Below are 57,671 nucleotides of genomic sequence, written 5' to 3'. Positions count from 1 at the left end.
ATTTCAATCAGCTTGTACGCCGCGCGTGAGCGGTAGCCTTCTTTTTTCGCCTGCTTGACAAAAAAATCATTGACATGCTCTTTCATCCAGGCTTTGCTGGTTTTAGCGCGCTTCATCGCGTAAAATAGTGGAGTTTAGGAAAAAAGATCGTGTTAGCAGCCTATCTTTGACTTGAAGAATCGGAGCGAAAAAAGTGGCTGAGCGAGGACAGGGTTTGAAGGCCCAAAGCTGTTCTACTGACCGAAAAAGCGGCGAGGTACGAATTGGGCAGACGCTTTTGCAGCCGATTTCCGTTAAATCCGACAGCCTGCCGCCTCTTACACTCGTTCGCCGGCGCGTCCTCAGAACACTTGCTCACGCTCTCACCCCGATTGTCAGAGTAGGTGAAGGAGGCTTGTCGGAAAATGTTATGCATGAAGTGGATCAAGGGCTCAGAAGCCACGAGCTGATCAAGATCAGAGTACTCAGCGATGAGCGGGAAATAAGAGGTGGACTGCTTGAGGAAATCTGCCGTCGCCTTGACGCTTATCCAGTACAGCATATCGGCAAGATCTTGATAGTCTATCGTCCCAAATCAGACCAAGTTGGGGCCCCATCTATCAGCAAATTCCGCAGAAAAAAGGAATCACGCCGAACCAAACGCAGTTTTCAAACCTGACATGCTACCTTATAAGAGAGGCGACAGGCTTTACCCTTAACCCTAATCCGGCGGTTGCCCGCTAATAGGTTAAACATATTTCACATCAAGAATCTCGTACTCTCGCACTCCGCCCGGCGCCAGGACTTCGGCTATATCCCCAGGATGCTTGCCTATCAGGGCGCGGGCGAGGGGGGAGCTGATAGAAATTTTTCCCTCTTTGATATCGGCTTCATCGTCGCCCACGATCTGATAAGTCACGGTCGTGGCATTCACCATGTCTTCCAATTCTATGGTGGCTCCAAAGACGCAGGCGCCATTTGCGTCAACCAATGCCGGGTCGATAATTTGCGCATTGGAAAGCTTGCTCTCTAATTCGGCGATACGTCCTTCTATAAAACCCTGCCGTTCCTTGGCAGCTTCGTATTCGGCATTCTCGGAAAGATCGCCGTGCGCACGGGCTTCTGCAATCGCAACGATTACAGAAGGGCGCTGCACGGTTTTCATTTCATGCAATTCGGCACGAAGTTTTCCCGCGCCAATTACCGTCAATGGAATTGTGCTCATGGTCTTCTACCGCCCTTTCTTTTCAATGTAATTTCGTCGCATGGTTGGATGCGTGACTGGATGAATTGGGAAACCGCCATCGTTATCAAACCGCACCGAGCAGCGCTACATCCCGCTGCGCATGCAACTGCTGTAAGCTGTACGCTTGTAATTCCCGCATGCTTGCCATGCCGATACAGGCTGCGCGCGCCCCCGCCAGGGTAGTGTAATACGTTACCCTTGCCTGTAATACGGCGTGCCGGATCGAATAAGAATCCTGGATCGCGCTGCGTTTATCTTCCACTGTATTGATAATTAAATTCATTTCCCCGTTTTTTATCATGTCTACAATATGTGGACGCCCTTCGGCCACTTTATTTATCGGAGTCACCGCCAAGCCTGCCCCGATCAGCACCGTGGCGGTACCACGAGTAGCATAAAGGGTGAATCCCAGTTTCGCAAGGTTGCGGGCAATCTCAACCACGCGGGGCTTGTCCGACTGGCGCACGCTAATGAAAACCTTGCCGCCCTGGGGCAGCTTTACGCCCGCCGCCAACTGCGACTTAACAAACGCTTCCGCAAAAGTATGCCCCATTCCCATTACTTCTCCGGTGGATTTCATTTCGGGACCGAGTATGGTATCCACGCCTGGGAATCTGATAAAGGGGAACACCGCTTCTTTAACTGAATAAAAGGAAGGCATGGCCTCTCTGACTATGCCCTGCCGGGCGAGCGTCATCCCGCTCATACAACGCACGCCAATTTTCGCCAATTGCAATCCGGTAGCTTTGGATACGAAAGGTACCGTACGCGACGCCCTGGGATTCACTTCCAATACGTATACGGTATCACCTTGAATGGCAAATTGCACATTCATCAAACCCACAACTTTGAGTGCACGCGCCATTGCGGACGTCTGCCGCCGCAATTCATCCTGTAAGACGGGTGACAGGCTGAAAGGCGGCAGTGAACAGGCGGAATCGCCCGAGTGCACGCCAGCCTGTTCAATATGTTCCATGATACCGCCGATCAGCACAACCTGCCCATCGCAAATCGCATCCACGTCCACTTCAATGGCATCATTTAGAAAATGATCCAACAGCACCGGTGCATCGTGCGAAACCTTCACCGCCTCGCGCATGTACCGTTCCAGATATACCTGCTCATGGATGATTTCCATGGCCCGCCCCCCCAGCACGTAACTCGGACGGACCACCAGCGGATATCCGATTTCATTAGCAGCAGCGAACGCCTCTTCCGGGCTGCGCGCAGTACGATTGAGTGGCTGCTTCAACCCAAGCTGCTGTAACATCTTCTGAAAACGCTCGCGATCTTCAGCACAGTCGATCATGTCGGGGCTGGTGCCAATAATGGGCACACCGTTCGCCTCGAGATCGCGCGCGAGTTTCAGCGGCGTCTGTCCGCCATACTGCACAATCACACCCGTCGGCCGCTCCACGGCAACGATTTCGAGCACATCCTCCAGGGTCAGCGGCTCAAAATACAGCCTGTCAGAGATATCGTAATCGGTCGACACCGTTTCGGGATTGCAATTAACCATGATGGTCTCAAAGCCATCCTCGCGTAAGGCCAGCGCCGCATGGACACAGCAGTAATCGAATTCGATGCCCTGGCCGATGCGATTCGGCCCGCCACCCAGCACGATAATTTTCTTTCTGCCGCTCGGCAGCGCTTCACATTCCTCCTCATAAGTTGAATACATGTAAGCGGTTCGAGTAGCGAATTCAGCGGCGCAGGTGTCCACCCGCTTGTATACCGGGCGTAAGCCAAGCTGATGACGTCTGGCGCGCACTGTCCCCTGGGTTGTATTCATCAGCTTTGCCAGACGCCGGTCGGAAAAACCGCTACGTTTTAATTTGCGCAGTGCTTGCGGATCAACCAGGTCCAGCGCCTTGCCTGCAAGGGACTGTTCCTGTTTCACTAAATCCTCAATCTGCGCCAGGAACCAGGAATCGATGTGCGTGAGTTTGCAAACTTCAGCAAGACTGATGCCACAACGAAATGCGTCAGCAACGTACCAGATTCGCTCCGGGCCGGGATCACTTAATTCGGTTTCGATAATTTCAACATCGGCTGTTTTCTCGTCCAGGCCGTCAACGCCGATTTCAAGTCCACGCAGAGCCTTTTGCAAAGATTCCTGAAAGGTGCGGCCAATTGCCATGACTTCGCCTACCGACTTCATCTGGGTGGTTAGGCGGTCGTTAGCCTGAGGAAACTTTTCAAAAGCAAAACGCGGTATTTTGGTGACGACATAATCGATGGTTGGCTCAAATGAAGCTGGCATCGCTCCACCGGTAATATCGTTCCTGAGCTCATCCAGCGTATACCCCACCGCAAGCTTGGCCGCGATCTTGGCAATGGGAAAACCGGTGGCCTTTGAAGCCAGGGCGGAAGACCGCGATACCCGGGGGTTCATTTCGATAACCAACATTCGGCCGTCCTGGGGGTTTATCGCAAACTGGACGTTTGAACCGCCCGTTTCCACGCCGACTTCGCGCAGCACCGCTATCGAGGCATTGCGCATGATCTGATATTCTTTATCTGTTAGCGTTTGCGCCGGGGCGACAGTGATAGAGTCACCGGTATGGACGCCCATGGGGTCGAGATTTTCGATGGCGCACACGATAATGCAATTGTCCTGCTTGTCGCGTATTACCTCCATCTCAAATTCTTTCCAGCCAATCACCGACTCTTCAATCAGCAATTCCTTGGTGGGCGAGGCTTCCAGGCCGCGCTCGCAGATACCGAGAAATTCCTCACGATTGTACGCAATGCCACCACCGCTGCCACCCATGGTAAACGACGGGCGGATGATGGCGGGGTAACCCACCATCGCCTGGACTTGCAGCGCTTCCTCCAGGCTGTGCGCGATGGCGGAGCGCGCCGAACCCAGGCCGATTTTGCTCATAGCCTGCTTGAATTTCTCGCGATCCTCAGCCTTGTCAATAGCCTCCCGCGAAGCTCCAATCAATTCGACACTGTATTTTTTCAGCACACCATTCCTTGCCAGATCGAGAGCGCAATTCAATGCTGTTTGTCCACCCATCGTCGGCAGCAATGCGTCAGGGCGCTCTATGGCAATGATTTTTTCCAGTACGGACCAGATAATTGGCTCGACATATGTGGCGTCAGCCATTTCGGGATCGGTCATGATGGTCGCGGGATTTGAATTGACCAGGATGACGCGGTAACCCTCTTCGCGTAACGCCTTGCATGCCTGGGCGCCGGAATAATCGAATTCGCAAGCCTGCCCGATAACAATGGGCCCCGCGCCAACGATGAGGATGGATTTCAGGTCGGTACGTTTAGGCATAGCCGCAGTGAAATATAAAGCTGAAAAGCGGTATACCACCTTTACGCTTCACCTTTTTCCTCCATCAAACCGATAAATTTGTCGAATAGATAATCCAGATCGTGAGGCCCCGGACTTCCTTCGGGATGTCCCTGAAAGCAGAACGCCCGCTGGCCGATCAACTCGAATCCTTGCAGGCTGCCATCGAACAGCGACAAATGCGTGACGCGTGCATTTTTTGGCAGTGTATCGATATCCACCGCAAAACCATGGTTCTGGCTGGAAATTACCACTCTTCCAGTGCCCACATCCTGAACTGGGTGGTTGGCTCCGTGATGACCGAACTTCATCTTGATGGTTTTTGCGCCGCTGGCCAGCCCCAGCAATTGATGTCCCATGCATACGCCAAAAATTGGTGTTTTGTTTTCAAGCAATTTTCTGGTGGCGGTGATGGCATACTCGCAAGGTTCGGGGTCGCCTGGCCCATTGGAGAGAAACACTCCATCGGGTTGCAGTGCCAGAACGTCGTCCGCGGATGCTTGCGCAGGGAATACCGTAATCTTGCAGCCGCGTTGCGCCAGCTTCCGAAGTATGTTGCGTTTGACTCCAAAATCAAATGCGACAACATGAAAACGAGGCTTCTCCTGAATCTGATAATCGTGCCCCAGTCTCCACTCACCTTCGTTCCATTCGTAAGGCTGATCGCAGCTCACCACCTTGGCGAGGTCCGATCCGACTAGTCCCGGGAATTCTCTGGCATGTTTCAGTGCTTCAGCTTCATCGGAAAGGCCCGCCATCAGGCAGCCGGCTTGCGCACCCTTTTCCCGAAGGATGCGTGTCAGCTTTCGGGTGTCGATATCCGCAATCCCCACGATGCCGTGTTGTTTGAGATACTCTGGCAAGGTCTGGGTCTGTCGCCAGCTGCTGGAGGCTAAAGGCAAATCGCGAATTACCAGGCCTGCGGCATATATCCGGTCAATCTTGCCCGATTCGACATCCTCCGGATTGGTGCCCGTATTGCCGATATGGGGATAAGTAAACGTGACAATCTGGCGGCAATAGGACGGATCAGTGAGGATTTCCTGATAACCCGTCATAGAAGTGTTGAAAACCACTTCCCCCGTACTGATGCCTTGCGCGCCGATAGATATGCCGCGAAAAATGGTGCCGTCAGCGAGCGCGAGAACGGCGTGCGGGCATTGTGACACGGAAAGACTCCTAGAATACTGGCAAGGTAAAAAAGCAAGACAAGCTACTGCCGCGCAGTCCCCTTGAATTGCTGAATTATACGCTCAAAAGGCGCATGCTTCAATGAAACCAGCAGGATGGTCAGCCGAGGATGCGGTGTGAATTACTGGTTAATCCGGAGCGCTGACACTAGCGCAACCCGAGTACGTCCTGCATATCAAACAAACCGCTTTGTTTGTCACTGAGAAAACGCGCGGCCCGCAGCGCACCTTCAGCAAACGTCGCGCGGCTACTGGCCTTATGTGAAATTTCGATACGCTCGCCGGTGCCAGCAAACATTACGGTATGGTCGCCAACAATATCCCCCCCGCGAACGGTGGCAAAACCAATGGCGGTGGATGTCCGCTCGCCGGTATTACCCTGGCGTCCGTAAACAGCGACTTCCGACAGGTTTCTGCCGAGGGCTTTCGCCACCACTTCTCCCATATGCAGCGCGGTCCCGGAAGGCGCGTCAACCTTATGGCGATGGTGCGCTTCAATAATTTCGATGTCGTAACCCTCGTTCAGCACTCCGGCTGCAATTTCAAGCAGCTTGAGCGTGACGTTCACACCCACGCTCATGTTGGGCGCAAATACAATGGCGATGTCTTTTGCTGCCGCCTTGAGCTCTTCCTTTTGTTTTGCCGAAAAGCCGGTAGTGCCGATTACCATTTTCACGTTTTTCGCACGGCACAGCGCGAGATGCATGAATGTGCCTTCAGGACGAGTGAAATCGACCAGCACATCGCTTCCCGGGAGCGCGGCGGCGGCATCAACAGTAATATCAACACCGCAAGGCGCACCGATCAATTCCCCCGCGTCCTTCTTGAGGTAAAGGCTCCCGGGTCGCTCCAGAGCGGCCACCAGCCGCATGTCCGGCGCATGCGCGACGGCTTCGAGCAAGGCCCGTCCCATACGGCCGGCACTTCCGGCAATGGCAATATTTAATGTCGTCACTATTTTTCCACGTATTCGGTCAGGATAGTTCCTATTCCTTGGGTTGATCCGCGCCTTTCCCGCCTGCATCGGCGGCTTGTGATGGTACCCGCCGGGGGCTGACCGTGCCTGCGTCCTGTGAAACAGGAGTCTGGCTCGCCACGGGGGCGCCGCTCGAAGTCGGAGCACCGCCAGCCGAAACGCTGCTTGGAGCAGCCACATCACTTGGCGGCGCAATGCCGCCAGAAGCGGGAATGCCGCCTTCTTCTTTAATTACAGGCTTGATGGACTCCGCCGGCTGAGGGAGAACAGTCGCCTGAGATGGCGTCTGTCTCAAGCTGGGCATGTCCGGTTCGGGTAACAGGGTCCCGCTCGAAGGAGTCCCGCTTTCTTCCTTGACAACGGGACCGGATGACTCCCCGATCGGGCTGCCCGGCTCAGCTTCCTGGGGCCGAGAAAAAGCGATCGAGGGCGAAAAACTCCCATCGATGCGTGCTAATTTGTCCTCTTCGAAAAACACTGTCAAATGCCGTTGCTCGACCAAATTGCCCTTTTGCTCAAGACGATATACGTAATCCCAGCGGTTTTCGTGAAAGGCATCGCTAATCATTGGCGAACCCAGTACGAAGCGGACCTGTGCCCGGGTCATGCCTGGCTTTAGCTTATCCACCAACTCCTGGGTAATAAGATTACCTTGCTGGATCTCGATTTTGTAGAGCAGAGATGGAACAGACGAACATCCGGCGAGCAGTAGCAAAACCAACAACGTGAGTATTTTCGCGCGCATCGCGGCAGCGTATGTTTCCAAAGCAAACTTAACGTTATATGATACAGCAATTCACTTACCGGATGACATCGCTATGAGCAAGCCAAACGATCTTAAAACCATGGGCTTGAAAGCCACGCTGCCGCGGCTAAGGATATTAAGCTTGTTCGAGAGCAGTCCGGTACGGCATTTGTCGGCGGAAGATGTTTACAGGACACTGATCGGCGAAGGCGAGGATATTGGTCTTGCCACTGTCTACCGCGTGCTGACACAGTTCGAACAGGCGGGATTGCTCGAGCGCCACCACTTTGAAGGAGGCAAGGCGGTGTTCGAGCTTACCAGCAGCACCCACCATGATCACTTGGTCTGCCTGCAATGCGGGCGGGTGGAAGAATTTTACGACGCCGAAATCGAGAAGCGTCAAATTAAAATTGCCAAGGATCGGGGCTTCGCCATACACGAGCACTCGCTATCGCTTTACGCGGATTGTACCAAGCCGGCCTGTCCGCATCGAAAAACATGAGAAAATAGAATAGTAAAGAAGCTAAGCTCCCTGCAACGGAGTCAGTAACAGCGTAGGCAACCTTGCGGATACCTACTTTACTGATAGAAAGTTCCCTTAGAAGAGCTTTGCCCGCATCTGCTAAACTAGCGGGCTTTCACCTTCCTCACTCGTTACGAAAATCTGTCGATTTACCTGCTCGACTTGCTTCGTTGACGTCGGGTGCGGACGTCCTGTTGCTTGACTTTCCCGAACGGTTGTCAAGGGGTTGACCAAAGGTCGGCTAACCGTTACTGTTCAGTGTTTTATTCATCATTTTTGCTGGTACTCGACTTTGGGATTCAATAAGCATGAGCACGGAATTAAGCGGCGCTGAGATCACAGTGCGGTGTTTGCAGAAAGAAGGGGTGGATTATCTTTTTGGCTATCCTGGCGGCGCCGTGCTGTACATTTACGACGAGTTGTTCAAGCAAGACAAGGTCAAGCACGTCCTGGTGCGGCATGAGCAAGCGGCGGTGCATGCGGCAGACGGCTACGCCCGTTCCAGCAACAAAGTGGGGGTGGCATTGGTAACGTCGGGGCCTGGCGTGACAAATGCCGTTACCGGTATCGCCACTGCCTATATGGATTCAATCCCGCTTGTCATTATCAGCGGACAAGTACCCACTCACGCTATCGGACTGGATGCATTTCAGGAAGTAGATACTGTGGGGATCACGCGTCCCTGCGTAAAGCATAACTTCCTGGTGAAAGATATTGCGGAACTCGCCACAACCATCAAGAAGGCGTTTTACATCGCCTCAACCGGCCGCCCTGGCCCGGTGCTGGTGGACATTCCGAAGGATGTGAGTCAGCAGAAAACGGCATTTGTTTACCCGGAAAGTGTCAGCATGCGCTCCTACAACCCAGTCACCAAGGGTCATTCCGGTCAGATCAAAAAAGCGGTACAGCTGATTCTGGGGGCCAAGCGTCCCATGATCTACACAGGAGGCGGCATCATTCTGAGCGATGCCGCCTCCCGGCTGACCGATCTGGTACGAATGCTAGGTTTTCCCTGCACCAATACGTTAATGGGATTAGGCGGCTATCCCGCCACCGACAAACAGTTTGTCGGGATGTTGGGGATGCATGGTACGTATGAAGCCAACATGGCGATGCAGCATTGCGACGTACTGGTGGCTATTGGCGCCCGCTTCGATGATCGCGTAATCGGCAACCCCAAGCATTTCTTCAACCAGGATCGCAAGATCGTACACATTGATATTGATCCCTCATCCATTTCTAAGCGGGTCAAGGTGGATGTTCCGATTGTTGGCAGCGTTCCGGACGTATTGGACGAACTCATAAAACTGCTTAAGGTCAGCAGGGAAAAACCTGATCAAACGGCCATTGATGCATGGTGGACACAAATCGATTTGTGGCGCGCGCGCGACTGTCTCAAGTACGATCGGGCAAGTCCGATCATCAAGCCGCAAATGGTGATTGAAAGCCTCTATGAGGCCACTAGAGGAAATGCTTTCATTACCTCGGATGTAGGTCAACACCAGATGTGGGCAGCACAGTTTTATAAATTCGACATGCCACGCCGCTGGATCAATTCCGGCGGCCTGGGAACCATGGGCTTCGGTCTTCCCGCAGCAATGGGTGTGCAGTTCGCCAATCCCAAGGGAGCGGTGGCCTGCGTTACTGGCGAGGCCAGCATCCAGATGTGTATACAGGAACTGTCCACCTGCAAGCAGTATAATCTGCCGCTCAAGATTGTTAATTTAAACAATCGCTACATGGGAATGGTGCGGCAGTGGCAGGAATACTTCCATGGTAACCGTTATGCTGAATCGTATATGGATGCGCTGCCGGATTTCGTCAAACTGGCCGAGAGCTATGGTCATGTCGGTATGAAAATCGAACAGCCCGGCGATGTCGAAGGCGCTTTGAAGGAAGCGTTTAAACTCAAGGACCGGCTGGTATTCATGGACTTCATTACCGATCAGACCGAGAACGTTTTCCCGATGGTGCCGGGCGGAAAAGGCCTCTCTGAAATGATTCTGGTATAAACCCGACTCAGGCAGTTTGACGCTCCTTTTTCAATTTAACAAAGTGATCCGCAACAACTCTTTGCATCACTTTACCGCCACTTCTTTGGTGAGTTCGCTACAGGGCCTAAGTTAAAAATGCGGCATATCATTTCTTTATTGATGGAAAACGAGGCAGGCGCCTTATCCCGCGTTGCCGGCCTGTTCTCATCACGCGGTTATAATATCGAGTCGCTTACCGTAGCCGCCACCGAAGATGCAACCTTATCCCGCATGACGCTGGTCACCGCAGGGTCGGACGATGTGGTTGAGCAAATCACCAAGCAATTGAACAAACTTATCGAAGTTGTCAAGGTGGTGGATTTGAGCGACGGTGATCACATTGAGCGCGAACTGATGCTGATAAAAGTGCGCGCTGTCAGCAAGGATCGGGAGGAGATAAAGCGCATGGCCGATATTTTTCGTGGCCGCATTATCGATGTCACCGATAAGTCCTACACCATCGAACTGACCGGTACCGGTTCTAAACTCGACGCGTTTCTTGGGGCCATCGAACGTAGCGCGATTCTGGAGACGGTGCGTACCGGCGCGTCAGGCATCGGCCGCGGTGAGCGCATATTAAAAGTATAGCGGCCTTCCGCATATAACAAAGGGTACGTGCCCAGTTGCCGGTGTTTTTCTAATTTGAGCATAAAGGAAACTATGAACGTTTATTACGATAAAGATGCCGATTTGTCTCTCATCAAGAACAAGACGGTTACCATTGTAGGTTACGGTTCGCAGGGCCATGCCCATGCCAATAACTTGCACGACTCCGGCGTAAAGGTCACTGTTGGCTTGCGCAGGGAGGGAGCTTCCTGGAGCAAGGCGGAGAAGGCCGGTCTTACCGTCAAGGAAATCGCCGAGGCCGTCAAGGAAGCCGACGTCGTGATGCTGCTGTTGCCCGATGAGCAGATCGCCGCCGTTTATACATCCGAGATCGAGCCCAACCTCAAGAAGGGCGCAACACTTGCATTCGCTCATGGCTTCAATATCCATTACGGCCAGGTGGCGCCACGCGAGGACCTCGACGTTATCATGATAGCGCCCAAGGGACCGGGCCATTTAGTGCGCTCAACTTACACGCAGGGCGGCGGAGTGCCGTCGCTGATTGCCGTGCATCAGAATCCCTCCGGCAGGGCGCGCGACTTGGCACTTTCCTATGCCGCGGCCAACGGAGGAACGCGCGGCGGCGTCATTGAAACCAACTTCCGCGAGGAAACCGAAACCGATCTGTTCGGCGAGCAGGTTGTGTTGTGCGGCGGCCTTACCGCTTTGATTCAGGCGGGGTTTGAAACCCTGGTTGAAGCTGGATATGCTCCCGAAATGGCCTATTTTGAGTGCCTTCACGAAGTGAAGCTGATTGTGGACTTAATCTACGAAGGCGGCATCGCCAACATGCGCTACTCCATTTCCAATAATGCCGAGTATGGCGATATTTCACGCGGCCCGCGCATTGTTACCGATGCCACCCGTGCGGAGATGCGCAAAATCCTGCAAGAAATTCAGAGAGGTGAATACGCTCGCGAATTTATTCTGGAAAATCGCGCCGGTGCGCCCATGCTCAAGGCCAGTCGGCGTCTCGCATCTGCGCATCAGATCGAAACCGTAGGTGCGAAACTGCGGGATATGATGCCTTGGATCAAAAAGAATCAGTTGGTTGATCAGGCGAAAAACTAGCGCTTAACGGCTGCCCCCCTTGTGGCATGAACTTCATCCAGGGCTCGACCTCGCTTGACCCGGAATCCAGCCTGGACCAACAGTAAATCAATGGATCAGCATCGGTTGGGTGGGTGCAGCCATCAGATCTTCCATTCTCATTTACCTGCTTCTTGCGCGGTGTAGCCGTAACGAAAGACTAAAAACCGCGTTTTCCTTCCTCAACACTTACCCTTGTTTACGATCGGCTCATAACCGTTTAACATGCAGCAGTCTTCTCCTTTATCACACAGTTAATGCATGATCCTCATCTGCCCCGCCTCATGCTCAAATCCAAGCTGCGCCGGCGGGGCATTTATTTGCTTCCCAACCTGTTTACCACCGCAGCCTTGTTCGCCGGATTTTACGCCATCGTACAGGCGATGAATGGACGTTTTGAGCATTCCGCGGTATCGATTTTCATCGCCATGGTGCTGGATGGGCTGGACGGGCGGGTCGCCAGGCTGACCCACACGCAGAGCGAATTCGGGGCGGAGTATGACAGCCTGTCCGACATGGTCTCGTTCGGCGCCGCCCCGGCGCTGGTGATATACGAGTGGGCCTTGAAGGGCATGGGTAAGTTGGGCTGGATTGCGGCTTTTATTTATTGCGTCTGTGCCGCGCTCCGCCTGGCGCGCTTCAATACCAATATAGAAACGGCGGACAAGCGTTTTTTTCAAGGGCTGCCCAGTCCCGCCGCTGCCGCGTTGATTGCAGGGCTGATCTGGGTGATGCTGGACTTCGAGATAGCGGGACCGGATATCAAATGGCTTGCCTGGTGCATTACACTTTTCGCTGGTCTGACAATGGTCAGCAATATCCCTTATTACAGCGGCAAGGAGATCAATCTGCGCAAGAGCGTGCCATTCATCACGGTTCTATTGCTGGCGCTGTTCTTTTTTGTGGTGATTCCAAGCCACCCCCCCGTCGTGCTGTTCTGCCTTTTCTTTCTTTATGCCGTTTCTGGTTATGTAATGTGGCTATGGCGGCGGGTCAAGAGAAAAAAAATGGGCGACGCCTGATAAAGCTGTTCTTCACGGTTGTTCCGTGTTTCTTGCGAATTCCTCACATACACTTAACGTTTTCTTGACGCTTGCCATGCCAACATGGTCAATTGGAGGAAATATTGCTACCTAAGCTACTTATAAAAGGCTGGATTATTGCCCCGCGTGATGCGTCGCCTCCTCAAATCGTGCCTGACGCTTATCTCATGGAGCCCCGGGCGCAGACCGGCCAAGCATGAACAGTGAGCCGGCTGGCGTTGCGCCGTTAAAAACGCAATCCCTGACAGAACTCCCCGCGTGGAAGGCGCTCGAAGAACATTACCAGATAATCCGGAATTTGCATCTACGGCAGCTTTTTGCTGACGATCCCCAGCGAGGTGAGCGCCTCACGGCTGAAGCCGCCGGGATTTATCTTGACTACTCGAAAAATCGAATTACCGGCGAAACGCTCCGGCTGCTTGTGCAGCTTGCGGGGGAATGCGACTTGCGCAAGCGCATTGATGCGATGTTCGGGGGTGAAAAGATCAATTCGACGGAACAGCGCGCCGTGCTTCATACCGCCCTGCGCGCGCCGGAAAGTGAGCGCATCGTTGTCGATGGCATCGACGTTGTACCTGAGGTACATGAGGTACTTGACCGAATGGCAGCGTTTGGCGACCAGGTGTGCAGTGGCCGGTGGCAAGGGTACACCGGCAAGCGCATCCGCAATGTCATCAATGTTGGCATTGGCGGCTCCGATCTTGGCCCGGTAATGGCCTATGAAGCGCTGCGCCATTACAGCTTGCGCGATATGCGCTTTCGCTTCATATCCAATGTCGACGGTACGGATTTTAACGAAGCGACAGTTGCCATCGACCCCGAAGAAACGCTGTTCATCATCTGTTCGAAGACTTTTACCACCACCGAAACGCTAGCCAACGCCCATGCAGCGCGTAAATGGGCCCTGGATAAACTTGGCGACGTTCGAGCCGTGCGCAAGCACTTCGTTGCCGTCTCAACCAATGCGGAGGAAGTGTCAAAATTCGGCATCGACCCGGCCAATATGTTCGGATTCTGGGATTGGGTAGGCGGACGTTATTCGATGGACTCGGCAGTTGGCCTTTCGATCATGATTGCGATCGGACCGGAGAACTTCCGCGCCATGCTGGCCGGCTTTCATGCAATGGACCAGCATTTCCGCACCGCTCCCTTCGACAAGAATTTGCCCGTACTCATGGGGCTGCTTGCGATCTGGTACAACAACTTCTTCGATGCCCAGACAACTGCTGTGCTGCCTTATGATCAGTACCTCAAGCGCTTTCCAGCTTATCTTCAGCAATTGATGATGGAGAGCAATGGCAAACACGTCATGCTCAATGGCGCACGCGTTAACTATCAAACATCACCCATTGTTTGGGGCGAACCCGGCACCAACGGTCAACACTCTTTCTATCAGCTTATCCATCAAGGCACGCGACTGGTCCCATGTGACTTCATCGGCTTCTGCAACGCGCTGAAGCCGCTGGATAATCATCATGAACTATTAATGGCGAATCTGTTCGCCCAGACCGAGGCATTGGCATTTGGCAAAACCGAGAGTGAAGTAGAGGCTGAGGGAACACCAGACTGGCTTTGCCCGCATCGAACTTTCGACGGAAATCGTCCCACCAACACGATTCTCGCCGATCGACTGACCCCCTACACACTGGGAACGCTGGTCGCTCTTTATGAGCACAGCGTCTTCACGCAAGGGGTCATTTGGAATATCGATTCATTCGATCAGTGGGGCGTCGAACTTGGCAAGGCGCTGGCGCAGCGTATTATTCCGGAGCTGGAAAGCGCAAGCGAAATCCCATTGACCCATGACAGTTCGACGAATGCGCTGATAAGGCGCTACAATCAGCGCAGAAAAGCACAATCATGAGCATCGGTGACGCGGCGACATGGAAGCCGCGTTATTTTTGCATTTCAGCCGCCGATTCTCGCCTAGCAGCTCATCCGGATCTCAAGCCGTTACCGCCTCAAGAAGAATGCAATAAGCTGGCAACGAAAGCAGCCTGTTTATAATGGATCTATGCTCTTGTCTAGCCGCCTGTCGTGCTTGGAGAATCGAAGCTTTTGCAGCGGATTTGCTTTAAGTCCGGCAGGCTGCTAAAAATAAAATAATTGCGAACCGGCTGCAACAATCTAGCTGTGCCTGGTTTGAGGACTCCGCTACGCGCAACATTTCTCCGAAAAATGTTGCACCTGGTTTTTTGGACGTCCCCAGGATTATTTTTATGCAAGCATAAGTGCTTGCGCTATCGGAAACGAGACGGTGGACCGCATGCCTAGTCAAAAAACAACCAAGAAAATCAGTTCCCTTGCAGGACAACCTGCCCAGCTATCAATGCTGCTGAATGTGCCCAAACTTATTACCGCCTACTACACGCAGATTCCAGATTGGGCTGTGCCGGCGCAAAAAGTTGCATTCGGCACCTCGGGACATCGTGGTTCGGCCTTCGAAACAAGCTTTAATGAATGGCACGTACTCGCCATTACCCAGTCAATTTGCCAATACCGCAAACAACAGGACATTAGCGGGCCATTATTTCTGGGTATTGACACGCACGCGCTTTCCGAGCCCGCATACGCCAGTGCGCTTGAGGTGCTGGCCGCGAACGGAGTCGAAGTCATGCTATCAGCAAATGGGGAATACACTCCCACTCCAGCGGTTTCTCACGCGATCCTGACTTACAACCGCGGCCGGACGCAGGGGCTCTCGGACGGGATAGTCATCACGCCTTCTCACAATCCACCCGAGAGCGGCGGTTTTAAATACAACCCCCCAAACGGCGGCCCGGCCAGCGTGGGTGTCACTGCTCTAATCGAGTCCATGTCCAACGCGTTTCTGAGAAATAATCTGGCGGGGGTGAAAAGGAAATGTTTCGAGAAGGCGTTGCACGCATCTACGACGCATCAGCATGACTTTCTCAATACTTACGTAAGCGATCTCGACAACGTGATTGATATGAATGCCATACGCGATGCGAACATCCGCATGGGGGTGGATCCGCTCGGCGGTGCCGGCGTCCACTACTGGAGTGCGATCGCGGAACGCTATAAGCTGGACCTGACCGTTGTCAATGAGTTGGTCGATCCAGCCTTCCGTTTCATGACGCTGGATTGGGACGGCCAGATTCGCATGGACCCATCCTCGCCCTACGCCATGCATGGGTTGATCGACCTGAAAGACCGCTTTGATATCGCCTTTGCCTGCGACACCGATCATGACCGGCATGGGATTGTCACCCGGAGTGCGGGCTTGCTGCCGGCGGATCATTACCTTTCCGTTGCCATTCACTACCTATTCCAGCATCGTGCGGAGTGGAGCAGGAATGTAGCGGTAGGCAAAACGGTGGTGAGCAGCCAGATGCTCGACCGGATAGCCGCAAAACTCGGCAGACGGCTTTATGAGGTTCCTGTCGGGTTCAAATGGTTCGTGGATGGCCTGCACGATGGTTCTCTCGGCCTTTGCGGCGAAGAAAGCGCGGGTGCATCCTTCCTCCGTCTTGACGGCACGGTCTGGACGACGGACAAGGATGGAATCATTCCTGCACTGCTTTCAGCGGAAATCACCGCGCGGGGGGGGCGCGATCCCGGCCAGATATACCAGGAACTGGAGCGCGAGTTTGGCAAATCTGTTTCTGAACGCATTGACGCCCCAGCCTCTACGGAGCAAAAAAGAGTTCTGGCGAAGCTTTCGCCACAGCAAATACGCTCTACAGAGCTGGCTGGTGAAAAAATCCGGACGATTCTCACCCAGGCGCCTGGTAACAACGCGTCTATCGGTGGCATTAAGGTGATCGCCGACGATGGATGGTTTGCGGCGCGCCCATCCGGCACTGAGGACATCTATAAAATTTATGCCGAGAGCTTCCGTGGCACCGATCATCTGCACCGTATCCTTGAGGAAGCGCAAACAATAGTCGGCGATGCGCTTGCCACATCCGGCGGCACACCCGCGGATCTGATAGATCTTCCCGAGAAATCCGCCTGAAAATAATCGGTGCGTGGAGCTTCGGGGCCGCAAGCTTCGGAGTAGCCACGAGCGGTATCGGTACTTCCACGCTGCCGGAACCTCCTGGTTGTCGTATTCGGGTCGGCACGCACGTCGCTAATTCTTAACTGCAAGGAGGATCAAGATGCAACTCGGAATGATCGGATTGGGACGTATGGGTATTAACATGGCACGCCGCCTGATGAGAGCCGGAAACGAATGCGTAGTGTATGACCCTCGCGCTGACACCGTCCACGAACTGCAGTTGCAAGGCGCCGTCGGAACGTCCGCGCTTGAGGATTTACTCTCTCGGCTGGCTAAACCACGTGTAGTGTGGTTGATGGTCCCCGCAGCTGCGGTGGATGCGATTCTTGCGAAGCTTGTATTGATCGCCGAGGCGGGCGATATCATTATTGACGGCGGTAATTCCTATTATCATGACGATATAAGACGGGGCGCGGAGCTGGGCGCAAAGGGAATTCATTACGTCGATGTCGGAACGAGCGGGGGCGTTGCCGGCCGTGAACGTGGATATTGCCTGATGATTGGTGGCGAGAAAGAAACTGTCCAGCACCTTGAGCCGATCTTCGCCGCTCTCGCACCGGGCATTGGCGCAGCGCCGCCCACAGTCGGTCGCCACAAACCTGACAGTACGGCCGAGCACGGTTATCTGCATTGCGGGCCGCATGGGGCCGGGCATTTTGTCAAGATGGTCCATAACGGGATTGAATATGGCCTGATGGCGGCTTATGCCGAAGGCCTGAATATTCTTCACAGCGCCAACGCCGGTAAGCGGGCGTGCGATTCTGACGCCGAGACCACACCCATGCGAAACCCCGAGTTTTACCAATATGAACTGGATCTGCCGGAGATTGCCGAAGTTTGGCGTCGAGGCAGCGTTGTGGCGTCCTGGCTACTTGATCTGACGGCGGAGGCGCTGGTCGAGGATGCCGATCTCGCCAAATTTTCGGGACGTGTGTCGGATTCCGGCGAAGGACGTTGGACAACGCTGGCCGCGGTCGATGAGGGCGTGCCTGTGCCGGTCATCAGCGCGGCACTCTTCAGCCGCTTTGAATCCCGCGGCAACGCCGACTACGCCGACCGGTTGCTCTCCGCGATGAGAAAGCGATTCGGGGGACATGACGAAAAAAAAGGAGCGGACTAGGATGGATGTGACTGAGATGGGCAGGGCGCATGGCGCGGCACAGTCGGATACATTGGTGCTGTTCGGTATAACAGGCGACCTTGCCCAGAAAAAAATCTTTCCGGCGCTGTATGCCATGGCAAAGCAGGGGATTCTCAATGTGCCGGTAGTCGGCGTCGCCTCCACCAACTACAGCCTGGCGCAACTTCGCGACAAGGCGATTGCGGCCGTAACACATTCCGGAAAAGTCGACGATCGAAATGCACTTAGCCATCTCCTGTCCCTGCTTCGATACGTCAGCGGTAATTACAATAGTCCAGACACATTCAAGGCGCTTAAGCAGGCACTGGGCGACGCCCGGCGGCCCGCGCATTACCTCGCCATTCCGCCCTCGCTTTTCGGGACTGTCATAAAGGGGCTGGGCGCTACCGGTTTAGCCGATCAAGCGCGAGTCATCGTTGAAAAGCCGTTTGGGCGCGACCTCGCCTCGGCGCAAGAACTCAACCGCGTGGCCCGGTCAGTGTTCCCTGAAGATTCGATTTTCCGAATTGATCACTTCCTCGGCAAAGAATCGATCATGAATATTCTCTATTTCCGCTTCGCCAACTCCTTCCTTGAACCGATCTGGAACCGAAACTACGTGGCCAGCGTTCAGATAACGCTGGCCGAGGATTTTGGCGTGGAAGGCCGCGGCGGATTTTACGAATCCGCAGGTTGTCTTCGCGATGTGATACAGAATCATCTTTTCCAGATTGTTGCGCTTCTTGCCATGGAGCCTCCGCCTCATACAGGCTTTGGGTCCGTTCAAAGCGAGAAAATCAATATCTTTCAGGCCATGCGTCCGTTGAAATCCGACGACCTGGTGCGCGGCCAGTACGCCGGCTATCGCAAGGAGCCAGGCGTGGCGAAAGATTCCGATGTTGAGACATTCTGCGCCTTGCGCCTTTTCATTGACTCATGGCGTTGGGAAGGCGTGCCCTGGTACTTGCGCTCAGGCAAATTTCTCGCCGAAACAGCCACGGAAGTTATTGTCCAGCTAAAGCCGCCGCCCCAACGGCTTTTCGCCGATTCCGGGCCAGAGCTTTGCAATGCCAACTATTTGCGCTTCCGGCTCTCCCCCATCTCTGCCGTTGCTATCGCCGCCCGGGTCAAGCGTGCGGGGAAGAAGTTTATTGGCGACCAGCGAGAGCTTTGCCTGGTCGAAGAACACTTTGGCCGTGAATCGCCTTATGAACGGCTTTTGCATGACGCTATGATCGGCGACGAAGCGTTGTTTACCCGTGAAGAAGCAATAGAGGCCGCCTGGGCGGCGCTTGATCCCGTTCTCAAGGCGCACCATAGAGCCCTTCCCTATAAACGCGGCAGTTGGGGGCCCGAAGCAGCCGAGGCCCTGATCGCGGCAGACGGATGCTGGCACAATCCGGAATCGAGAATATGATGCTCACAACGCTCGCCATCATGTCAGTGGCAAGCTGAAAATGTCTGCTCAACATCGGTTAGCTTCCCCGGCTTGGCCAATCCATAATCGAGACAAGCTGTGAATTTCACCCCTTTAAATAGAATAAAGTATGATGTTGACATTGTCACTGCGGGAGGCAGTTATTGAGATACCAGTACATCATCCATGTTTTGTGCAGGGGTTTTGGGATGCAGCCATACTGAATATGACAAATATAATCCTTTACGAATTTTTAACATTTAAGCGACGTTTTTTTCACACATGGCATGTTATTTTTTAGCTAGGTCGCATCATTATTGTTTTTTATATCGGATGTCATACTTTTATGGGAACTTTTCTTATGAATACATCATTCGCTCTTAAGTTATCCAGATCGGCAGCACTGGGCTCCGTTATTTTTTTCTGCGCATTACCTGGCGCCCAGGCGGATAGGCTGGCAGATAATCTGGCTGCAATGGAGGCTCAGAGCCCAATTAATATCACCACAAATAACACGACCTTTGTCAAGGACTTGGATCCGCTTTTATTTACGTTAAATTCCGACACCCAGCTGAAAGTGATCAATAATGGTTCGCCTAATGAGTTCGCAACCGCCGCGAGGGCTAATGTCGTCGACCCCGGCGCGGGATCCGTGACAATCGGCCCGGATACGTATAGGTTGTCGCAGTTTCACTTTCACACGCCTGCCGAGCATTTGGAAAATGGCTATAAATTTCCCATGGAGATGCATCTGGTATTTTCGGATGCCAAGGATAATCTGCTCGTGGTGGGCCGATGGGTCGAGGAAGGCGCTTTCAATGAAGCGCTAAATCCCATTTTCTCTAACCTGCCGCATTCCGTAACCGATACACTCACCGTTGATCACTTCAATTTGAACGCACTTATCCCGGATAACCTAAATTCGTTTCGCTACGACGGTTCGCTAACGACGCCCCCTTTCTCGGAAGGTGTGAAATGGGTCGACCTAGCGGAGCCGTTAGAGATGTCGGCAGCACAAATCAATGCTTATAGTTCACTTTTTCCCGATGGCGATTCACGTGAAGTCCAGGATCTCAACGGTCGGCCGATATTTACCGATGTGCCGGGATTCGCCACCGTGGTTCCAGAACCGGAAACCTACGCCATGCTGCTGGCAGGGCTGTGCCTGATAAGTGTTATTGCAAGGCGGCGCCTCGTCAACCCGGCATTTATGAATTCTGCCGCTTAATCCTTCTGTTACATAATTCCCGTGAGCAGGCGTAACATGCCTTTAGACTGTCATCATATTTCTCCGATGTTGGCAGTCTAAAGCAGGCATATCGATCGTTCCAATTTCCTCGCTGAACATCCATTTCTTCCGCTGCGGATTCTCCGGCAGCACATTAATCCGGCAAATAAGAACTAACCGGATTTCTCTTTCTGTTCGCCTCCCGGTCTATTGCCCGGAATTGCAGCGCATCAATGCGGCACGTCAATCATCTACTAGTTTTGCCACAAGCCGTCCTGCTCCAATTCACGCTTTCTTTGCCTCACAATGCGATGTTCTATCTGATTGGATTCATTAATCGACGTGTGGAAAAACCCGGGGGATGGGCGTAGTATTTTATTCAGCTACTTTGACGGCACCGATAGGAGAGAAATTATCATGAAACACACTCTCACACTGAAAAGCTTTGCAGCCCGATCTGTGATACTTGCCAGCATCATTCTTGGCGCGGTAAGCGTGGCACATGCACAAACCCGCGCGGGAGAGCAGGGAGGCGCCCCAGTATCAGGTCAGGGCCAGGGAGACGCTGCCAAAGGAAACGCACCACCGCAAGATCGCAGCTCCGCCTCCGCGCCAGACACGCCTGATCAGGCGAATTCGTCATCAGGCTGGTCATCGGAGGGAAGAAAATCGGGATCGTGCAGATACTCCACACCCGACCAGGAAAGCTTTCTCTGCAAAGTCATAAGGATTTTTTACGGACCGGATACGCCCCCTGGACCGAACAAGGACATGGACGAAAATATCTCAGCGGGCGGTGCGGGAGGCTAATTCCGCATTCTGGTAACAATTAGGGCAGCTTTTCGTCGCCTCATTTTGCTCTTCCGCTGAAGAATGGCAGGAGATTATCATGAAACATACTGACATCCTTCCACGCGCCTTAGCTCGGTCGGTGGTACTTGCCGGTATCCTGATTTTCGCCGCTGCGGGCGTGTCCCACGCACAGAGTGACAAGGTAGGGAAAGACAGCGCTTCGACGCCTGAAACACCTGGTCCTAAGGCGGCGCAGTCTGGAAGAGAAAATTCCCCGGGAGAACAGAAGAATACGCCGGCAAAGAAGGATGGTGATGCGCCCGACCAGCTCGGGGCTGACGTTTCGCCCAACGAGGACTGTGAAGAGCAGGAGGCTGACGCGTGCGAGCAACCTGCCCCGGAGCAGAAAAGCTTTCTCCGCAGAATTATGAAGCTCTTTTACGGACCGGACAGGCCTCCGGGACCTGACCCGGATGTGGATACCAATATCTCGGCGGGAGGAGCCGGGGGTGGATAGAAGATTTGACGGAAAATAAATAGAACCACGTGTACGGAGTTCGTGACACAAGGAGCTCGCCTATGACTTTAGCATTCTGCCTATCAGCGGGATTCCATGGAATAATGACACCCCGATCGATCATGTCTTAGAAATCGCTAGCCCAACCCCCCGTAAAAGCTTCGCACCTTCCCAAGAATTTACGAAAGAGCCTTCATAGGTGATTGCGCGCGCCAGTCACTCAAGATAAACATATTTATCTGCCCGGATCCTGACTTCGTACGGTCCTTCGTATGACACTACCGCGCGCATTATTCCAAGGTATTGCCAGTAATGCACCATGCGTCTTAGAACTCCTGCAACGCTCCCCTCCAGGGAAATGAAATTCAGGCGGGGAGAAAATACCCTTACAGGCCATCGTGCCCACCTTAAAAATGAGCGGCGAGGGCCGGATTCATGACATTCGGAATTGCCGCACTCCATTCTATTTTTATCTAAAGTGCCCTACGGCCACCCCTGCCGCATCCAAATCCTAGCGTCATAACGTCCTGCTTGGCGTCCATCGGCTACTCAATCCTAAAAAAAGAATGACGGCATAAACCCATGGGGTATACCTTCACGAATTATTGACCTATACCTGACATTTTAATGACAAACGAATCACCGAATTTTCACCTGCACATGACATTTTCTTGACCTTTACCGTGTTATTTTTCTGGTAAGCAAAAAATCTTAGAAGTAATTAAAAACGGGAACGCAAAAGTTCCCTTACTCAATTTAAATATTCTTTGTTCTCACATTTCAGCCTCAATCTTCTTAAAGCGGAGTATATTTAATGAAGCTCAGTCTTTCGTTAATCGCATGCTGTTGTTGTATATTCTCAACTTCTCTGCATGCCCAGGATAAGCAAGCGTCTCCGGATTCCGAAACATCATCTAAAGCTTATACCATCGATTTATTTGTCGATACCAAGACCAAGCAGATTTATTCGGAACCTGGGGAAGGCCGGGTACGCATGGGGTCTTTTGAGAAAGTTCCGGATACACCCAGGAAACCGGCGCCCAGTACTGCCTCAAGCGAGCCGCCGGCCACTGGCAAGGAAGGGGGTGTCCTCCTTCGAGACGTTCCAGCAAAGCCAAAGGACGTTGCGGCGAAGCCGGGAGGATTTGGGTTTGCAAACTGGAAGGAAAAAGATCCCTTTAAATACAACCTTAATGGCGACGGAAGCCAGTACATCAAATTTGGCCTGCTAAACCAGATCCAGGGGCGGTATGAGCAAAATAATCCGGGATCGCTCATACAAGACCAGCCCGTAGACGACACGACCGATGTCGGTCTTCGCCGGACCCGTCTTGTATTGCAAGGGCAGCTCACTGACCGGGTATACTTTTACACCCAATACGGGATAAACAATTTCAATTTTCTGTCTCAGCAGAACGATAACAGGCATATTGCAGCCATGCCCTATTTTCACGATGCATTTGCTGAGCTGCGGCTGACGCAAGGGCATCAGATGATAGTGGGTGGTGGGCTTTCGATGGCCAATGGTCTTTCCCGCTTCAGCTCCCCCAGCGTAAGTACTATCCTGACTCTGGATGTCCCCATTGCAGGCCAGTACAGCACGGAAAGGACGCAACTGTTCAACAGGCAGTTGGGCGTTTATCTCCGTGGCCAGATCAGCAAGTTCCGCTATCGGATAGCAGCGCAAGACTCGTTCCCGATCACCACAGATGGGATCGCAAATAGTGGCGCCATTTCGCCAACCATTTCCGATTTCGCCCAGGTTGGGCATAAAAAACAATACGGAGGCATGTTTTACTGGAACTTCTGGGACACGGAGCCGATGACAAACGACTACATGCAGGGAACCTATCTAGGCAAGAAGGACATATTGAATCTGGAAGCTGGCTTTATCACCGAGAAAAATGCCATGTGGACCGGCACCTCGCCGGCAAATGCCCAGTATCATGATATGACCCACTGGTCGGTTGCCGGCTACCTGGACGCCGCGGTGGATAAGGTGAAGGAAACGGCAGTCTCTGCCTATATCGGTTATTTCGTCTACGACTATGGCCCGAATTATATTCGGAACAATGGGAATGGGCAGAACTCCGCCAATGGCGTTGGCGCGATGGGAAGTTTCAACGGGGCCGGTAACACCTATCCGATGTTTGGCACAGGTGAAATGTGGTATTCCCAGATCGGTTACTTATTGCCGAAAGATTTAATTCCGGGAAATAATGGCCAGCTCCAGCTCTACGCTTCTCTGACAAGCGCTAACTGGCAACGCCTGCATGATCAAATGAACGTATTTAACGGCGGGGTAAACTGGTTGTTAAAGGGGCATAACAGCAAGATCACTTTTGACTACCAGAACAGACCCATATTCAATGCGAACGCAGCGGGCGATATCGTCAAAACCTCCAGTAGGGGACAGTTCGTCTTGCAATATCAGGTCGCTTTCTAGCAGTCCATATCCTCCTTGTATTCGCTTCCAGGCAGGTCGAGACCTGCCTGGGGTGATGCATCTCCCGATATTTCCCTCGTACAGATTCCGGCGGTTTATAGCCAGGAGCCTGATTCTCCTGGATACCATTTCGTCCCGGTATCAGGTGAGGCCAGTCGAGTGGAATTGCTGAAGGCCCTCCCTCACCTACGTGACGCCTCTTCCCGCTCCCGCTAATTCATAAACCCGAACTGCGTGTCGTCAAGGCGGCCGAAACGAGTCAACCCGATACCGGATACTTGCCAATCGTGAAAAATTGTAAGTGTGTTAGCGCACAGAAACATGAGTCATGCGGCGTAGTATCTGTACATCCGCGGCAAGCCGCGTGTCTTATTGCTTGTTGGAAAGAAACGAACAACAGGATTGCAACGCGTATACCGCCTCGAAAGTCAAAACGGGTGGGGCGGCGTCAGACGCTCATACAGACCGCAAGATCGAACAGGAGATTGCGCAATGAAGGAGAATGTCAGTGACTTTCTAGTGCGGCGTCTGTCTGAATGGGGAGTCAGACGGATATTTGGTTATCCAGGCGACGGCATCAACGGAGTAATGGGTGCCCTGAACCGCACTTCCGCCGAACTCGATTTTATCCAGGTTCGGCATGAAGAAATGGCAGCGTTGATGGCATGTGCTCACGCCAAGTTTACCGGAGAAGTCGGCGTATGTATCGCCACCTCCGGCCCCGGCGCCATTCATCTACTCAATGGCCTGTATGACGCCAAGCTCGATCACCAGCCGGTTGTGGCGATTGTCGGGCAGCAGAAACGTGCTGCTCTCGGCGGCAACTATCAGCAGGAAATCGACCTTATCTCGTTGTTCAAAGATGTCGCGCATGAATACGTGCATATGGTATCGACACCTTCCCAGATACGCCATATTGTCGATCGCGCCATGCGCATTGCTCAGGCTGAACGCAACGTATGTTGCATCATCATACCCAACGACATTCAGGAAATGGATGCTGAGCAGCCGCCGCACGAGCACGGCACCGTGCATTCGGGAATTGGTTATAAGGCACCGCGGGTCGTTCCGTGGGCCGACGAGCTGCACCGGGCGGCTGATACGCTTAACGCTGGATCGAAGGTCGCTATATTGATTGGCGCGGGCGCATTGAATGCCACGGCTGAGGTTATCAAGGTGGCCGATCTGCTCGGCGCCGGAATCGCCAAAGCGTTGCTGGGAAAGGCCGCCGTTTCCGACGAATTGCCATATGTGACGGGCTCGATTGGCTTGCTTGGCACTAAACCCAGCTACGAGATGATGACCGGATGCGATACGCTGCTGATGATCGGGTCGAGCTTCCCCTATTCCGAATTCCTGCCCGAAGAAGGCCAGGCGCGCGGGGTACAAATTGACATCAATGGCCGGATGATAAGTATTCGCTATCCGATGGAAGTGAATTTAGTGGGTGATAGCGCACAGACCTTAAGACTTCTGATCCCATTATTGAAACAAAAAAACGATCGCGCGTGGCGCGAACGAATTGAAAAAAATGTTGCGGAGTGGTGGAAAACCCTGGAAGCGCGGGCGACGGAGTCGGCCAACCCAATCAATCCGCAAAGGGTATTCTGGGAGTTATCTTCGCGCCTGCCAGATAATTGCATTCTCACTTGCGATTCAGGTTCTTCAGCTAACTGGTATGCGCAGAACCTGAAAATACGCCAGGGCATGATGGCCTCGCTTTCAGGCGGCCTTGCGACAATGGGATCGGGGGTGCCGTATGCAATCGCGGCGAAATTTGCGCATCCAAAGCGGACGGTGATCTCCCTGGTCGGAGACGGCGCGATGCAAATGAACGGCATGAACGAACTCATCACCATCGCCAAATACTGGCGGCGCTGGAGTGACCCGCATTTGATCGTAATGGTCCTCAACAACCGTGATTTGAATCTGGTGACATGGGAACAGCGGGTTACGGAAGGTGACCCGAAGTTCAACGCGTCGCAGGATGTACCGGATTTTCCCTATGCGCGTTACGCCGAATTAATCGGGCTCCATGGCGTCCGTGTTGACCGGGCCGAAGATGTGGGCAGAGCCTGGGATCATGCTCTAAACACAGATCGGCCAGTGGTGCTCGAAGCGTACACCGACCCGGACGTACCGCCGCTGCCGCCACATGTTACGTTCAAACAAGCAAAAGCGTATGCGTCCGCAATGCTGCAAGGCGACTCGGACTCGGCCGGCGTCATCAAACAATTGGTTAAACAGATTTTTGCGTAGCGGCGCCAAGAATGCGTACATCGGCTACGACTATCATGACATAAATTCGCAGGCCAGAGACGTTGGGCAATCGGTGATGGATATCTGGCGAGGCCTACAGATTGAAATGATCTATATTGAAACGGAATTTCGCAAGCAATCCCCAAAAACACAGAATGCTGTACAGAATCGACGGCAAAGTTATGCCCGGTGGTTTATCGGGGACCAAGAAGAAAATGGCACACGTAAGATAGACAAGCAAAAACTTTTCTCTTCTCAATAAAACCAGCGTCATCATTTGGGGAAACAGCATGAACGAGAAAACGAAGCCACGCATGGTCGGCATCAATCACATCGCGTTAGAGGTCGGAGATATCGAGGAGGCGTTGGCTTTTTATGCTCGCATCTTTTCATTCAAGTTGCGGGGTCGTGGCCAACACGCTGCCTTCATTGACATGGGCGACCAGTTCATCGCTCTGACCGAAGGGCGATCGCAGAGCGCAGACGATGACAGGCATTTCGGTCTCGTCGTCGATGACCGTTCCCAAGTACGGGAGCTCGCCAAAGCGGCGGGAGCGACGATTTTGGGAGACACTACCCTCGACTTCCTCGATCCGTGGGGCAATCGCATTCAAGTGGTCGAATACCGCGATCTGCAATTCACAAAGACGCCCGCCGTGCTAAAGTTCATGGGGCTTGACCTGGACAAGAGCGAAGAGGCGCGAGCGGAACTGCGCAAGAAAGGAATCGAGTCGTAAATCGGGAATACGTAGAGGTCTGCGAAGCTTGATCCACTTCAGGGACAGCAGGATAGATTAATGAATCCCAATTTTCCTTTCCACAGCGAATTCGATCTACGTGCTATTCAAGATCAGATTCGTAACGCCCCAATGGAGGAGCCGACGCATGACGATACGGAGTACTCGTATCAGAAGTCGCACGGCCTCAAGTATGTTGTCGAGGCGCCAGAGTCCAATGCCGATAATGTCAGAGGCGTTGTTCGGGATATCTGGCGGATCGAGGTCGGGATCGAACCGCTGTTTCAGCAGTATGGCGATGCTCCTGCCGTACCAGATGCCAGATGCGCTACAGGCGTTCTATTTAATTTCGATACCTGCGGTGGCGTTTAGTTACCTGGTAGAAAATCCATATGACGCGGCATATGGGCTTCTCGCCGAAAGTCAGTTTCGAAGCGTCGAGCCGGACCTTCCCTACACCCAATTTTTGTCGACCTCCGCTGCTGCATCAGTAAGTGGTAGTGGTTCCCTTTCAATCGATGAGGGCTGGTTTTTGCGAAATATTAGTAACACGCCGTTCGCGCTCATCATTGCCCCGTGAATCCAGAGGATTATTCCACCGATTTGTTGATCCGCTAGCACTGATGCCATCTCGATATTAGGAATTTGTAAAACTATCTGAAATGTACCTTTTTGGTAGAGGCCATCTGGAGCGCATGAACCCGAATCGATCACTCCCCCGAAACTGTTGCGCGAACCCGGGAAACCCTTTATATTTCTCACATGAAGCAGACCCGACACACTCTCCCGCTCCACTTTTTATACCATCCGCCGTTTCTGGCACGACCGCTGCTGCGCTTCGCGCGCTAACTATTACACCTCCCCTTAAAAGTTTTTATCTTTCGGAACCTGTTCCGAAATCTGTATTACAGCTTAAGCATGCTTTCTGAAACGGAGAAGCCATTGAAAGATCATTTGATTATTTTTGATACCACGTTGCGTGATGGTGAGCAGAGCCCGGGCGCATCCATGACCAGGGAAGAAAAGGTACGTATTGCGAAACAACTGGAACGCATGCGCGTGGACGTCATCGAGGCAGGCTTTCCGGCCGCTTCCAATGGTGATTTTGAGGCGGTGAAGGCGGTAGCTGATGCGATTAAGGAAAGCACGGTGTGCGGCCTTGCCCGGGCGACGGAAGGCGACATCAGGCGCGCCGGGGAGGCCTTGCGCGGTGCTGGTTCGGCACGTATTCACACTTTTATTGCCACTTCTCCGATTCACATGGAGAAGAAACTGCGCATGTCTCCTGACCAAGTCATAGAGCAGGCGGTGAAAGCTGTAAAATGGGCGCGCCAATACACAGACGACGTGGAATTTTCTCCGGAGGATGCAGGCCGCTCCGATATAACATTTCTCTGCCGCGTGCTGGATGCAGTCATCAATGCTGGTGCCAGGACGTTGAATATTCCCGATACCGTTGGCTACACCATGCCGGAGCAATTTGGCAAGCTCATCCAGACGCTTCGTGAATGTATACCTGATTCCGATAAGGTGGTGTTCTCCGTACATTGCCATAATGACCTGGGCTTGGCTGTGGCCAATTCACTGTCAGCGGTGATGCACGGTGCGCGGCAAGTGGAATGTACCGTAAACGGGTTAGGCGAGCGCGCCGGTAATGCCTCGCTGGAGGAAATCGTGATGGCGGTACGCACGCGCCAGGATTACTTCCCTTGCGACACCCGCGTTGATGCCGTTCATATCGTCCCGGCGAGCAAGCTGGTATCAGGCATTACCGGCTTTCCGGTGCAGCCGAACAAGGCCATCGTCGGCGCAAACGCGTTCGCCCATGAATCCGGCATACATCAGGATGGTGTACTTAAACACCGCGAAACGTATGAAATCATGCGCGCCGAGGATGTTGGCTGGGGTGCCAACAAACTGCTGCTTGGCAAGCATTCCGGGCGCAATGCTTTTCGCAGCCGGCTGGCGGAGTTGGGTATCGGACTGGAATCAGAGGAAGTGCTGAATACGACATTCATGCGTTTCAAGGAATTGGCCGACAAGAAGCATGATATCTTCGATGAAGACCTGCATGCATTGGTTTCAGATGATGCCATGGCCTTGCAGGAACACTACAAGCTTCTGTCTCTGATTGCGCATAGCGAAACCGGCGAAACGCCATATGCCCATATCGTAATTGCCGAGGAAGGCAAGGAATCGCGTGCCGAGTCGGACGGCAGCGGACCCGTGGACGCCACCTTTCGGGCCATCGAGAAAATTCTGGCAAGTGGCGCCGAGTTACAATTATTTTCAGTTAATGCCATCACCAGCGGCACGGATTCACAGGGTGAGGTGACAGTGCGATTGCAAAAATCCGGCCGCATCGTCAATGGCCATGGCGCGGATACCGACATTGTGGTGGCATCCGCCAAAGCCTACCTTAGTGCGCTCAATAAATTGCACAGCAAGCTGGAGCGGGCTCACCCGCAGGTATAGCTAAGGACTGGGCAGGGCAAAATATATTCAGCATATTCAGCGTTTAGACAGAGGGATCAGTTGCCTATGCCTTAAATAGCGTAGGGACACGCCGAGTTTCTTTTCTCAATCCTGTCGGCCGGTATTACAACTTATGAAAGTCTTGAGACCCCTGGATTTCGCGCGTTATGTCCTTGTACGCTTCCTTCAGCACAACTGCACTGAAGTTGCCGCCAGCCTTACCTTCACCACCTTGCTTTCACTAGTACCATTGATCGCTATCGCGTTATCCATCGTGGCGGCATTTCCCGCATTTACCGAGTATTCCAATCAAATAAAAGACTTTATTCTTACCACCATGATGCCGGAAGCGGCGAATAGAGTCATTGGCGTATACATGCAAAAGTTCGCCGATAACGCGGTACAGCTGACTGCCATTGGCACAGCTTTTTTGGGCGTGACAGCGCTTGCCCTGATGTTCACCATCGATAAGGCGCTGAATGCAATCTGGCGCGTAACCCGGTTGCGTCCGTTCATCCATCGTTTGCTGATTTACTGGGCCATATTGACGATTGGACCGCTGCTGATCGGCGCAAGTTTGTCGCTGACTTCCTGGCTGATTGGAATATCAATGGGGGTAACCCAGGACATCCCCGGCATTAATGTCGCACTGCTGCGACTGGCGCCATTGCTGCTGACAAGCATTGCTTTTTCAATTCCATATCTTATCGTGCCTAATCGCCGGGTTGCCTGGCGTCATGCAATTGCCGGGGGGGTCGCCGCGGCAGTGGGATTTGAGGTAATGAAACAAGGATTCGCATTTTATATTACCAATTTTCCCACGTATCAGGCGGTATACGGGGCGTTCGCCATCCTTCCGATTTTTTTGTTGTGGATTTATCTGTCGTGGCTGATGGTATTACTGGGTGCGGTGATTGCAGCTTCCCTTTCCAGTTGGCATTTTGGTGAATGGCGCCGGGATCCGACAGCGCAGGGAAAACAATTCTTTGACGCACTGCGTTTGCTGCAAGTACTGGGAGAGGCATTTAAAAGCGGCAGGATCGAAACTCACTCTAGTCTTCACCAGAAACTCATGTTAAGTTTTGAAGATATAGACCAGATGCTCGAGCTTATGAACCGCGCCAATTTTGTCAAGCAGGTGAAGTCAGGCGGATGGGTCCTGATCCTGGATCCCGGTAAGATCATGGTGGCCGATATTTTTCGCCTGTTTACATTTCGTCCCGAGGCAGCGCGTGCTGCCGCGGCGGGTAATGTAAAACTGGAGCAGCTGCTAGACGATATCACAACCGGAATGAATGAAAAAATGAACGTGCCGCTGTCTCAGCTTTTTGCGGAAACTGTGTCCGAGAATCCCGTGCAGCTGCCAGATAATGCTCTGGCATAAAACTTAACTTCAATGAAATTATCGGAAAAATGATGCAACGCGTGCTCGCCGGCTTGTTCTGCCTGTTGCTGGCATTGCCCTCCGCCATTCAGGCGAAAGGCTTTGTATTCACGGATTCAACCGGCAAAAAGCTCACCCTCTCCGATTATAAGGGCAAGTGGGTTTTGATAAATTTCTGGGCCACCTGGTGCCCGCCTTGCCTGAAGGAGATTCCCGACCTGGTGTCGCTTTACGAAAGCCGAAAGGATGTAATGGTAATCGGCGTGGCCATGGATTATCAGAATCCGAAGACCGTACTGAAATTCGCCGACTCGCTATCCATTTCCTACCCTATCGTATTTGGCGACAGAAAAATTGCCGCACAAATCGGTCCCGTGTCGATGCTGCCCACTACTTATTTATTCGACCCCGCCGGTCAGCCCGCCGCCTACCACGTCGGGCTGATTTCGCGAGAAAGCCTGGAGGAATTCATGCGGGAGAATCCTGTAAATCCTCAGAATCGTCCTGGTGGGGCAAGTCAACGAAAGCCTAAGTAAATTGATGGTACGTGCTTCCCCCAGGAATTTGAATGGACTGCGGCGTATGCACGTTATGAAAGCCTGAAGAAAAGCGAACAAAACTGAGCAATAAAATAAATTTGTGTCAGTCTCCACATACTCTCATTCTTACAAAGTCAATAACAGCCTGTAGTGGGACAGCCTGGGACCGTTCTTCCCGCCGTCCTTGATACTCGACATTTCCTTCCTTCAAACCGCGTTCACCGATAACGACGCGATGCGGGATACCGATCAACTCCATGTCTGCAAACATCACGCCGGGGCGTTCATCACGATCATCAAGCAAAACGCCAATGCCGGCAGCGACAATCGCCGTGTACAACTTCTCCGCTTCGGTCCTTACTTGTGCATTTTTCCTCATTCCAATCGGGATGATAGCGATCTGGAACGGCGCCATCGCAGCCGGAAAAATAATGCCGCGCTCGTCGTGATCCTGCTCAATAGCCGCCGCTACGATGCGCGATACGCCGATGCCATAGCATCCCATTTCCATCGGCTGCGTCTGACCAGATTCATCAAGGTAACCGGCCTTCATCGCTTCCGAATATTTGGTACGTAACTGGAAAATATGGCCCACCTCTATACCGCGGCATATCTCCAGCTTTCCCCTGCCATCCGGCGACAGGTCGCCGGCAACCACGTTACGGATATCGATAATATGGTCAGGTTGTTTCACATCACGGTCAAAATTAACGTTGGCAAGGTGATAGCCCTCCTCATTCGCGCCGCAAACAAAATTACCCATTACCGCTACAACAGGGTCTGCGATAAGCGGCAGATTCAAGCCAACAGGGCCGATATATCCCGGAAGGCAATTGGTTTCCGCCAGAATCTCTGCTTCGTTCGCCAACCGGAAATCTGCGAGAAAAGGAATTTTGCGGGTTTTCAGCTCATTGAGATGATGATCGCCCCGAAGCAGCAATAAATACATTTGGCCGTTCGCGATCACTGCCAAGGTTTTAATAGTTTGCTCGACGGGAGTATCCAAAACCGCCGCGACCTCCTGACAGGTCCTGGCGCCCGCCGTTTCAACTTTTCGCATTACGCCATCAGCCACTGAGCGCGCCTGTATTGATTGCAGCGATTCGGCCATTTCGATGTTGGCGGCGTAATCCGAATCCGGGCAGAAAACGATGGCGTCCTCGCCGGAATCTGCCAGAACATGAAACTCGTGCGAACCGCTGCCGCCTATTGCTCCGGTATCCGCCGTTACCGCACGAAATCTCAACCCCAGGCGGGTGAATATCCGGCAGTAGGTGTCATACATTGTCCGATAAGTTTTCTCCAGGCTCTCAATTCCCGCATGGAATGAATAGCCGTCCTTCATTACGAACTCCCGCGCCCGCATGACGCCGAAGCGGGGCCGGATCTCATCACGGAATTTGGTTTGAATCTGATAAAAAGTAAGTGGCAATTGCCGGTAGCTTTTGATTTCTCGCCGCGCAATATCGGTAATGACTTCTTCATGGGTAGGACCGAAGCAAAAATCGCGCTGATGCCTATCCTTGATTTTCAACATCTGCGGGCCAAACACATCCCAGCGCCCGCTTTCCTGCCATAATTCGGCGGGCTGCACCGCAGGCATCAGGATCTCTACGGCGCCGCTCTTATCCATTTCCTCCCGCACGATATTCTCAACCTTGCGCAGAACTCTTAAACCCAGCGGCATCCAGGTATAAAGGCCGCTTCCGAGGCGCTTTATGAGACCAGCACGTAACATCAACTTATGGCTCGCCAATTCCGCTTCGGCGGGCGCCTCCTTGAGGGTGGAAATAAAGAAGCTTGATACGCGCATGTTGTACCGTTCCGCTGTCGCAATTGAATTACAATAATTCTACCCTGAAAGCTGCAGATACCCTACCTGCGCCTGAATGTTATATGGGTGAATTCATGCGGTAGCCTTGCTGAAGATGGATGCTTGTACAAAACCAAACTGCGCTAAACTATGTGTCTTGAAGTGGTACAAGAATGGAGGCTTTTATTAATCTCGTGACAGCTTTCAATCTGGGATAAAATATGAAAAAATCTGTCCTCTTGTGACGGATCAAACGGGTGAATTGCATGATCGACCGTAACGGATATCGCTCAAATGTCGGTATTATTCTGCTGAACTCGAAGAACGAGGTTTTCTGGGGCAAACGCATCAAGCAGGATTCCTGGCAATTTCCGCAAGGTGGCATCAAGCCGGGCGAGAGTCCGGAACAGGCGATGTATCGCGAATTGACGGAAGAAGTCGGTCTGCATCCCAAGCATGTCGAAATCATCGGGCGTACACGAGACTGGTTGCGCTATGAAGTACCGGATCAATGGATAAGACGCGACTGGCGGGGAAACTACAAAGGGCAAAAGCAAATCTGGTATCTGTTGCGCCTGGTCGGGCGCGATTGCGATGTATCGCTACGAACAAGCGTACGCCCGGAGTTCGACGCCTGGCGCTGGAACCAGTATTGGGTGGAATTAGAATCTGTGGTCGAATTCAAACGCCAGGTCTATCAGCAAGCTCTGACTGAACTGGCAAGGTTGCTCAACCGCGCTCCCTTCGATGGCAACGGTTACGGGATATCAAACCGCTCTTCCGGGGAGCAGGCTGCGATTGGGCCGGCCAAGCAGGGCGAGTAAATCAGTGAACAAGTCTTTTGCGCGGCCATGGCGCGCGAAAGACATCCTGGCTGTTAAGGATCCATGGGCGCCTTTAGAAGTCTGGAGTCACGGTATCCGCTTATTGCTATGCCAAAAAATTGCTCCCTTCATATCAAATGGATTGGTCGCACTCTGTCAATTTTTTATTCTCGTCCCCAATTTTTTATTCTCGTCCCCAATTGAGAAACGAGTGAATAAATGAGCTTGTCCTGGTTCTGGATTTCTCAGAGGTAGGATGAGATAGGATAAGAGGTACTCTCACGAAGAAGAGGTGCCCTTTACGGATATTTGTAGGCGTAATCGGCTGCGCCACTACAGCCGCGTTTTTAGGAGATTACCGATGATAATGCGGGCACTAATTATATCGCTGCTATCCATTGGAACTATTGCCGCCCCAGCTGCCGTGTCTGCTGCCGATGAGCCCATCCAGCCGATTGAGGCCGCCAAACCAAAGAATGAAAACATGGTAGAGCTGGGCAAAATGCTCTTTTTCGATCCGCGCCTATCGAAGTCTGGTTTCATTTCTTGCAACTCCTGCCACAATCTGAGCATGGGCGGTACGGACAATCTGCAAACGTCGGTCGGTCACAACTGGCAACAGGGCCCGATCAACTCGCCGACTGTATTGAATTCCAGCATGAATCTGGCGCAGTTCTGGGATGGCCGTGCCAAGAATCTGAAAGAGCAGGCGGGGGGACCCATTGCGAATCCCGGAGAGATGGCCTTCACCCACGAGCTGGCAGTGGACGTACTGCGCTCCATTCCCCAGTATCGAGCCCGCTTCAAGCAATTGTTCGGCTCTGACCAAATCAATATCGATATGGTTACCGACGCAATTGCCGCCTTCGAAGAAACTTTGGTGACGCCCGATTCTCGTTTCGACAAGTGGCTCAAGGGCGACAAGCAAGCACTGAACCAGACCGAGGTAGAGGGTTACAAGTTATTCAAGGAGGTCGGATGCACGAGTTGCCACAATGGCGCTGCCGTGGGAGGTGCCTCGTTCCAAAAGTTTGGCGTGCATGAGCCCTACAAAACGGCGAGCAAGGCGGAAGGTCGATTCGGAGTAACTGGCAAGGATGCCGACCGCTTTATGTTTAAAGTGCCTACCCTTCGAAACGTGGAACTAACGTATCCCTATTTTCATGATGGCGCCGCCGCAACCCTTGAAGAAGCGGTGAATACGATGGGACGGCTACAGTTGGGCCACAAGTTCACCAAGGAAGAAAATGCCAAAATCGTCGCGTTTTTAAAGACACTGACCGGTAAGCAGCCGCAGTTCACGTTACCTGTCCTGCCCCCTTCAACCAACGAAACGCCAAGACCCAAGCCGTTTGGCTAACTGCAACTGCCATCATAGTCATACCTGATTAATTTTCAATTATTTCTCCAAAATTGCCCAAGCTGCGAATTGACAGCTTGGGCAATTTACGCAGCAGACAATTTCAGCGTTCCCTCCAACCAGGCTCAAGCCAAGCACGACGGTACCGGATTGCCTTGTAAAGGCAGCGGACATCCCTCCTTGCCGTTTTTTTGTTCAGCCTATTCAATTCTGGACGATTCACGTTGAGCGAATTATTGCTTGCCGGTCTGCCCGGATTTGGAGAAAGTCGCCAATTCCGAGTTCCACCCCAAGAATATGGATTTACTCCTGAAAATCAAGTAGAGTTATCTCTTGAATAATTAAAATATGGAGTCCCCCATGAGCGCAAAAGGGCAATTGTTACAAGACCCGTTTCTGAACACATTGCGGAAGGAGCATATCCCAGTATCGATTTATCTGGTAAATGGTATCAAGCTGCAAGGACATATCGACTCTTTTGACCAGTATGTGGTGCTGCTGAAGAACACCGTCACGCAGATGGTATATAAGCACGCGATCTCCACCGTGGTTCCCGCAAGGGCGGTTACTATTCCATTTGAGGCACCTGCCCTTCCTGATGCTTGATCGCCCCGCTGATGACGCGTCCCACGCTAGCACTGCTGTGCTGGTCGGTCTTGATTTTGGAGACGGCGATTACGCTGAAAATCTGGAAGAACTACGGCAATTAGCGGCAAGCGATGCGCTTGCGGTTTCCACCGTGATCACGGGAAAGCGCTCTCGGCCTGATCCCGCCACCTTCGCCGGTAGCGGGAAGGTGAACGAAATCATGTTGGCATTGGAACAAACTGGCGCCTCGCTGGTGATTTTCAATCATGATCTCTCGCCCGCGCAGCAACGTAATCTGGAGCAACGTCTCGGGCAGCGTGTGATAGATCGCACCAGCCTCATACTGGATATTTTTGCCCAGCGCGCCAAAAGCCATGAAGGCAAGTTGCAGGTAGAGTTGGCGCAACTTGAACATCTCGCCACCCGCCTTGTACGCGGATGGACTCATCTGGAGCGGCAAAAGGGCGGTATCGGTTTGCGCGGTCCCGGCGAGACCCAACTGGAAACGGACCGGCGGTTGCTCGGAAAACGGGTTAAACTGCTTAAGGAAAAACTCGCTAAATTCCAATCTCAGCGCGATGTGCAACGCCGTTCCCGGCAGCGTGCCGAGGTGATGTCGGTTTCCATTGTCGGTTACACCAACGCCGGTAAATCCACTCTGTTTAACCGTCTTACCCGCGCCCACGCCTACGTCGCCGATCAGTTATTCGCTACCCTTGACGCCACCACCCGGAAATTGTTTATTCCAGAACACGGACCGATCGTTATTTCCGATACGGTGGGTTTCATTCGCGACTTGCCCCATACACTCGTTGCCGCGTTCCGCGCCACGCTGGAAGAAACGGTGCAGGCTGATTTATTACTCCATGTGGTGGATGCGGGTAGTCCTAACCGGCACGCGCAAATCGACGAAGTAAACAAGGTACTGAAGGAGATCGGCGCCGACTCAATTCCTCAAATACTGCTGTTAAACAAGATAGATCTAATCGATTTATCGCCAGCCGCGGCGGGCTATGGGCGGGACGAGTATGGTAGAATTACGCAAATTCGCTTGAGCGCAAAAACCGGCGAGGGGCTGGAGCTTATTAAGCTATCCTTATCCGAAGCAATGGAAGAGTGTGCCTTGCAACGGCGTGCGAGCTCCCCGGAAATCGGAAACCTTGTTGGCAGATACGCCACTCTTAACTCTTAACTCTTAACTATTGAGCAAACAATACGATTTGTATTTATCTGTATTTCCATTAGCTGAAATACGGAGTTTTGACCATGCCGTTTGATGGTTGTATCTATATAACAGAGAATAGGAATCATCATGGGATTAAACGATCCTCAGTGGGGAAGAAAAAAAGGCAATTCCGGTCCACCTGATTTGGATCAGTTATGGCGCAACTTTAACAAGAAACTGAATAACCTTTTTAAACGTAAAGGCGGTGGTGGTAACGGATCGGGTGGTGGCGAAGGACCCGGCGGCGGAAGTCCCAAGAGGTATGCGGGCAGCGTTGGTTTGCTTGCCGGACTGCTTTTGCTTCTATGGATATCGAGCGGATTTTACATTGTCAACGAAGGCCAGCGAGGTGTTGTACTGCGTTTCGGAAAATATGTCGAAACCACTCAGGCGGGCTTGCGCTGGCACTTGCCGTACCCGGTTGAAACGGTGGAAGCCGTTAACGTAAGCCAGGTACGCACCGTGGAAATCGGCTACCGCAACAATGTGAGAAGCAAAGTATTGAAGGAATCGCTGATATTGACCGACGACGAAAATATCGTTGATATCCAGTTTGCCGTGCAATACATCCTCAAGGATCCCGAGGCATTCCTGTTCAATAATCGCGAACCGGAAAATGCGGTACTACAGGCGGCGGAAACCGCCATTCGTGAAGTAATCGGTAAAAGCAAGATGGATTTCGTGCTCTACGAAGGGCGTGAGCAAGTGGCGGCGAAGGCCACCCAGCTGATGCAGTCAATTCTCGATCGTTACGAAATAGGGATTGCCATCAGCAAAGTGACGATGCAGAATGCGCAGCCGCCGGAGCAGGTGCAGGCCGCGTTCGACGATGCGGTCAAGGCGGGCCAGGATAGAGAACGGCAAAAGAACGAAGGCCAGGCTTACGCTAACGACGTCATTCCGAGAGCCAAGGGTAACGCCGCGCGTCTTCTGGAAGAAGCTGAGGGATATAAACAGCGGGTAGTTGCCAGCTCTGAGGGTGATGCCAGTCGCTTTAAGCAGGTTCTCGTCGAGTATAACAAGGCGCCTGTTGTAACGCGTGATCGTCTTTATCTGGATATGATGCAACAAGTGCTTTCCAGCACCAGCAAAATACTCGTGGATCAGAAAGGCGGCAACAATTTACTTTATCTGCCGCTGGATAAGCTAATACAAACCAGCGGATCTTCATCGCCATCCACGCTGACCCCCGATGTGCTTCCCCCGGCCGCATCAGAGGTGGTACCTGACGCTGCTCGTACCCGAGAGGCATTTCGTGGTCGTGAACGGGAGACAAGATAAGTGAAAAACTATACCTCAACGATATTGGGCATCGTTATCGCCCTGTTTCTTCTTGCTGGCTCATCGCTGTATATCGTGGATCAACGCCAGCAAGCGATCTTGTTTCAACTGGGTGAGGTAATCGACGTAAAAACTGCGCCCGGTCTTTATTTCAAGATACCGGTGGCACAGAACGTTCGCTATTTTGATTCGCGTATCCTCACTATGGACACAGCGGAGCCGGAACGTTTCATCACTTCGGAAAAAAAGAACGTGCTGGTGGATTTGTTCGTGAAGTGGCGCATTATCGACGTCAAGCAATATTATGTCAGCGTCCGTGGAGACGAAATGCTCGCGCAGACCCGGCTGTCACAAACTGTGAACTCCAGCTTGCGCGACGAATTCGGCAATCGAACGGTACATGACGTGGTTTCCGGGGAACGCGACAAAATCATGGAAATCATGCGTCAGAAGGCCGATGCGGATGCGCGTAAGATAGGAGTGGAAGTCGTGGACGTTCGCCTGAAGCGGGTGGACCTGCCGCAAGAAGTGAGCGAATCGGTTTACCGCAGGATGGAGGCGGAGCGGAAACGCGTGGCCAATGAATTGCGCTCTACCGGGGCGGCGGAGTCGGAAAAAATTCGTGCCGATGCTGACCGGCAACGTGAAGTCATCCTTGCGGAAGCTTATCGGCAGGCCCAGGAGGTAAAAGGCGAGGGGGATGCCAAGGCTTCCGCGATCTATGCCAGCGCTTTCCAGCCGAATCCCGAATTCTATTCTTTTTACCGCAGCCTGGAAGCCTATAAGCAGAGCTTCAAAAACAAGGGCGACATGATGGTTTTAGAGCCTACTTCGGAATTTTTCAAGTATTTGAAGACTCCGGGGCGGAGCGCGAAATAGATATCGGGTTCAATTCCATAGGTGGATTTGCCAACACGGGTTTACTTGCTCGAACAGGTTCGCTTCACAAATCACGACACATGTAATCCTATATTGTTGTTCTACTATGTCTTTGGTGTTCCCAGCCCGCAAAAGCGTTCACATCGCGCTGTGAATTTATCGGGATGCCTGCCGAGGTTGTGTCGATATGTGGGACACTTTGTTAATTGCGTTTGCCCTGATGCTGGTGATAGAAGGGCTTCTTCCGTTCCTGATACCCGGTGTTTGGCGCGAGACTTTCAGGAAGCTGACCGAAGCTGGGGACGGCCAGATACGCTTCATCGGTCTGACCTCTATGCTGGCAGGATTGTTGCTGCTTTATCTCGTCAATTAGCAGCTGGTTGGACTTGCTCCACATCACCCACTTCTCTTCTGATGTAGCGGATCATAAAACATGCGTGAGTGGATTCTTCCTGAATACGTTGAGGATATCCTGCCCGCTGAGGCGCTGCGCATTGAAATGATGCGCCGGCGAATTATGGACTGGCTATTGGTGCACGGCTATGAGCTGGTCGGTCCGCCTCTATTGGAATTTGTGGAGTCATTGCTCTCAGGCAGCGGTGGTGATACGGACCTGAGGATGTTCAAGGTGGTGGATCAATTGAGCGGCCGGATGATGGGGCTGCGCGCAGATATGACACCGCAGACCGCGCGTATCGACGCGCACTTGCTCAACCGCAAGGGAATTACCCGGCTTTGTTATGCGGGGAGCGTATTGCATACCTTGCCATCGGGATTGACCCGTACCCGCGAGCCACTCCAGATTGGCGCGGAATTGTACGGTCATGCCGGACTGGAGAGCGATCTGGAGGTCCAGCGGCTCATGCTGCAATCTCTGGCGATAGCCGGGATAGATAAAATTCATCTCGATCTCGGCCATGTCACTGTATTCCGTGGCCTGGTCAGAGGTGCGGGAATTCCGGTAGAACTGGAAACGGAATTATTCAGCGTTTTGCAGGCCAAGGATAATCGCGGATTGGAGAAGCTCTGCACCGGATTGAGTAAACGCGTCGATATGCGCGCGCGGCAAGCATTGCTGCTGTTGCCCGATCTATATGGAGACAGTACTATATTGGCCCTTGCGCGTAAGTCCCTGCCGGATTATCCCGAAATCAGAACAGCGCTGGACGAACTGGAAGCGGTGGGGACGAAACTGGGGCCCCTGGTGGATTCGCTCGCGTTTGATCTGGCCGACCTGCGCGGTTATCACTACCACAGCGGCATGGTATTCGCTGCTTATGCCGCCAGATGCCCCAACGCTATCGCGCTCGGCGGGCGCTATGACGAGATCGGTAAGGCGTTCGGAAGGGCCCGCCCTGCCACAGGCTTCAGTATGGATTTGCGGGAATTATCGGGATTAGTGCAAGCCGATCTCTATCCCAAGGGAATCCTGGCACCTTACGCCAACGGTGACACGATGCTTGAAAAGACAATTGAGCAGCTCCGCAATGAAGGGCAGATTGTCGTCGTGGAATTGCCGGGGAATGGAGGTAAGCAGAATATGTTCAATTGTGACAGAAGGTTGGTGTTGCAAGACAAGATTTGGGCAATAGTACAGATTTAACTTGAATTGCAACACTGCGGAATTCCGAAAGCTTCACAAGGCACCTACTTTTCCCCGCATCTTTCACATTCAGCGGCGATTAATTTTAATGATCAATAGACATGACTAAAAACGTGGTCGTCATCGGCACTCAGTGGGGCGATGAGGGCAAAGGCAAGATCGTGGATTGGCTTACGGACCATGCTCAAGGAGTAGTCCGCTTCCAGGGTGGGCATAACGCGGGCCATACGTTGGTCATTGCCGGCAAGCAGACCGTGCTGCATCTCATTCCTTCCGGAATTCTGCGTGACGATGTTGCCTGCTATATTGGCAACGGCGTTGTGGTCTCTCCACAGGCATTGCTGGACGAAGTCGATATGCTGGAGCAAGCAGGAGTCGATGTGCAAAAAAGGCTCCGCATAAGTGAAGCTTGCCCACTGATACTACCCTGCCACAGCGCGCTCGATAGCGCCCGGGAAACAGCAAGAGGGGCAGACAAGATTGGCACCACGGGACGTGGCATTGGCCCCGCTTATGAGGACAAGGTGGCGCGCCGTGCGGTGCGCATCCAGGATTTGTTTCATCGGGACCGCTTCGCCGCCAAACTCGGTGAGATGCTGGACTATCATAATTTCGTGCTGAAAAATTATTTTCATGCGCCCATCGTGGATTTTCAGCAAACGATGGATCACACCCTCGCCTTGGCGGGGCGCATCAAACCCATGATGGCGGATGTACCGCGGCTTTTGTTCGAAGCCAACAAGATCGGCAGCAACCTGCTATTTGAAGGTGCGCAGGGAACGTTGCTTGATATCGATCATGGTACTTATCCTTTTGTTACGTCGAGCAATTGCATTGCCGGGGCGGCGACAACCGGAAGCGGGGTTGGTCCGCAGATGCTGCATTACGTATTGGGCATCACCAAGGCATACACCACACGGGTTGGCGCCGGACCTTTTCCTACCGAGCTGGACAACGACGTGGGTAGGCATTTGGCGAAACGCGGAAAGGAATTTGGCGCAACGACGGGGCGGCCGCGCCGTTGCGGGTGGTTCGATGCCGCCGCATTAAAGCGCTCTATCCAGATCAATGGCGTATCGGGCCTGTGTGTCACGAAACTGGACGTACTGGACGGTGTCGAGGCTCTACGTCTTGGTGTGGGCTACAAATTGATCGGCAACGGGGAGGGAGAGAAGTTCAGCAGTATTTTACCGGTGGGCGCGGACGAACTGGCTTATTGCGAACCGGTTTACGAGGAAATGCCTGGATGGACAGGCAGCACCGTAGGAATCAAGAATTTTGAACAATTACCCGCGGCGGCACAAAATTATCTGAAACGGATGGAAGAAGTCTGCGAAGTACCGATAGACATGATATCAACCGGACCGGACCGGGAAGAAACCATTGTGCTGCGGCATCCCTTTGAATAACAGTTGAGACGGTTATCATCAAACTAGCCTCTCATCGAGAATCGGACGGTACCTGTTGCGACTTCTGTAAACCAGAGCGAATGCCATGCAGGATTACTCCTCTTATCTCAATCATTGCTTGTCATCTCCCTGTGAGTTGTTCCTTTGAGCCCGGTTACCGTTTTTGCAAGGTTGGCGCTGTCGTTCCGCCGTATGCGTGAAGCGTATGAATTCCTACACGATTCGCACGGCAAGTTGGCAAGATGATCACCTGGCACTACGTATGGTGCGCGAAGCGGTGTTTATTTGCGAACAGCATGTCCCGGTCGAATTGGAATGGGATGAGTGTGATGCAAGGGCCCTGCACTTGCTTGCGATCGATCTAGTGGACAACCCCATTGCCACAGCCCGGTTGCTACCGGAAGGTGTTATCGGGCGCATGGCGGTGCTTAAGGAATGGCGAGGCAGAGATGTGGGGGGCGCGTTGCTCCTACGCTTGCTTGAGGAAGCAAGGAAAAGGCAGATTCATCAGATAACTTTGAGCGCACAGCTGCACGCTGTGCCGTTTTACGCCAAATTCGGCTTCCAGATCACGGGGGAAGAGTTCATGGATGCTGGCATCCCTCACGTGAGAATGAACTTGCGATTATCGTGAAACCCGGCGTGGCACATGCTCGCAACAGGTACCCGCACCGGATTTTGATCGTCGCATCAGAACGGCAACATGAAATCGAGGGATAAGACAACCTGGTCTTTATGCCCGCCGAAAGGCCGATAATCGACGTTATGCAAGCCATCCGCGGCGTCGTACCGAACGTTTGGACGAACATTGAACTGTTTCATCGCCTTCCAGTCAAGCTTCAATGTCTTTGCCGCCTTCCAGTTCATGCCCAGCGTGACCGCGTAATAATCAGCGGGCAAACTCGTGCTATTGCCGAGGCGGCCCGGTCCCAGAGCATAACTGAATCCCTGGTTGTTGGTGGCGGCAGCCACACGGCCAGGGGAAAAGACACGGAAGCCGTCTCTGTCGCGGAACCACTCGGCACGCACGCCTATCGATAGATCGGGCGTGATGTCATAATAGGTGTGCGTGTTGATGCCATACCATTCGGCATTCTGGATCACGCCGTTCAGTAACACCCCTCCGGCATAGCCATGGTCGTGTTGAAAAACAAAATTCATTTTGGGAGTAATTCTGTGTTTGAGCACGAGACTATACATTCCCCAAGGCTCATTGCTTCGCGTGGAGGTCTCGGCGTAAGTCCCGGCCAGATTGGCTGAGGTTCCCATGTCGTCACTTGTCCAGGTAATGCCGGCAATACCGCCCCAGTTACCATATTGCCTGTTAAAACCTCCATCCCAGCCGCCGGTGGCACTACCCGTCGTGGTTCCTCCCATCAGCGACCAGTTCTTGTTGACCGTGTAGTTCCCCAATGCACCGGTATGGGTAAAGGGTTCGCCATACTGCATCGTGTAGGCATGCGAGTAGAAGAAATTGTTGGGCGCCGGAACCGACTCGTAACCGATGGGCGTATAGAAATGACCAACCTTGACGTTCAAGCCATTACCGACCGGCACATAAACCTCTCCATATGCCTGTGGGAGTGCGATGCCGTAATAACGCGTCGAGGCACAGCACAAGTCAAGATCCCAATCGCTTCTGTTCAACGGTTGCCCGGAATTCACATCGAATGCGGGAACACCATAAGCCTGGGTAAAAATGGCGTCCGTACCAAACAGGAAATCAAAACGCCCCCCGAAATCCCATTGGCTGCCCGTAGCTACGACAGGACGCTCTATAAATACATTAAATTGATTCAGCTGAAATCGATTGGCTTGATCGTTGAAAGTAACTGGACCATTGAACCCATCGATGTGGCTTGGATTGAAGGTCGCGCCGCCGTTGATCCAGCCCCCCACTCTGATACCACTATTTTTAAAGAAATCCGCCATAGTGTTAGCATAGGTATTGGCATGGACATTAGCTACCTGCGTCGCCGCTAACAGACTACCCATCAAGGCGAATATTACCTGGCCTCTGCATTTTGGCAGGTATGTCATATTGATTTCCCCCCCAGGTAAAAACACTACAAATGGAATGGTATTACGTTTCGAAACGTATCACGCCATATGTGAATAAACTGTAATGTATTTGTGAGGAATTTGTGAAATTATTTGATTTACGAGGATTAATTCGTGAACGAAGGCGTCATCCCGTAACAAATCGTTGTAACACAAGGAATGGCGTGATGATACCTGTCATGTTGCGCGAATTGATCTCGCGCAACATCTATCAAAACACCGATTTTTTCTTTCCATGGACGATGACTACGGCTGCAAGATAGCCGCTATCGCAATTCGGAGGGACCGGGTATCTGTGCGAAATGCTGAATAACGAAGAATTGCGGCGACAGAGGAAACTGATCCGGCGGATTATTCCTCGTTTGCCTTGAGTTTGAAGCGGCACACATCTCCGCCGCGAGCCATGCACTCATTTTGTTCGACCTTGCTGTCGGTAAAGGTTTCCATCAATCCCCGGTCAAGATGACAGATCTCTAGGTCTTTTTTTGCCATGCTGTGGAATACGCAGTTATCGGCTTCAATTACCGCCTCGCCCCCAGGCAATGTTGCATTCCTTGCATGGTACCCGAGCTGGTCCATGACCTCGGCAAGCTTCTCGACCTTCTCCTGATGCGTAGTCAGGCCAGGGTATTGGCTGCGTATCTGATGGGCTACGTTCGCACCGATCTCGCTCATGCGCTTGCCTATGTTTGCGGCACCTTCTTCCCGCTGGACCGAGGCCAATACTAATTGCGCAAGCCAGGAATACTGCCGCGGCGACATCTCTTTGGCAAGCTCGGTTAACATATAGAGCTGCTGTGGACGTCCTCCCCCCGAGGGGCGCGTGGCTCCGGCTGCGACCAATCCCGCCACCTCCAGCGAGGCAAGGTGTTGCCGCACCGCGTTGCGCGTGATCTCGAGTCCTTTCGAAAGCTCATCCACACTCAGCCCAGCCTTGCTTCCCCGCAGTAGCTTGAGCAATTGTTTCTGCCGTTCACCCATCATGTCAATCGTCAGCCTTACGCCTACCTGCATTTTATGCTGAAAAAATTATGACGCTTTATAAATAATAGAATACAACAAAACCTCAGTCGAAAACATATAAAATACTTATAACATAACTAACTTGACAAAGTGTTATTAGTTGAATATAGTTCGGATAAACGTGACTCGCAACCTCGCCACCTTCCTTTACTGTCGATTTACCTGGTTTCATGGAGATGCCGTTATGGAAACAAGGACGCTTTTCGCAGCTTTATCCCTCGGTTTATTGGCCGCTTGCGCGCAACTGACTCCTCTTGAAGCTGTCCAGAACACAAATATTCGTAAAGCCGTTCAGAACGCCAGAACCCGCAGCGATCATGATGCCTTGACGAAATATTTCGAAGGCGCCGCCAGGGAGATGCAAACAAAGGCTGAGGAGCAAAGAAAATTGCTTGAGCACTACGAGGAAAAAGGCTATCTCTACGGTCGGCAAGCCGAGGACCGAAAATCACGCACCTGGGCTTTGGCGCGCAAATACGAGGAAAGCGCGCAGGCTAATATAAAAGAAGCAGCCGCCCACCGGCAAATGGCATTGGAAGCGGCGCAAGGTAGTTATGCCGCGCAAGATGGCCAATAGCTGGCCAAGCTTCTATAGAAATGCTTCGGCAGCGTTCTCTCGAAATCGCCGAGGCAGGAGAAGCTTCAGGAAAGCCGTTGTGTCCAGTATCGCGAGAACCGGGAAGTCGCGCTTTTCATTTGATGCTCGGTTCAGCACAGTTCATGCTTAAAATGGCCTCTGTACAGCTTGCTGACCGGTTGAGATTAGAAAGGGATCGTTGCATCAAGGGAAAACAGGACTTGATCTTTTCTGCTATCGAAAGGCCGATATGCCTGATCGATGCCATCCGCTCTGTCATAACGAATATTTGGACGAATATTCAGCTTTTGCATTGGCTTCCAGTCAACCTTCAGCCTTTTTGCTGGTTTCCAGTTCATGCCCAGTGTGACTGCGTAATAATCAGCAGGGGCGAAGGTCGGCGCGAAATTACCCGCAAAGCTGTGTCCTCTATTGTCGGTGGCGGCAACAACCCGGAATGGCGAGGGAACTCGAAAACCGTCCCTATCGCGAAACCACTCCCCACGGACACCGATGGATAGATCTTCCAGGAGGTCATAATACAAATGCGTATTGATGCCATACCACTCGGCATTCTGATTCACGCCGTTCAACAACACACCCCCCGCATAACCGTGGGTATGGTGGACAACAAGGTGCGTTTTGGGAGTGATTCTGTGTTGCAGCACTACGCTGAACATACCCCAGGGCTCCCTGCTGCGTGCAGAGGTCTCGCTATAGGTACCGGTGACGTTAATCGAGCTTCTCATATCGTCGCTGGTCCAGGTAATTCCGCCCAACCCCCCCCAGTTACCCAACTGTCTATCAAAACCGCCATCCCAGCCGCCGGTAGCGCTGCCGGTGGTTGCACCGCCCATAAGCGACCAATTCTTGTTGAGAGGATAGTTTCCCATCAGCCCCGTATGGGTAAAGGGTTCGCCATTATTAAAGGTATAGGCATGGGTATAAAAAAAGTTATCGGGAGCCGGAACAGTCTCATAACCAGTTGGCGAGTAAAAATGGCCGGCCTTGAGGTTCAGTCCATTACCAACCGGAAGGTATGCTTCCACATAAGCTTGCGGGAGTGCGATTCCATAGGTGCGTGTGGAAGCACAGCATAGATCCAGATCCCAATTTCCCCTGTTCAACGGCTGCCCTGAATTCACATCAAAAGGAGGGACACCGAAAGCCTGGGTATAGATGGCGTCGGTACCGAACATAAAATCAAAGCGGCCGCCAAAGTCCAGTGATTTGCCCTCGGTCACCACCGTGCGCTGAATATAGACATTGAACTGGTTTAGCTGAAATCGATTGGCGCGATCAGCGAAAGTGACGGGTCCGTTGTATCCATTGGCCGGATAATTCGGATTGTAAGTCGCCCCGGCATTGATCCAGCCCCCGGCCTTTATGCCATTGTCCCTAAAAAAATTTATCAGGTTACTCGCATGAGCGTTGCATGAATTCATAACAACCGATAACAGGCCGAATGCGATGGCGAATATCATCCGGTTTCCGCAACTTGACGCGAATGTCATTTGCGGGTCTCCCCGGTTACCAGAGATATGGGCCTTGGACGAATCATGAAGTTAATGAACGGTAACGTGGCGAGTGCGGGTCATCGATTATCGAATCAGAAGGGAATGGTAGCATCCAGCGAGAACAGGAATTGATCTTTCCTGCCGTCAAACGGCCGAAACGCGACGCCAATCCCGTCCGCCCGGTCATAGCGGATATTTGGCCTGATATTCAGCTTCTCCATCGGTTTCCAGTTAATTTTCAGCCTTTTCGCAGGTTTCCAGTTCATCCCCACAGTGACTGCGTAATAATCAGCCGGCGCTCCAATAAAGGGAATGTTGCCGGCATAGCTAACCCCTCTATTATTAAGCGCGGAAAGTATCCGGTAGGGCGAGAATACGCGCCACCCGTCCCTATCGTTGAACCGTTCAGCGCGAATGCCGATGGACAGATCATTAAGAAGGTCATAGGTCAAGTGCGTGTTGATGCTATACCATTCGGCATTCTTGATGCCTCCCGGCAGATTAATGCTCCCTGCCCAACCGTGATTGTGGTGCACGACCATATGGGTTCTGGGCGTGATCCGATGCTGCAGAACAACGCTGTACATGATCCAAGGGTCATTTGTCGCCGACTGGCCATACGTTCCGCCGATAGTGGCCGATGTCCTTCTATCGTCACTGGTCCAGATCATACCGGCTAAGCCGCCCCAGTTATCCAGCTGTTTATCGAAACCGCCATCCCACCCGCCGGTAGCGCTGCCGGTGGTTGCGGCGCCCAGGACGGACCAATTGGTGTTGACCGTGTAGTTACCCAGCAAGCCGGTATGGGTAAATGGTTCACCGCTATTTAATGCGTAGGCGCGCGTATAGAAGAAATTATCGGGAGCGGGAACCGTCTCATAACCGAGCGGCGTATAAAAATGGCCGGCCTTGATATTGAGGCCATTACCCACCGGCACGTATGCTTCCAAATAAGCCTGCGGAAGCGCGATACCGTAGGTGCGAGTCGAATTACAGCACAAGTTGAGATCCCAATTGCCCCTATCCGAAGGTTGTCCGGTGTTCTCGTCAAACGCCGAAATGCCAAAAGCCTGCGTATAGATGGCGTCCGTACCGAACAGAAAATCGAAACGGCCACCCAAGTCCCATGCTTTGCCTTCCGACGGTACAGCTCGCTGTATAAACATATTGAACTGATTCAGTTGAAATTCGCCGGAACGATCAGCAAAAGTAACGGTACCGTTGTATCCATTGGAGGGATTATTCGCATTGTAAGTCGCTCCACCGTTGATCCAGCCGCCGAACTCCATGCCGCTGTCCTTGAATAACCTTATTAAGTTGTTAGCATGCGTTTCGCTTGAAGGCAGAATGGTCAATAGCAGAATGCCTGCGACAGCAAGTATTACTACCTGGTTTCTATGTTCTGACATTCGTCGCTCCATTTATGCAGAGCCGGAATTATAAAGCGTGTATGCAGCCTGGGCCCGGCCATTCGAAATTCATTGAGAAGAAACGGTATCCGGTAATGGACATGCGGAAGCGGGAGCCTGGCTTTGCCGAGGTATTCCCTCCATGTCAAATATGCCTTTGAGTCAATGCAAGCCCGGTAAGGAATCTCAAATCGACAGCTATCCCAGGAACAATTTATATGCGGGATTGCCGCTTTCGTCCCAGTAATGGTTGCCAAACTGGCTTAAAAACGCCTTGAATTCGATTTTCTCTTCAGGGGGCACCTCCATGCCGACCAATGCCCGACCATAGTCGGCCCCATGGTTGCGGTAGTGGAACAGGCTGATATTCCAGTGATGGCTCATGCTGTTGAGAAATTTCATCAGCGAACCGGGGCGATCGGGAAACTCAAAGCGATAAAGGAGTTCATTTTTTACGTCATGCGCACGTCCTCCCACAAGATGACGTATATGTAGTTTTGCCATTTCATTGTCGGTTAGATCCTCAGTATGCAGCCCGCTTCTTTCCAGACTCTTGATCAGCTTTTCCGCTTCGCCACGATTGCGGACCGACACGGCGACGAATACGTGTGCTTCTTTCGGGTCGGCATAGCGGTAGTTAAATTCAGTAATGCTTTTCGTTCCCAGCATGGCGCAGAATTTCTTGAAACTACCAGGCTCCTCAGGGATAGTAACCGCCATTACCGCTTCTCGCTGCTCGCCCAGCTCCGCCCGTTCGGAAATATGACGCAGTCGGTCAAAATTCATGTTGGCGCCGGAAGCGATGGCAATCAAGTTTTCGTCCCGGATATTTTCCCTCATGGCATAAACCTTCGCACCAGCGACCGAAAGCGCCCCCGAGGGCTCCAGGATGGCGCGGGTATCCTCGAACACATCCTTGATGGCAGCACAGATAGCGTCGGTATCTACCAGTATGATTTCATCCACCAATTCACGGCACAAGCGAAAGGTTTCCACTCCCACCTGCTTTACCGCCACGCCATCCGCAAATAATCCCGCTTGTGCGAGTTTGATCCGGCGTCCTTTGCGAAGCGACTGGTACATGGAATCGGCATCGACGGGTTCGACTCCAATTATTTTGATTTCCGGATAAAGCCTTTTTACGTAAGCGGCGACACCCGAAATCAAACCGCCGCCCCCCACCGGCGCGAATATGGCGTGGAGAGCGCCAGTATGCTGACGCAGAATTTCCATTCCAATGGTACCCTGCCCCGCGATGACATCGGGATCATCGTAGGGATGCACAAATGTGGCCTGCTCCTCTTTCGCCAATTTCAGTGCGCAGGCATAGGCCTCATCGTAAGAATCCCCGTGGGTCACGACAGTTGCGCCACGGGCTTCAACCGCCTGCTTCTTGATTTGCGGGGTAGTAACCGGCATCACGATCGTGGCGCGGCAATGAAGTCTTTGCGCCGCGAGCGCTACTCCCTGCGCATGATTCCCGGCGGAAGCCGTCACAACCCCACGCTTGAGAATGGCCGGAGAAAGCCTGACCATCTTGTTGTAGGCTCCCCGCACTTTGAATGAAAATACCGGCTGCATATCCTCGCGCTTCAGCAATAGCCGATTGTGTATGCGTGCGGACAGATTCGATGCGAACTCCAAGGGGCTTTCTACCGCTACGTCATAAACCCGGGCAGTGAGAATTTTTTCGAGATAATTGTTTTTCATGAAGCGTACATTTTTGCAAAGTGCTTGCGAATCGGCGATTAGGGATTTTAGCATGGCGGAAGCCGCTCCAGCAGCCTGTCGGGCGCGAAGAATTGAAGAGAAAAGGTGACCCGGGGGTGAAAAAATTGACGATTTCCGAGGCCAAAACCTGGTCTATTGCCCTTTGTGCGCGGAAGCAGCGCAATGTTTGCTGGCCAGATGCTTTGCAGCCGATTTCCTTTAAATCTTCAGTTTCACCAGGCTGCCAGACATTCCGCTGCATTGTTAAAACCGCCGGATAAGGTTATTCTGGTAAACGTTACTTTCTTTACAAATAACATCATGACGCAAGACGAACAAAAACGTGCGGTAGCGCAGGCCGCTATGCAATATATTCCGACTGGTTGCGTAGTCGGTGTTGGCACAGGTTCCACGGCAAATTATTTCATAGACGAACTGGCCGGGATCAAACATAAAATCGAAGGGGCGGTGGCAAGCTCGGAGGCTACTGCGCGGCGACTCGGCGAACATGGGATCGAGGTTGTCGATCTGAACAGTGTCGATTTACTTGCGGTATATGTGGATGGCGCGGATGAAATCACTGAACATTTGCACATGATAAAAGGGGGCGGAGGAGCATTGACACGTGAAAAAATCGTCGCTGCTGTTGCGAAAAAATTTATCTGTGTTGCCGATCAGGGTAAACTTGTGACGGTACTCGGCAAATTTCCACTGCCGGTGGAAGTTATCCCGATGGCCCAAAGCCATGTGGCACGCGAATTGATACGACTGGGCGGCCAGCCAGTGCTGCGCGGGGGATTCACCACCGACAACGGTAATATCATTCTGGATGTGCATAACTTGCAAATTCTGAATCCGGTTGAACTGGAGACAACGCTCAACCAGATAACCGGGATTGTAACCAACGGCCTATTCGCGAAGCGAGGCGCTGATGTCTTGCTGCTGGGCACTGATAGTGGTATCCGAACGATCGTTATTTGAGGCAAGCAGCAATAAAACCGTCACAACCGGCAAGTATCATTCCTTGCTTCTAACCCATCCATAGTGCGCAATGGCAAGTAGCGAACATATATCCAAGCAGTTTGACGCCGACCTCGAGGCAGTGCGAACGCGTGTGTTGCATATGGGCGGATTTGTGGAAGAACAGATCGAGAAAGCCATTGAGGCACTTACCAGCGGCAATGAGAACCTGATTGAGAACATTATTGCTGATGACCATCGCGTCAATGCGATGGAAGTGTCCATAGACGAAATTTGCAGCCAGATCATTGCGCGCCGGCAGCCCGCCGCCGGCGATTTACGCATGATCATGACCGTTATCAAAACCATTACCGATCTGGAACGCATTGGCGATGAAGCGGAAAAGATCGCGCGCATGGCTAAGCTGATCTACGAAACCGACCGCATGCATATGCCACGGTTTGTCGAAATCCGGCATGTCGCCCACATTGCGCTGGAAATGCTGCACAAATCACTCGACGCGTTTGCCCGCTTGGACCTGACGGCAGCGGCCCGGGTTGTGCGGCAGGACGAACAGGTGGATGAAGAATTCCGTTCAATCATGCGCCAGCTCATTACGTTCATGATGGAAGATCCACGCAAAATTTCTACCGCCCTGGAAATCCTGTTTATTGCGAAAGCAATTGAGCGCATTGGCGATCACGCCAAAAATATGTCGGAATATGTCATCTACATGGTTAAGGGCAGAGATGTGCGGCATGTGACTGTTGAAGAGATTGAGCGTGAAGTAGGGGAATAAGCTGCTCAGGCTGCCAGCAACCTTCTGAATTCAACCGGAAAGCCATGCTTGAATACTCCACGCTCGCAGCAGTAGACCTTGGCTCGAACAGCTTTCGTCTGCAAGTGGCGCGGGTGGTAGGCAAACAGATCTATCCGCTGGACAGTTTACGTGAAATGGTACGGCTTGCCGCCGGGCTTTCCGCCGATGAGCGACTGGACGAGGATTCTCAAGAACGCGCGCTGGACTGCCTGAAACGCTTTGGTGAGCGCCTGCGTGGCTTTCCACCGCATTCTGTCCGTGCCGTCGGCACAAATTCGCTGAGAGTAGCGAAGAATGCATCAGCGTTTCTCAAAAAAGCCGAAGCCGCTATCGGGTTTCCCATCGAGATTATTGCCGGGCACGAAGAAGCACGGCTTATCTATCTGGGAGTCGCTCATGGTCTGCCAGTCTCCCGTGACAACCGCCTGGTTATGGATATCGGCGGCGGTTCCACCGAATTTATCATTGGCACCCGCCTGAAACCAATCAAGCTGGAAAGTCTCTACATGGGTTGTGTCAGCTATAGCCTGCGTTTCTTTCCGGATGGCAAAATCACCAAGGGAGCGATGCACCGAGCAGAGCTTGCTGCGGGCAGCGAATTGCAGGCTATCGCCGCCGAATTCTCCAGCGCGCACTGGCAGGAGGCATTTGGCTCATCCGGCACCGTGCGTGCACTCGGTGAAATTATAAAACTGAACAATCTTGATAATGACGATGGCAAGGGCGATATTACTTTGGAAGGACTAGAGAATTTCCGCGACTGCTTACTCAAGGCGGGCGATGTCAAAAAATTAGAAATCACCGGGTTGCGAGCCGACCGCGCACCGGTCATCCCTGGTGGCTTCGCCATTATGTCGGCCGCCTTTTCCGAGCTGGGCATTCGCCGCATGTCTCAGGCAATGGGCGCGTTACGCCAAGGCGTTCTCTACGACTTGCTGGGACGCTTCCATAACCAGGACATGCGCGAAGTAACGGTGAGACAATTCATGCAACGCTACCGGATCGATTCCGCCCAGGCGGGGCGGGTCGAGTCGCTGGCGCTGTTGCTGGGAAAACAATTGCTGGCAGATTACCCTGATGAAGCGAAAGAAATGCTGCAAGTCCTTTCCTGGGCAGCACGACTGCATGAAGTCGGCATTTCGGTAGCCCATTCCGGCTATCACAAACACTCGGCATACATTCTCGGTAACGCGGATATGCCCGGTTTCTCGAGAATGGAACAGGAACGCTTGAGTGTGCTTACGCTCGCCCATCGTGGTTCTATCGGCAAAGTGCGAGAATCCGTCGTCGAACCCCTGGATTTTGCCCTGCTGTTCGCGCTGCGCCTGGCAACGTTGTTTCACCGCAGCCGCAGTGATATCAAGCTGCCGCGCATGGAAGTGTACTTGAGGGATAAGGAATGCGATCTGGTCATCGAGAGAGGATGGCTGGCGCACAATCCCTTGACTGATACCGCGCTATCCGCTGAAATAGAAGAGTGGGCCGCTCTCGGATTCAATTTCCGTATTCAGGATAGACTGGAGGAAACAAGGCCTGTAAAGTAGAAGCCGCGTCCCCTATAGGCGGATAACCTTAATAATCAGTCGATGGCATCCCACTCCAAAAAGAGGTCCACGAAAGCGGGATTGCCGCCAGGCACGCTGGTGCATATCGGCAAAAAGAAATCTGCTGCCCCCAACATCATCTTTCTGGACTACGACGAAAGCGGTGCACGTGAGTCTGAGGTAACCGCTGCCAACCTGGCTGATAAAATAAAGCTGGCGCACGGCACCAAATGGATTAATGTCCACGGGCTCGGTGATACCGCTGTAATGGAACAAATTGGCGCTTGCTTTGACCTGCATCCGCTGGTGCTGGAAGATATATTCAATACCGAGCAACGGTCAAAGCTGGAGGATTACGGCGATTACCTCTACGTGGTACTGAAAACCTTCGGTTACGAGAACAAGGACGGGGAAGAAAGGATAGATTCAGACCAGGTCAGCCTGGTGTTGGGAAAAGACTTTGTGCTATCGTTTTTTGAAACGGAAGGCGTCCAGTTCAAGTCGGTGCGCGAGCGATTGCACTCAAATAAAGGCCAAGTCAGAAAATCGGGCGCGGATTTTCTGATGTACAGTTTGATTGATGCCATTGTGGACAGTTACTTCGTCATTCTTGAGCGGCTCGACGAGAAAACCGAGGCGCTGGAAACGGAGCTGATCGTCCGCCCTCAACCCAGTACTCTGCATTCAATCTACCACCTGAAACGCGAAGGCGTTTTTCTACGCAAATCGCTGTGGCCCCTGCGCGAAGTTATCAGTTCGCTGCAACGCGAGGATTCCCCGTTATTTACCCGCCATACGTTACTTTATCTGCGGGACGTATACGACCATACCATTCACATCATCGAATCGGTTGAGTCCCTGCGCGATGTGACAGCAGGCATGCTTGACATCTATATGTCCAGCGTGAGCTACCGCATCAGTACGGTAATGAAAGTTCTTACCGTTATTACCACTATATTCATGCCGCTATCCCTGATTGCCGGCATCTACGGCATGAATTTCAAGTACCTGCCGGGACTTGAATGGTCCTGGGGGTTTTTCGCGGTACTGGGGGTGATGACAGCTATCAGCGCGGGAATGCTGGTCCTATTTCATTGGAAGAAATGGCTGTAGCGAAATGACGCCGGGTGACGTTAAAATTCGAACACCTGCCCACGCTTCAACTTCTCCGGTTTGAACGCTCCTGCCGCTGCCTGAATTTCCGCCATTGTTGCGTCCTCATTGCCGGGTTCCATGTGGGTGATCAGAAGGCGGACCGGTTTGTTGAGATGCTTCAACCCTTGGGCCAGCAGTTCGGGGCGCATATGTCCGGAAGCTTCAGCGCCTGCCGTGTTGTGGTTGAGGAACGTCGTTTCGATCATCAGGTAGCGCAAATTGCCGATTGCATTCAATGCTTCCCAGAACGGCGCGTGGTAAGTGGTGTCACCGCTGAAGACAAAACTTGCCTTGCCGCTGTCGAGTTGATAAGCCACGCCCGGCACGGCATGCCGCACCGGCAGCGGGCTGATTCTCCGCCCCGCCAATTCCACCGTTTGACCCACTGCTACCGGATGGAATATCACGTAAGGTTTGTCGGGGGAGGGTAATGCGGTGTAATCCGGCCAAAGGCGAAAATTGAACATGTGCTGCGCAAGTATTGCAATCGTTTCTGGCAAGGCATATACAGTGAGCGGTGTATTACGACGCGGTCCCACAACATCCGCAAGCATTGGCAGCAATGCCACGTGGTCGAGATGGGAATGCGTAAGAAATACGGTGTCGATGCGCAGCATCTCGTCCAGAGTTAAATCTCCCGCTCCGGTCCCTGCATCAATCAGAATGTCGCTGTCCAGCATCAGGCAGGTGGTCCTTAAATTCGCCGCGACCCCGCCGGTGCATCCGAGTATGGTTACGCGCATCTTTGCCTCCCGATCGGTAATATCCAAAAGAAATGCCGGTGTAGAGCGGTAATGCTGAATCCGTGGTTGACCGCTCACTTTTCAGTCAAGCCCCGCATCCATGCTAGTGGTGGTGGTTGCCGGCTTGTATTTATCTCATCTCCACCGTCCATCCAGGCTTATTTTGAAAGCAACCTGGAAGTACGGCTTCGCACCGTTGCGGTCCCTTCCCATGACCGTACCCCGATTCCGCTGAAATGTGCCCAGAGAACGGCCATTGCGTGTAGCAGGCGCGGGGCATCGGGCAATATCCATACTTCGGAGATGCGCTTGTCCGCCCGCCAGCCGCGCCCCATGAGTCTTATCAGCGCCCCCAGACCGGCAACGTGATGCCGCATTTGCAGGCACGGAAGCATTTGCGCCCGTTGCGGCGTGAGCCAATGGACGTAGCCTCCCTCGTGAAATACCTTCTCGACCGCATCAAGAAGGTTTGAGGGGAAATGCGCCAGTGGGCATTTCCCCGAGAGGAGCAGGATATTGCGGCGCGCATTGGGGTAGCGCGAGAAGTAAAGGTCGCGGTTGCGCCGCACCAGCTCCCTGAAAGACCGGCCGCGCCCGAACGAGCCTCCGCCCTGATGGTGTATGCGTGCGTCGGGATGCACCCCAAGACGCCAGCCGCTCAGGTCCAGCCGGCGGCCAAGGTCTACATCTTCATAATAGCCCCGGCCGAATGACAGGTCGAAGCCACCAGTTCCCAAAAAAACGCTACGCCGGATCAGGAACGCGTGGCCTTGCAGCCGATGCGTGCGGATATAGCCGCCAGGCCGCCGCAAGTATTGGTTTAGATCATGCCTGGCATAGTCGTTGCCAGCGGGAATAATGACTGCCAGTTGCGGGTCAGCCGCCAGCGCCGCGCACAGCGGCGGCAGAAAATCTTCGCTTGCAACCGTGTCCGAATTGAGCACCAGCACATAAGACGCGTCGGAGCGAGCCACTGCTTCGTTTACTGAAGCACCAAAACCCTGATTCTTCAGGGCGTGATGAATATGAATACCGGCATATGGCAGGTGATCGAGCATCTGACGCGTCTCGGCGCCGGATGCATCGTCCTGAACGTAAATATGGCTTATGGATCCGCCGAGACAGGCAACAATGGAATCGATACACTTCCGCGTCAATGCGGGCGCATTATAAACGGGGATCACCACATCAATAGACGGCGTGGCCGGCATAGCGGTCAGCCTAAAGCCGGCAGATGTAGCGAACTCACCAAAAAGGTGAAGATCAAGTAGCGCAAAAAGTCATTAAGAGTCATGGCGCCGAACTGAGAAATGAGCGGTCCACTTGTGGATGGCCGGATGACCGGAGGGCCGGATGCAGAGTCGGCAATCTCCGTAAAATTCCCGGACAAACCGTTAATCACCCAAAAGCGAGAGTCGGGGCGCGGTCGTCAGGCTGCATCCGGTCCAGGCTGGCCTCAGGCTGTGCTTGCGCCTCCAGCAATGCCACGTAG

49 protein-coding genes (1 of these 49 running past the window's edge) are annotated in these 57,671 nt (G+C 52.8%); 35 read left to right on the top strand and 14 right to left on the bottom strand.

The window, feature by feature from the left end:
- Window positions 1-116, bottom strand: the 5' end (the start) of a protein-coding gene (locus tag BLP45_RS06725; RefSeq protein WP_090371052.1) for an RlmE family RNA methyltransferase. 505 nt of this gene lie to the left of the window's left edge; only the first 116 of its 621 coding nucleotides appear in the window; the start codon lies at window positions 114-116; its stop codon lies beyond the left edge, outside the window.
- A 77-nt stretch (window positions 117-193) separates the two neighbouring features.
- On the opposite strand from BLP45_RS06725, the gene yhbY reads away from it, so the two are divergent.
- Window positions 194-658 carry a ribosome assembly RNA-binding protein YhbY gene (yhbY, locus tag BLP45_RS06720; RefSeq protein ID WP_256327731.1) on the top strand — a complete coding sequence of 155 codons (465 nt, stop codon included), beginning with the start codon at window positions 194-196 and terminating at the stop codon, window positions 656-658.
- A gap of 69 nt (window positions 659-727) precedes the next feature.
- Here yhbY and greA read toward each other — a convergent pair whose 3' ends face one another.
- The 5 genes from greA to bamE all read right to left on the bottom strand — a co-directional run bounded on the left by greA (window position 728) and on the right by bamE (window position 7,446).
- Window positions 728-1,204 (bottom strand): transcription elongation factor GreA, encoded by a 477-nt coding sequence (gene greA, locus BLP45_RS06715; protein WP_090371049.1) that lies wholly within the window; start codon window positions 1,202-1,204, stop codon window positions 728-730.
- Between the two features lie 85 nt (window positions 1,205-1,289).
- Window positions 1,290-4,517, bottom strand: coding sequence for a carbamoyl-phosphate synthase large subunit (gene carB, locus BLP45_RS06710; protein WP_090371275.1), 3,228 nt, complete (start codon window positions 4,515-4,517; stop codon window positions 1,290-1,292).
- Window positions 4,518-4,558: 41 nt separating this feature from the next.
- Window positions 4,559-5,704, bottom strand: a complete 1,146-nt coding sequence (gene carA / locus BLP45_RS06705; protein ID WP_090371047.1) for a glutamine-hydrolyzing carbamoyl-phosphate synthase small subunit — start codon at window positions 5,702-5,704, stop codon at window positions 4,559-4,561.
- A 169-nt stretch (window positions 5,705-5,873) separates the two neighbouring features.
- Window positions 5,874-6,680, bottom strand: a complete 807-nt coding sequence (dapB, locus tag BLP45_RS06700; RefSeq protein ID WP_090371045.1) for a 4-hydroxy-tetrahydrodipicolinate reductase — start codon at window positions 6,678-6,680, stop codon at window positions 5,874-5,876.
- Between the two features lie 31 nt (window positions 6,681-6,711).
- Window positions 6,712-7,446: an outer membrane protein assembly factor BamE gene (bamE, locus tag BLP45_RS06695; RefSeq protein WP_090371044.1), complete on the bottom strand. Its 735-nt coding sequence runs from the start codon at window positions 7,444-7,446 to the stop codon at window positions 6,712-6,714.
- A 73-nt stretch (window positions 7,447-7,519) separates the two neighbouring features.
- Here bamE and fur point away from each other — a divergent pair, with 73 nt between their 5' ends.
- The 19 genes from fur to BLP45_RS06590 all read left to right on the top strand — a co-directional run bounded on the left by fur (window position 7,520) and on the right by BLP45_RS06590 (window position 31,675).
- Window positions 7,520-7,948 (top strand): ferric iron uptake transcriptional regulator, encoded by a 429-nt coding sequence (gene fur, locus BLP45_RS06690; RefSeq protein WP_090371042.1) that lies wholly within the window; start codon window positions 7,520-7,522, stop codon window positions 7,946-7,948.
- A 329-nt stretch (window positions 7,949-8,277) separates the two neighbouring features.
- Entirely contained in the window at window positions 8,278-9,981 is a 1,704-nt protein-coding gene (locus tag BLP45_RS06685; RefSeq protein WP_090371040.1) for an acetolactate synthase 3 catalytic subunit, read from the top strand.
- A gap of 117 nt (window positions 9,982-10,098) precedes the next feature.
- Entirely contained in the window at window positions 10,099-10,590 is a 492-nt protein-coding gene (gene ilvN / locus BLP45_RS06680; RefSeq protein ID WP_090371038.1) for an acetolactate synthase small subunit, read from the top strand.
- Between the two features lie 72 nt (window positions 10,591-10,662).
- Window positions 10,663-11,679: a ketol-acid reductoisomerase gene (gene ilvC / locus BLP45_RS06675; protein ID WP_090371036.1), complete on the top strand. Its 1,017-nt coding sequence runs from the start codon at window positions 10,663-10,665 to the stop codon at window positions 11,677-11,679.
- A gap of 275 nt (window positions 11,680-11,954) precedes the next feature.
- The gene (gene pssA / locus BLP45_RS06670; protein WP_090371034.1) at window positions 11,955-12,719 is read left to right on the top strand and encodes a CDP-diacylglycerol--serine O-phosphatidyltransferase; all 765 of its coding nucleotides are present in this window, start codon (window positions 11,955-11,957) and stop codon (window positions 12,717-12,719) included.
- A 217-nt stretch (window positions 12,720-12,936) separates the two neighbouring features.
- Window positions 12,937-14,604, top strand: coding sequence for a glucose-6-phosphate isomerase (gene pgi / locus BLP45_RS06665; RefSeq protein ID WP_090371032.1), 1,668 nt, complete (start codon window positions 12,937-12,939; stop codon window positions 14,602-14,604).
- Window positions 14,605-15,006: 402 nt separating this feature from the next.
- Window positions 15,007-16,719, top strand: coding sequence for a phosphoglucomutase (alpha-D-glucose-1,6-bisphosphate-dependent) (pgm, locus tag BLP45_RS06660; RefSeq protein ID WP_090371273.1), 1,713 nt, complete (start codon window positions 15,007-15,009; stop codon window positions 16,717-16,719).
- 145 nt (window positions 16,720-16,864) lie between these two features.
- Window positions 16,865-17,884, top strand: coding sequence for a phosphogluconate dehydrogenase (NAD(+)-dependent, decarboxylating) (gnd, locus tag BLP45_RS06655; RefSeq protein WP_090371030.1), 1,020 nt, complete (start codon window positions 16,865-16,867; stop codon window positions 17,882-17,884).
- A 1-nt stretch (window position 17,885) separates the two neighbouring features.
- Entirely contained in the window at window positions 17,886-19,301 is a 1,416-nt protein-coding gene (zwf, locus tag BLP45_RS06650) for a glucose-6-phosphate dehydrogenase (RefSeq protein ID WP_256327730.1), read from the top strand.
- A gap of 361 nt (window positions 19,302-19,662) precedes the next feature.
- Window positions 19,663-20,529, top strand: a complete 867-nt coding sequence (locus BLP45_RS06645) for a carbonic anhydrase family protein (RefSeq protein WP_090371028.1) — start codon at window positions 19,663-19,665, stop codon at window positions 20,527-20,529.
- A 417-nt stretch (window positions 20,530-20,946) separates the two neighbouring features.
- Window positions 20,947-21,339 carry a hypothetical protein gene (locus tag BLP45_RS06640; protein WP_090371026.1) on the top strand — a complete coding sequence of 131 codons (393 nt, stop codon included), beginning with the start codon at window positions 20,947-20,949 and terminating at the stop codon, window positions 21,337-21,339.
- Window positions 21,340-21,418: 79 nt separating this feature from the next.
- Window positions 21,419-21,838, top strand: a complete 420-nt coding sequence (locus tag BLP45_RS06635) for a hypothetical protein (RefSeq protein ID WP_090371024.1) — start codon at window positions 21,419-21,421, stop codon at window positions 21,836-21,838.
- Between the two features lie 814 nt (window positions 21,839-22,652).
- Window positions 22,653-24,284 (top strand): hypothetical protein, encoded by a 1,632-nt coding sequence (locus BLP45_RS06630; RefSeq protein ID WP_090371022.1) that lies wholly within the window; start codon window positions 22,653-22,655, stop codon window positions 24,282-24,284.
- A gap of 492 nt (window positions 24,285-24,776) precedes the next feature.
- Window positions 24,777-26,543 (top strand): thiamine pyrophosphate-requiring protein, encoded by a 1,767-nt coding sequence (locus tag BLP45_RS06625; protein ID WP_090371020.1) that lies wholly within the window; start codon window positions 24,777-24,779, stop codon window positions 26,541-26,543.
- A 290-nt stretch (window positions 26,544-26,833) separates the two neighbouring features.
- The gene (locus BLP45_RS06615) at window positions 26,834-27,280 is read left to right on the top strand and encodes a VOC family protein (RefSeq protein WP_090371017.1); all 447 of its coding nucleotides are present in this window, start codon (window positions 26,834-26,836) and stop codon (window positions 27,278-27,280) included.
- Window positions 27,281-27,340: 60 nt separating this feature from the next.
- Window positions 27,341-27,652, top strand: coding sequence for a hypothetical protein (locus tag BLP45_RS06610; protein ID WP_090371015.1), 312 nt, complete (start codon window positions 27,341-27,343; stop codon window positions 27,650-27,652).
- Window positions 27,653-28,222: 570 nt separating this feature from the next.
- Window positions 28,223-29,755: a 2-isopropylmalate synthase gene (locus BLP45_RS06600; RefSeq protein ID WP_090371269.1), complete on the top strand. Its 1,533-nt coding sequence runs from the start codon at window positions 28,223-28,225 to the stop codon at window positions 29,753-29,755.
- 133 nt (window positions 29,756-29,888) lie between these two features.
- A complete protein-coding gene (locus BLP45_RS06595; RefSeq protein WP_090371011.1) occupies window positions 29,889-31,139 on the top strand; it encodes a YihY family inner membrane protein in 1,251 nt (416 codons plus the stop codon).
- Between the two features lie 29 nt (window positions 31,140-31,168).
- On the top strand, window positions 31,169-31,675 hold the full coding sequence (locus BLP45_RS06590; protein ID WP_176754688.1) for a TlpA family protein disulfide reductase: 507 nt from the start codon (window positions 31,169-31,171) through the stop codon (window positions 31,673-31,675).
- A 106-nt stretch (window positions 31,676-31,781) separates the two neighbouring features.
- Here the strand turns inward: BLP45_RS06590 and BLP45_RS06585 are convergent, their stop codons facing one another.
- Window positions 31,782-33,491 (bottom strand): proline--tRNA ligase, encoded by a 1,710-nt coding sequence (locus BLP45_RS06585; RefSeq protein ID WP_090371008.1) that lies wholly within the window; start codon window positions 33,489-33,491, stop codon window positions 31,782-31,784.
- Between the two features lie 266 nt (window positions 33,492-33,757).
- Between BLP45_RS06585 and BLP45_RS06580 the strand changes: the two genes are divergently transcribed.
- The 10 genes from BLP45_RS06580 to BLP45_RS06535 all read left to right on the top strand — a co-directional run bounded on the left by BLP45_RS06580 (window position 33,758) and on the right by BLP45_RS06535 (window position 43,294).
- On the top strand, window positions 33,758-34,315 hold the full coding sequence (locus BLP45_RS06580; RefSeq protein WP_090371006.1) for an RNA pyrophosphohydrolase: 558 nt from the start codon (window positions 33,758-33,760) through the stop codon (window positions 34,313-34,315).
- 361 nt (window positions 34,316-34,676) lie between these two features.
- The gene (locus BLP45_RS06575; protein ID WP_090371005.1) at window positions 34,677-35,675 is read left to right on the top strand and encodes a cytochrome-c peroxidase; all 999 of its coding nucleotides are present in this window, start codon (window positions 34,677-34,679) and stop codon (window positions 35,673-35,675) included.
- Window positions 35,676-36,035: 360 nt separating this feature from the next.
- On the top strand, window positions 36,036-36,281 hold the full coding sequence (gene hfq, locus BLP45_RS06570) for an RNA chaperone Hfq (protein ID WP_090371003.1): 246 nt from the start codon (window positions 36,036-36,038) through the stop codon (window positions 36,279-36,281).
- Entirely contained in the window at window positions 36,274-37,455 is a 1,182-nt protein-coding gene (gene hflX, locus BLP45_RS06565; RefSeq protein WP_090371001.1) for a GTPase HflX, read from the top strand. The genes hfq and hflX overlap by 8 nt, the downstream gene beginning before the upstream one ends.
- A gap of 120 nt (window positions 37,456-37,575) precedes the next feature.
- The gene (hflK, locus tag BLP45_RS06560; RefSeq protein WP_090370999.1) at window positions 37,576-38,769 is read left to right on the top strand and encodes an FtsH protease activity modulator HflK; all 1,194 of its coding nucleotides are present in this window, start codon (window positions 37,576-37,578) and stop codon (window positions 38,767-38,769) included.
- Window positions 38,770-39,648 carry a protease modulator HflC gene (hflC, locus tag BLP45_RS06555; RefSeq protein WP_090370997.1) on the top strand — a complete coding sequence of 293 codons (879 nt, stop codon included), beginning with the start codon at window positions 38,770-38,772 and terminating at the stop codon, window positions 39,646-39,648. It begins immediately after the preceding gene.
- A 187-nt stretch (window positions 39,649-39,835) separates the two neighbouring features.
- Window positions 39,836-40,021, top strand: a complete 186-nt coding sequence (locus BLP45_RS06550; protein WP_090370995.1) for a DUF2065 domain-containing protein — start codon at window positions 39,836-39,838, stop codon at window positions 40,019-40,021.
- 60 nt (window positions 40,022-40,081) lie between these two features.
- Window positions 40,082-41,251 carry an ATP phosphoribosyltransferase regulatory subunit gene (locus BLP45_RS06545; protein ID WP_090370993.1) on the top strand — a complete coding sequence of 390 codons (1,170 nt, stop codon included), beginning with the start codon at window positions 40,082-40,084 and terminating at the stop codon, window positions 41,249-41,251.
- Window positions 41,252-41,352: 101 nt separating this feature from the next.
- Window positions 41,353-42,660: an adenylosuccinate synthase gene (locus BLP45_RS06540; RefSeq protein WP_090370992.1), complete on the top strand. Its 1,308-nt coding sequence runs from the start codon at window positions 41,353-41,355 to the stop codon at window positions 42,658-42,660.
- Between the two features lie 205 nt (window positions 42,661-42,865).
- Window positions 42,866-43,294, top strand: a complete 429-nt coding sequence (locus tag BLP45_RS06535; RefSeq protein WP_090370990.1) for a GNAT family N-acetyltransferase — start codon at window positions 42,866-42,868, stop codon at window positions 43,292-43,294.
- A gap of 56 nt (window positions 43,295-43,350) precedes the next feature.
- Here the strand turns inward: BLP45_RS06535 and BLP45_RS06530 are convergent, their stop codons facing one another.
- Both BLP45_RS06530 and BLP45_RS06525 read right to left on the bottom strand, forming a co-directional pair.
- Complete coding sequence (locus BLP45_RS06530; protein WP_090370988.1) at window positions 43,351-44,700, bottom strand: porin; 1,350 nt, start codon at window positions 44,698-44,700, stop codon at window positions 43,351-43,353.
- A gap of 372 nt (window positions 44,701-45,072) precedes the next feature.
- On the bottom strand, window positions 45,073-45,735 hold the full coding sequence (locus BLP45_RS06525; RefSeq protein ID WP_256327729.1) for a helix-turn-helix transcriptional regulator: 663 nt from the start codon (window positions 45,733-45,735) through the stop codon (window positions 45,073-45,075).
- A 193-nt stretch (window positions 45,736-45,928) separates the two neighbouring features.
- On the opposite strand from BLP45_RS06525, the gene BLP45_RS06520 reads away from it, so the two are divergent.
- Window positions 45,929-46,321, top strand: a complete 393-nt coding sequence (locus tag BLP45_RS06520; protein WP_090370987.1) for a hypothetical protein — start codon at window positions 45,929-45,931, stop codon at window positions 46,319-46,321.
- A gap of 185 nt (window positions 46,322-46,506) precedes the next feature.
- Here the strand turns inward: BLP45_RS06520 and BLP45_RS06515 are convergent, their stop codons facing one another.
- The 3 genes from BLP45_RS06515 to ilvA form a co-directional block, all read right to left on the bottom strand.
- The gene (locus tag BLP45_RS06515) at window positions 46,507-47,835 is read right to left on the bottom strand and encodes a porin (protein WP_090370985.1); all 1,329 of its coding nucleotides are present in this window, start codon (window positions 47,833-47,835) and stop codon (window positions 46,507-46,509) included.
- A 95-nt stretch (window positions 47,836-47,930) separates the two neighbouring features.
- Complete coding sequence (locus BLP45_RS06510; RefSeq protein WP_256327728.1) at window positions 47,931-49,247, bottom strand: porin; 1,317 nt, start codon at window positions 49,245-49,247, stop codon at window positions 47,931-47,933.
- Window positions 49,248-49,445: 198 nt separating this feature from the next.
- A complete protein-coding gene (ilvA, locus tag BLP45_RS06505) occupies window positions 49,446-50,957 on the bottom strand; it encodes a threonine ammonia-lyase, biosynthetic (protein ID WP_090371263.1) in 1,512 nt (503 codons plus the stop codon).
- A gap of 321 nt (window positions 50,958-51,278) precedes the next feature.
- Here ilvA and rpiA point away from each other — a divergent pair, with 321 nt between their 5' ends.
- The 4 genes from rpiA to corA all read left to right on the top strand — a co-directional run bounded on the left by rpiA (window position 51,279) and on the right by corA (window position 55,394).
- Entirely contained in the window at window positions 51,279-51,938 is a 660-nt protein-coding gene (gene rpiA, locus BLP45_RS06500; protein WP_176754687.1) for a ribose-5-phosphate isomerase RpiA, read from the top strand.
- Window positions 51,939-52,008: 70 nt separating this feature from the next.
- Complete coding sequence (gene phoU / locus BLP45_RS06495) at window positions 52,009-52,716, top strand: phosphate signaling complex protein PhoU (protein WP_090370981.1); 708 nt, start codon at window positions 52,009-52,011, stop codon at window positions 52,714-52,716.
- Between the two features lie 44 nt (window positions 52,717-52,760).
- Window positions 52,761-54,281 (top strand): exopolyphosphatase, encoded by a 1,521-nt coding sequence (gene ppx, locus BLP45_RS06490; RefSeq protein ID WP_090370979.1) that lies wholly within the window; start codon window positions 52,761-52,763, stop codon window positions 54,279-54,281.
- A gap of 42 nt (window positions 54,282-54,323) precedes the next feature.
- Window positions 54,324-55,394, top strand: a complete 1,071-nt coding sequence (corA, locus tag BLP45_RS06485) for a magnesium/cobalt transporter CorA (RefSeq protein WP_090370978.1) — start codon at window positions 54,324-54,326, stop codon at window positions 55,392-55,394.
- A gap of 20 nt (window positions 55,395-55,414) precedes the next feature.
- Here the strand turns inward: corA and BLP45_RS06480 are convergent, their stop codons facing one another.
- Window positions 55,415-56,179 (bottom strand): 3',5'-cyclic-nucleotide phosphodiesterase, encoded by a 765-nt coding sequence (locus BLP45_RS06480; RefSeq protein WP_090371259.1) that lies wholly within the window; start codon window positions 56,177-56,179, stop codon window positions 55,415-55,417.
- Between the two features lie 158 nt (window positions 56,180-56,337).
- Window positions 56,338-57,390, bottom strand: coding sequence for a glycosyltransferase family 2 protein (locus BLP45_RS06475; protein WP_090370976.1), 1,053 nt, complete (start codon window positions 57,388-57,390; stop codon window positions 56,338-56,340).
- Between the last annotated feature and the right edge of the window lie 281 nt (window positions 57,391-57,671).

Origin of the sequence: Nitrosospira sp. Nl5, assembly GCF_900102495.1 — a bacterium.
In the GTDB taxonomy this organism is placed as follows: domain Bacteria; phylum Pseudomonadota; class Gammaproteobacteria; order Burkholderiales; family Nitrosomonadaceae; genus Nitrosospira.
Note: the sequence above shows the minus strand (reverse complement) of the source record. Positions and strands in the feature narration are given on the sequence as shown.

Bases quoted from the DNA above. Each gene is read 5' to 3' on its own strand.
- zwf (WP_256327730.1), top strand. From the start codon at position 17,886: ATGGATGTGACTGAGATGGGCAGGGCGCATGGCGCGGCACAGTCGGAT.
- BLP45_RS06535 (WP_090370990.1), top strand. From the start codon at position 42,866: ATGAATTCCTACACGATTCGCACGGCAAGTTGGCAAGATGATCACCTG.
- greA (WP_090371049.1), bottom strand. From the start codon at position 1,204: ATGAGCACAATTCCATTGACGGTAATTGGCGCGGGAAAACTTCGTGCC.
- ilvA (WP_090371263.1), bottom strand. From the start codon at position 50,957: ATGAAAAACAATTATCTCGAAAAAATTCTCACTGCCCGGGTTTATGAC.
- BLP45_RS06635 (WP_090371024.1), top strand. From the start codon at position 21,419: ATGAAACATACTGACATCCTTCCACGCGCCTTAGCTCGGTCGGTGGTA.
- BLP45_RS06585 (WP_090371008.1), bottom strand. From the start codon at position 33,491: ATGCGCGTATCAAGCTTCTTTATTTCCACCCTCAAGGAGGCGCCCGCC.
- BLP45_RS06575 (WP_090371005.1), top strand. From the start codon at position 34,677: ATGATAATGCGGGCACTAATTATATCGCTGCTATCCATTGGAACTATT.
- rpiA (WP_176754687.1), top strand. From the start codon at position 51,279: ATGACGCAAGACGAACAAAAACGTGCGGTAGCGCAGGCCGCTATGCAA.
- BLP45_RS06615 (WP_090371017.1), top strand. From the start codon at position 26,834: ATGAACGAGAAAACGAAGCCACGCATGGTCGGCATCAATCACATCGCG.
- ppx (WP_090370979.1), top strand. From the start codon at position 52,761: ATGCTTGAATACTCCACGCTCGCAGCAGTAGACCTTGGCTCGAACAGC.
- BLP45_RS06540 (WP_090370992.1), top strand. From the start codon at position 41,353: ATGACTAAAAACGTGGTCGTCATCGGCACTCAGTGGGGCGATGAGGGC.
- hflK (WP_090370999.1), top strand. From the start codon at position 37,576: ATGGGATTAAACGATCCTCAGTGGGGAAGAAAAAAAGGCAATTCCGGT.
- BLP45_RS06645 (WP_090371028.1), top strand. From the start codon at position 19,663: ATGAATACATCATTCGCTCTTAAGTTATCCAGATCGGCAGCACTGGGC.
- gnd (WP_090371030.1), top strand. From the start codon at position 16,865: ATGCAACTCGGAATGATCGGATTGGGACGTATGGGTATTAACATGGCA.
- pgm (WP_090371273.1), top strand. From the start codon at position 15,007: ATGCCTAGTCAAAAAACAACCAAGAAAATCAGTTCCCTTGCAGGACAA.
- BLP45_RS06550 (WP_090370995.1), top strand. From the start codon at position 39,836: ATGTGGGACACTTTGTTAATTGCGTTTGCCCTGATGCTGGTGATAGAA.
- BLP45_RS06685 (WP_090371040.1), top strand. From the start codon at position 8,278: ATGAGCACGGAATTAAGCGGCGCTGAGATCACAGTGCGGTGTTTGCAG.
- BLP45_RS06595 (WP_090371011.1), top strand. From the start codon at position 29,889: ATGAAAGTCTTGAGACCCCTGGATTTCGCGCGTTATGTCCTTGTACGC.
- ilvN (WP_090371038.1), top strand. From the start codon at position 10,099: ATGCGGCATATCATTTCTTTATTGATGGAAAACGAGGCAGGCGCCTTA.
- BLP45_RS06525 (WP_256327729.1), bottom strand. From the start codon at position 45,735: ATGCAGGTAGGCGTAAGGCTGACGATTGACATGATGGGTGAACGGCAG.
- pgi (WP_090371032.1), top strand. From the start codon at position 12,937: ATGAACAGTGAGCCGGCTGGCGTTGCGCCGTTAAAAACGCAATCCCTG.
- ilvC (WP_090371036.1), top strand. From the start codon at position 10,663: ATGAACGTTTATTACGATAAAGATGCCGATTTGTCTCTCATCAAGAAC.
- BLP45_RS06610 (WP_090371015.1), top strand. From the start codon at position 27,341: ATGAATCCCAATTTTCCTTTCCACAGCGAATTCGATCTACGTGCTATT.
- pssA (WP_090371034.1), top strand. From the start codon at position 11,955: ATGCATGATCCTCATCTGCCCCGCCTCATGCTCAAATCCAAGCTGCGC.
- carB (WP_090371275.1), bottom strand. From the start codon at position 4,517: ATGCCTAAACGTACCGACCTGAAATCCATCCTCATCGTTGGCGCGGGG.
- hfq (WP_090371003.1), top strand. From the start codon at position 36,036: ATGAGCGCAAAAGGGCAATTGTTACAAGACCCGTTTCTGAACACATTG.
- BLP45_RS06625 (WP_090371020.1), top strand. From the start codon at position 24,777: ATGAAGGAGAATGTCAGTGACTTTCTAGTGCGGCGTCTGTCTGAATGG.
- BLP45_RS06580 (WP_090371006.1), top strand. From the start codon at position 33,758: ATGATCGACCGTAACGGATATCGCTCAAATGTCGGTATTATTCTGCTG.
- phoU (WP_090370981.1), top strand. From the start codon at position 52,009: ATGGCAAGTAGCGAACATATATCCAAGCAGTTTGACGCCGACCTCGAG.
- BLP45_RS06475 (WP_090370976.1), bottom strand. From the start codon at position 57,390: ATGCCGGCCACGCCGTCTATTGATGTGGTGATCCCCGTTTATAATGCG.
- BLP45_RS06590 (WP_176754688.1), top strand. From the start codon at position 31,169: ATGATGCAACGCGTGCTCGCCGGCTTGTTCTGCCTGTTGCTGGCATTG.
- BLP45_RS06480 (WP_090371259.1), bottom strand. From the start codon at position 56,179: ATGCGCGTAACCATACTCGGATGCACCGGCGGGGTCGCGGCGAATTTA.
- bamE (WP_090371044.1), bottom strand. From the start codon at position 7,446: ATGCGCGCGAAAATACTCACGTTGTTGGTTTTGCTACTGCTCGCCGGA.
- BLP45_RS06510 (WP_256327728.1), bottom strand. From the start codon at position 49,247: ATGTCAGAACATAGAAACCAGGTAGTAATACTTGCTGTCGCAGGCATT.
- hflX (WP_090371001.1), top strand. From the start codon at position 36,274: ATGCTTGATCGCCCCGCTGATGACGCGTCCCACGCTAGCACTGCTGTG.
- BLP45_RS06520 (WP_090370987.1), top strand. From the start codon at position 45,929: ATGGAAACAAGGACGCTTTTCGCAGCTTTATCCCTCGGTTTATTGGCC.
- BLP45_RS06545 (WP_090370993.1), top strand. From the start codon at position 40,082: ATGCGTGAGTGGATTCTTCCTGAATACGTTGAGGATATCCTGCCCGCT.
- corA (WP_090370978.1), top strand. From the start codon at position 54,324: ATGGCATCCCACTCCAAAAAGAGGTCCACGAAAGCGGGATTGCCGCCA.
- fur (WP_090371042.1), top strand. From the start codon at position 7,520: ATGAGCAAGCCAAACGATCTTAAAACCATGGGCTTGAAAGCCACGCTG.
- BLP45_RS06640 (WP_090371026.1), top strand. From the start codon at position 20,947: ATGAAACACACTCTCACACTGAAAAGCTTTGCAGCCCGATCTGTGATA.
- BLP45_RS06515 (WP_090370985.1), bottom strand. From the start codon at position 47,835: ATGACATTCGCGTCAAGTTGCGGAAACCGGATGATATTCGCCATCGCA.
- BLP45_RS06530 (WP_090370988.1), bottom strand. From the start codon at position 44,700: ATGACATACCTGCCAAAATGCAGAGGCCAGGTAATATTCGCCTTGATG.
- BLP45_RS06630 (WP_090371022.1), top strand. From the start codon at position 22,653: ATGAAGCTCAGTCTTTCGTTAATCGCATGCTGTTGTTGTATATTCTCA.